The sequence below is a fragment of the Kitasatospora sp. NPDC127116 genome, assembly GCF_042677365.1.
Taxonomy (GTDB): domain Bacteria; phylum Actinomycetota; class Actinomycetes; order Streptomycetales; family Streptomycetaceae; genus Kitasatospora; species Kitasatospora lactacystinica.
In genome coordinates this window covers 127,284-174,187 of sequence record NZ_JBHXTL010000002.1, presented here as the reverse complement: position 1 = coordinate 174,187, position 46,904 = coordinate 127,284, and the positions used below count along the sequence as shown (strand labels likewise).

The window sequence follows — 46,904 nt, the reverse complement described above, 5'->3', positions numbered from 1 at the left end:
GCCCCGCACCGGATCCGGTGCGGGGCCCCTCCCGTGTCACGCGCGCGCTACTTGGCGACCTTCATGGCGTCGCGGATCGCCCGGGTCTTCTCCGCGGCCTGGTCCGGGGTGACGCCCTGGCCGCTGTCGCCGCCGGTGCTGCCCAGGCTCATCTTCGTGAAGGTGACCCGGCCGTAGGTGGACTTGTCCGCCCACACGCAGACCGTCGGCCCGGCCTTGCCGGCGATCACGCTGATCACGCCGCAGCTGAGCTTGCCGGCGGAGGCGTGGCTGTCCTTCGCGGGGTAGTCGGTCATCGGCGTGGTCCAGCTGACCCCGCCGCCGTCCTTCTTCGAGTCCGCGATGATCTGGTCCGGGTCGTTGAGGTCGCCGTAGATCCCGATCACCGAGAGCGAGTCCACGTTCTTGACGTCGGTGCCCTTGCCGTAGCTGGCCACCACCGCGTGCAGGTCCTTGCCGACCTTGGAGACCTCGGGCTTGCTCATGTCGGCGGCCTCCTCCTTCGCCGACTTCTGGACGTAGCCGTCCAGCAGCGTCTGCGGGGCGGTGAGCTTGTACTGGCCGCCCGCGTCCTTGCCGCCGAGGAACGACCAGGCGGCGTAGCCGCCGCCGCCCAGCACCAGCGCGCCGACCACCAGCCCGATCACCAGGCCGCCCTTGCCCTTGGGCTGCTGGGGCGGCGGGTAGCCCGGCTGGCCGTACGGCGCCTGCGGCGGCGCGCCGTACGGCTGCGGGGGAGCGCCGTAGGGCTGCTGCGGCGGCTGCCCGTACTGGGGCTGGCCGTACGGGGGCTGGGGTGCGCCGTAGGGCTGCTGCTGCGGCTGGCCGTACTGCGGCGGCTGCCCCCCGTACTGCGGCGGCTGGCCGCCGTAGGGCTGCGGCTGTCCCTGCGGGTACTGCTGTCCCTGGCCGTACATCTGCGTTCGTGCTCCCCCGCCGCACCCGCGGCCTGTCGTGGTGTCCAGTCGTTCCGTGCCCGTCCGGTCCGCCGGACGAGTGCCCGGGCACGCTACCGCACGGTGGCGGACCGGGGCCCGCCCGGGCGCGGCGGGTCCGGGCACCGAAAGCGGTTCGTGACCCTCCCCCCGGTTACGTAAACTGTGCGTCGTGACCGACACGACGAACCAGCGCCCCGTGAGCACCTTTGCCGGGGACGAAGCAGCGACCCTCCCGACGACCTACACCCCCGCGGACGTAGAGGGCGAGCTGTACGAGCGCTGGGTGGAGCGTGGCTACTTCACCGCGGACGCGAAGAGTGACAAGCCCGCCTACACCATCGTCATCCCGCCGCCGAACGTCACCGGCGCCCTGCACCTGGGCCACGCCTTCCAGCACACGCTGATGGACGCGCTGACCCGCCGCAAGCGCATGCAGGGCTACGAGACGCTCTGGCTGCCGGGCATGGACCACGCCGGCATCGCCACCCAGAACAAGGTCGAGCAGCAGCTCGCCGAGTCCGGCCTCTCCCGCCACGACCTGGGCCGGGAGGCCTTCGTCGAGAAGGTCTGGGAGTGGAAGAAGAGCTACGGCGGCCGCATCCTCGGCCAGATGCGCCGCCTCGGCGACGGCGTGGACTGGTCGCGCGAGCGCTTCACCATGGACGAGGGCCTGTCCCAGTCCGTCCAGACCATCTTCAAGCGGCTCTTCGACGACGGCCTGATCTACCGCGCCGAGCGCATCATCAACTGGTGCCCGCGCTGCCTCACCGCGCTGTCCGACATCGAGGTGGAGCACGAGGACACGCCGGGCGAGCTGGTCTCGATCCGCTACGGCGAGGGCGAGGACTCGATCGTCGTCGCCACCACCCGGGCCGAGACGATGCTGGGCGACACCGCGGTGGCCGTCCACCCCGAGGACGAGCGCTACCGGCACCTGGTCGGCCGGACCATCAAGCTGCCGCTGACCGACCGTGAGATCCCGGTCGTCGCGGACGAGCACGTCGACCCGGAGTTCGGCACCGGCGCCGTCAAGGTGACGCCCGCGCACGACCCGAACGACTTCGCCATCGGCCAGCGCCACGGCCTGCCCAACCTGACGGTCATGGACGATCGCGGTGCGATCACCGTGCACGGCCCCTTCCTCGGCATGGACCGGCTGGAGGCCCGTTCGGCCGTCGTCGGCGCGCTGCGCGAGCAGGGCCGGATCGTCGCCGAGAAGCGCCCGTACATGCACGCCGTGGGCCACTGCTCGCGCTGCCACACCGTGGTCGAGCCGCGGCTGTCGCTGCAGTGGTGGGTCAAGGTCGAGCCGCTGGCCAAGGCCGCCGGCGACGCCGTCCGCGACGGCAAGGTGGAGATCCACCCGAAGGAGCTGGAGCGCCGCTACTTCGACTGGGTCGACAACATGTACGACTGGTGCATCTCGCGCCAGCTCTGGTGGGGCCACCGGATCCCGGTCTGGTACGGCCCCGAGGGCGAGGTCGTCTGCGCCGGTCCGGACGAGCAGCCGCCGACCGGCGAGGGCTGGGTCCAGGACCCGGACGTCCTGGACACCTGGTTCTCCTCCGGCCTGTGGCCGTTCTCCACGCTCGGCTGGCCGGAGCGGACCGCGGACCTGGAGAAGTTCTACCCGACCGACGTCCTGGTGACGGGCCACGACATCATCTTCTTCTGGGTCGCCCGGATGATGATGTTCGGCCTGTACGCGATGGACGGCGAGGCGCCGTTCAAGACCGTCGCCCTGACCGGTCTGGTGCGCGACGAGTTCGGCAAGAAGATGTCGAAGTCCTCCGGCACGGCCGTGGACCCGCTGGACTGGATGGACGCCTACGGCGCCGACGCCGTCCGCTTCACCCTGGCCGGCGGCGCCAACCCGGGCGCCGACGTGCCGATCGGCGAGGACTGGGTCAAGGGCTCGCGCAACTTCTGCAACAAGATCTGGAACGCGACCCGCTTCGCGCTGATGAACGGCGCCACCACCGAGGGCGCGCTGCCCGCGCCCGAGGACATGACCGCGGTCGACCGCTGGATCCTGTCGCGGCTGAACGCCACCGTCGCCAAGGTGGACGCGCTGTACGACGACTTCCAGTTCGCCAAGGCGACGGACGCGCTGTACCACTTCGCCTGGGACGAGGTCTTCGACTGGTACGTCGAGCTCTCCAAGACCACCCTGGCCAAGGGCGGCCCGCAGGCGGACGCCTCGCGCCGGGTGCTCGGCGAGGTCCTGGACGTCACGCTGCGGCTGCTGCACCCGGTCGTCCCGTTCGTCACCGAGGCGCTGTGGACGACGCTCACCGGCGCCGAGTCGCTGGTCGTGGCCGCGTGGCCGAAGGACAGCGGCTACCGTGACGAGGCCGCCGAGTCGGAGATCGCCACCCTCCAGCAGGTGGTCACCGAGGTCCGCCGGTTCCGTTCGGACCAGGGCCTCCAGCCCGCGCAGCGCGTCCCGGCCCAGCTGGAGCTGGCCGGCACCGTGCTGTCCGTCCACGAGGACGCGATCCGCTCGCTGCTGCGGCTGACCGTTCCCGAGGAGGGCTTCGCGGCCACCGCCTCGCTGCCGGTCGCCGGTGCCACCGTCGCGCTGGACCTCTCCGGCACCATCGACGTCGCGGCCGAGCGCAAGCGCCTGGCCAAGGACCTCGCGGCCGCCGAGAAGGAGAAGGCCCAGACCACCGCCAAGCTCGGCAACGAGGCGTTCCTCGCCAAGGCGCCGGACGAGGTGGTCGCCAAGATCCGGGGCCGCCAGGAGGCCGCCGAGGCCGACATCGCCCGGATCACCGCCCAGCTCGCGGCGCTGCCGCAGGGCTGAGCCCGGACCGGTCCCCGAGGGGCCGCACACCGCGACACGCGGGGTGCGGTCCCTCGGGCGTTTTTCCGGTGTTCGCTTCCGGAACGGCTACCCGGGTGCTTTCACTACACCAAATAGCCCAGAAACATTGCTCCCTTCCGGCGAATTATCATCCTGCGACCGGGTGAGGTCCTATTCCGAGCGAATTGATTCCGGTCTTGCCCGCGCGGGTTCGCGGAAGTTTGCAGGTCCGCTGTGTACCGTGTGCACGGAGTTTCCGAATGGGCGTTTCCGCTGAGCGTTCCTGCTGAGCGACGGACGGGAGGGCATGGCGTGGTGGTGACCGAGGAGTTGGCCGACGAACTGCCTCTGGAGGCGGTCGAGGAGGCCAAGGCCAGGGCGGCGACCCTGCTGCTCGCGTTCCGGCACGGCAACCAGATCGCGTTCGACCACGAGCTGGACCTGCTGTTCGCCGAGCACGCCGAGCGCGAGGTGACCACCCTGCTCACCTGGATCGCCGCCGAGGCCGTCCGCAAGGCGTACGCCCCCGAGGTCGGCGACAGGGTGCTGCGGGCGATGGCCCGGCGCGCCCCGGAGGACACCGGCGCGGTCGACGTGGACGAGGAGACCGCGAGCGCCGCCCGGCTGATCGAGGCGGTGGCGGCCGGCGAGGTGGCCGAGGTCCGCGGCCTGGTGGCGGCGACGCCGGACACCACCTTCCTGCTCGGCGGCCTGCTGCAGGGCGTCGCGATGATGCTGCCGCTGCTGCCCGACGGTGAACTGGCCGAGATCACGGCCGAGTTGCGCCGTCGGCACGGCGGCGCCGCGCACGTGCCGGAGGCCCGGGCCGGGGTCTGAACCCGGGCCGCCGGCAGCCGGGCAGGCCGGCCGGTCCGGCTACGGCATGGCGTGCAGGTGCGAACCGATGGTGCTCGCGACCGGGTTGCCCGCCTTGGCGTCCCAGTTGGTCGACCAGGTCATCGCGCCGCCGATGCCCGGCCACTTGGTGTCCGGCTTGTAGCTGCCGCAGTTGGTGCCGGAGGCCAGGCAGTCCAGCGCGTTGTTGACCGTGCCGGCGGCGAGGTACCCGCCGCCGGCGGCGCTGGTGGAGGCCGGCACCCCGAGTCCCACCTGCTCGGGGCGCAGCCCGCCCTTGAGCTGGATGCAGGCCAGCGCGGTGAGGAAGTTCTCGGTGCCCTGCGAGTAGACGTTCCCGTCGCAGCCGTTCATCGCGCCGGAGTTGTAGTACTGCATGTTGACGATGGTGAGGATGTCCTTCACGTTCAGCGCCAGTTTGAAGTACTCCATGCCGGTCGACTGCATGTCGATCGTCTGCGGCGCCATGGTGAGGACGAATCCGCTCCCGGCCTTTGCCGCGAGGGCGTGCAGCGCCTGGCCCATGTAGGTGGAGCTGATGCCGTTCTCCAGGTCGATGTCGATCCCGTCGAAGCCGTAGCCCTGCATCAGCGCCCAGGCGGAGTCGGTGAAGTTCGCGGCGGAGGCGGAATCGCCCACCCAGACCGTGCCGTTCTGTCCGCCGATGGAGAGCACCACCCGTTTTCCGGCCGCCCGCTTGGCCGCGATGTCGGCCTTGAACTGGGCGTCGGTGTAGCCGCCGAGGCGGGAGGAGAGGGCGGGGTCGAGGGTGAAGCCCAGACCGCCGCGGGTGGCGGTGGCGTCCGCGAAGGAGACCGCGATGATGTCGTAGGCGGCCGGGACGTCGCTGATCCGCTGGACGGTGGCGCCGTTGTCGAAGTTCTGCCAGTAGCCGGTGAGGATGTGCTTGGGCAGGCCCGGGGGCCTGGTCGGGGTCGACGTCCCGGTGGGGGTGGGGCTGCCGGTGCCCGTGGCGGTGGCCGTCGGGCTCGGCGAGGCGGTGGAGGTGGTGGTGGCGGTCGGGCTCGGGGACGGCTGCGGTCCGCCGGGCCCGAGCAGCGAGACGTCGTCGGCGGCGAAGGCCGGCTGCCCGTACCAGCCGTGCAGGTAGACGGTGACGCTGGTGGTGTTCGGGCCGGTGCTGAAGCCCGTGCTCAGCTGGGTCCAGCCGGTGCCGCCGGGGGTCCAGGTGCTCGGATCGGTGCCGCCGGTGCCGCGGGCGCCCAGGTAGACGTACGAGCCCTGGACCCAGGAGCTCAGGGTGTACGAGGAGGAGGGCTTCACCGCGACGGTCTGGGTGCACTCGCCGGTGTCGCTCCCGCTCGGGGTGGACTGCAGGGCGTACGTGCCGGAGTGCGCGGCGGTGTTCCGGACCGTGGCGCTCGAACAGGTCCAGCCGGACAGGTTCCCGGTCTCGAAGCCGCCGTTGGTGATCAGATCGGTGTCGGCGGCGTGGGCGCCGGTGCCGTCGGCCAGGGCGAGTCCGCCCAGGCCGATGACCAGGGCGCTCGCTCCGGCGAGCAGCGAACGGACGGCGCGCGGGCGCCGGTGTCGGGCAGGTGGCATGACTCCGTCTCCAGTGGGGGAGGCCCGGCGGCGCCTCGTGGGGGAGGAACGCCGTCCGGGGTGTCGATGGTGCGCGTGCGGGAGCTACCGACAACTCAAGTCCCGGTCGGGAACGGAGACTTGCCTCACAAGGTGGAGTAGACCAATTCTGCTGTCAAGGGGGCGTTACGCGGCCAGTGGTGCGGACCCGACCCCGGCCGGCCCGGCGATCGCCGCGGTCAGCGCGGCGATCCGGGCCGAGGCCAGGCCGTCGCCGTACGGGCTCGGGGTGGCCGCCAGCCGGGCGAGCCGCTCGGGGGTGTCGGAGAGCCAGGCGCGGGCCAGGGCGCCCAGCTCCTCGCCGGGCGGCACCAGCGCGGCGAAGCCGGCCGCCACCGCCTCCGGGCGCTCGGTGGAGCGGCGCACCACCAGCAGCGGGCGGCCGAGCACGGTGCACTCCTCCTGCACGCCGCCGGAGTCGGACACCAGCAGGGCCGCGTGGCCCGCCAGGCCCAGGAAGTCGCCGTAGCCGACCGGGCCGGTGACGGCCAGCCGCTCCAGCAGGCCGTCCAGGCCGAAGCGCTCGACGGCGGCCCGGGTGCGCGGGTGCATCGGGAACAGCACCGGGGTGCCGGCCCGGGCGATCCGGTCCAGCTCGGCGAGCACCGCGCCGAGCGCCTCGGCGGTGTCGGTGTTCTCCGGGCGGTGCACGGTGGCCAGCACGTACCCGTCCGGGCGCAGCCCGTGCGCGGCGAGCAGGGTGGCGCGGGCGGCCCCGTCCGGCAGTTGACGGCGGACCACCTCGACGACGGTGTTGCCGGTGAGCTCGATCCGCTCCTCGGCCAGCGACTCGGCGCGCAGGTTGGCGACGTTCTCCCCGGTGGCGGCGCAGAGCAGGTCGGAGACGTGGTCGACCATCACCCGGTTGTGCTCCTCGGGCATCGCCCGGTCGAAGCTGCGCAGCCCGGCCTCGACGTGGACCAGCGGGATCCCCCGGGCGTTGGCGGCCAGCGCCCCGGCCAGGGTCGCGTTGGTGTCGCCCTGGACGACCACGGCCAGCGGGCGGTCCTCGGCGAAGGCGGTGTCCAGCTGGCCCAGCGACCGGGCGATCTGGCCGGCCCGGGGGCGGCCGCCGACACCGGTGAGCAGCTCGGGCTCGGGCAGGTCGAGGTCGCGCAGGAAGCGGCCGGACATCGCCTCGTCCCAGTGCTGGCCGGTGTGCACCAGCCGGGTGGCGTCGCCGAGCTCGTGGATCAGCGGGGCGAGCTTGACCAGCTCGGGGCGGGTGCCGAGGACGACGGCGACGCTGGACGGGGGCAGGCACGTGCTCATGCGGGACTCCGGTGGCGTGGGGGCGGGGCGGCGCGAGGGGAGGGGAGGCGGGTCAGGACTCGAGCGCGGTGGGGGCGCCGACGGCGACCTTCTCGGCGTTGCGGCGGGTCTTGGCCCAGCCGTTGCGGCCGAGCAGCATCCGGACCGCGGCCCGGGTGGCGACCACGAACAGGTGATAGGCGTAGAGCCAGACCAGGACGCCCCAGAGCAGGGCGGTGAGCCGGCTCCGGTCGGGGTGGACGGCCCTGCGGTAGGCGAAGCCCCAGAACACCATCGGCAGGGCGGCGAGCACGAAGGCGAGCAGCATCCACGGGCCGAACCTGAGCTGGAACTCGGCGGTCTCCTCCGGGAAGAGCACCACCCCGGCGCCGGTGATCCCGAGCGAGAGCGGGAGGAGCAGCACCAGCAGGACGCAGACCACCGGCTGGAGGAAGGTGTACAGCACCTCGGCCTTGCCGGACGGGGTGTAGTGCGGGGAGCGCAGCACCCGGCCGGTGTAGCGCAGGCACTGCATGTTGCCCTGGGCCCAGCGGGTGCGCTGGGTGAGGAAGCGGCGCAGCGAGATCAGGCCCTCCTGGGAGACCTGGGCCTCGGTGACGTGGGTGAGCCGCCAGCCGGCCAGCCGCAGGTCGAGGCCGGACTCGTAGTCCTCCAGCAGGGCGCGCTCCGGCCAGGGGCGGCCGGCCCGGCCCTCCTCGGCGGTCAGCGAGTCGAGGGCGGTGAGCCGGACGAACTGGCCGTTGCCGCCGAGGCCGACGCTGCCGGTGCGGCGGCGCAGCAGCTGCATGCCGGTGTTGGTGGCCTGGAACTCGATGTCCTGCATCCGCACCAGTGCGCGGGCCAGGGCGTTGGCGGTCCGGCCGCGGCCGGGCAGCGGGAGTTCGTCGTCGGCGTTGCGCATCCGGACGCCGATCTGGACGGCGCCGGTGTCGGGGCGGCCGAGGGCCTTGGCGCTGCACACCCGGGCGAGGGTGTCCGGGCCGAGCTGTCCGTCGGCGTCGACCACGCCGATCACCACCCGGGAGCGGTCGGTGCCCTCGGGCAGCGAGGTGGAGATCTCCCGGTAGGCGGCGTTGAGGGCGGCGCCCTTGCCGATCCGGGCGTGCGGGCGGCGGCGCTGGACGAGGTGGACCCGCGGGTCGCGGGCCGCGGCGGCGAGCACCAGCTCGCGGGTGGCGTCCTCGCTGTCGTCGTCGATCACCCACAGGTGGGCCTCGGGCGCGCCGGCCCGCAGGCCGTCCAGGGTCTGGGTGACCACGGCCTCCTCGTCGCGGCAGGGGATCACCAGGTGCCACTGGAAGGCGGCGGGGTCGCCGGGCTCGGCGGGGCGGCCGTGCCGGAAGGCGTGCCGGGAGCCCGCCCAGTACACGAGGAAGCGGCCGAAGACCAGGAGCATGTAGCCGACGAGGGCCAGGGAGATCAGTCCGGCGATCCGGACGACGGAGTCCTGGCGAAGCACGATCCATGCGTGCAGGGCGTCGGGCATGGCGAACTGCTCCTAGTGATCAAAGGCTGTTGGCTCCCATTGGTTGCGAATCGATGCTTCATTGCGGTTCAAATCGCCAAATCGATAGTAAAGGGAGAAAAATGGGCGATCACGGCAAAGGATGGGCAAAGTGGTGGTTCTCACCCCGTGAGGAGGACCCGTCGGCGCTCCGTAGACTGTGGTCGTGAGCGACAAGGCCGACCCGAACCCGTACACCATCCGCCCCGCCGACGGCGGCACCGGCGACGCCCTGCGCGACGTCGAGGTGGAGCTCTCCGAACGCTGGCCGGAGAACAAGCTGGAGCCCTCGCTCGACCGGATCGAGGCGCTGATGGACATCCTGGGCCAGCCCCAGCGGTCCTTCCCCTCCATCCACATCACCGGCACCAACGGCAAGACCTCCACCGCCCGGATGGTCGAGCAGCTGCTCAACGCCTTCGAGCTGCGCACCGGCCGCTACACCAGCCCGCACGTGGAGTCCGTCACCGAGCGGATCAGCCTGGACGGCGCCCCGATCAGCCCCGAGCGCTTCGTCGAGGTCTACCGCGACATCGAGCCCTACGTGCGGATGGTCGACGCGGCGCAGCCGGTGCCGATGTCCTTCTTCGAGGTGCTGACCGGCATGGCCTACGCGGCCTTCGCCGACGCCCCGGTGGACGTCGCCGTGGTCGAGGTCGGCATGGGCGGCTCCTGGGACGCCACCAACGTCATCGACGCCGCCGTCGCGGTGATCACCCCGATCGGGCTGGACCACACCGACAAGCTCGGCGGGACCACCGGCGAGATCGCGGTCGAGAAGTCCGGGATCATCAAGTCCGGTGCCGTCGCCGTCGTCGCCCAGCAGCAGCTGGACGCCGCCCAGACCATCCTGCGCCGCGCCGTCGAGGTGGACGCCACGGTCGCCCGCGAGGGCATGGAGTTCGGCGTGATCCGCCGCGAACTCGCCGTCGGCGGACAGCTGGTGACGCTGCGCGGACTCGGCGGCGAGGAGTACGAGGACGTCTTCATCCCGCTGCACGGCGAGTACCAGGCGCACAACGCGGCCCTCGCCCTGGCCGCGGTCGAGGCCTTCTTCGGCGTCGGCGGCCCGCGCGGCGGGCAGCTGGACGTGGACAAGATCCGCCAGGCCTTCTCCGGCGTCTCCTCGCCGGGCCGCCTGGAGGTCGTCCGCCGCAGCCCCACGATCGTCCTGGACGCCGCCCACAACCCGCACGGCGCCCGCGCCACCGTGGCCGCGCTCACCGAGTCCTTCGGCTTCACCCGGCTCGTCGGCGTGATCGGCACCTCCGGGGACAAGGACGTGGCCGGCGTGCTGGAGGCCTTCGAGCCGATCCTGGCCGAGGTCGTCATCACCCAGAACTCCACCCACCGCGCGATGGACGTCGACGCGCTCGCGGCGCTGGCCGTGGAGGTCTTCGGCCCGGACCGCGTCCAGGTCGAGCCCCGGCTCGACGACGCCATCGCCGCCGCCGTCACCCTCGCCGAGGAGGAGGGCGACCTCGGCGGCTCCGGGGTGCTGGTCACCGGTTCGGTCATCACGGTGGGCGAGGCCCGCCTGCTGCTCGGGAGGAAGTGACATGAGGACGCTCTGCTCCTCGACCTTGATCGGCGAAGCGTTGCTGATCCTCTTCGCGGCGCTGGTCGCGGTGCGGCTCACCGACGTCTCCGGTGCGGAGGTGTGGACGGTCAGCGGCATCGCGATGGCGCTGTGCGTCCTGCTCTGCGGCATGATCGACCGCCCCGGCGCGGTGCAGATCGGCTGGGCGCTGCAGATCGGGCTGATCGCCAGCGGCTTCATCCTGCCGACCATGTTCGGTCTCGGCGTGGTCTTCGCCGGCCTGTGGTGGTGCTCGGTGCACTACGGCCGCAAGGTCGACGCGTTCAAGGCCGCCCGGGCCGCCGCGGAGGCCGCCGCAGTACAGGTCTGAGGCCCGGACCGGCGGACCGACACGCCGTGTACGCAAGGTAATCTCTGCCCTGTCGGCGCCTCTTGTCGACCCGACTGTCCGCCGAACCGAATCCCCAGGAGACGCACCGTGTCCCAGCGCACTCTCGTCCTGCTCAAGCCCGACGCCGTCCGCCGCGGCCTGGCCGGCGAGATCATCAGCCGCATCGAGCGCAAGGCCGGCTGGCGGTTCGCCGCCGTCGAGCTGCGCACCTTCGAGCGGGCGACGCTGGAGCAGCACTACGCGGAGCACGTGGGCCGCCCGTTCTACGAGCCGCTGCTGGAGTTCATGACCTCCGGCCCGTCGATCGCGCTGATCGTCGAGGGCGAGGAGGTCGTCAAGGGCATCCGCATGCTGGCCGGCGCCACCAACCCGCTGGAGGCCGGCGCCGGCACCATCCGCGGCGACTACGCGACGATCACCCGCGAGAACCTGATCCACGCCTCCGACTCCCCGGAGTCCGCCGAGCGCGAGATCAAGATCTTCTTCCCCGCACACGCCTGACCCGGACCGGGCGACACGCCCGGCGGGACCAGGGGTGACACACCCCGGGGAAGCGGGTGACGCACCCGCAGGACCTTCGTCCGCCCCGGTCGGGACCATTGGCCCGGCCGGGGCATTCTTATCGTGAAATAGGGAACTGGAGGCGCCGACACGGCGTCCCAATCCTCGGAGATGCGATCACGCCCCGGACAATGGACGGTATGCCCCACGTCTACGTCCGTGCCGCGCGGCGTGACTACGATGGACGCGACTCAAGGGCCCGGTAAGGCAGCTCAGCTGGTCTCCGCCCAAGCGTGGGCGCGCATTCGTCCACCCCCCCATGAACTCCGAGCCCGGGAAGGCACCCACACCCCATGGCGAGCAACCTGTCGTTCATCGGCCGCGACTTGGCGATCGACCTCGGAACAGCCAATACGCTGGTGTACGTCAGGGGCAAGGGCATCGTCCTGAACGAGCCGTCCGTCGTCGCGGTGAACACCAACACCGGTGGGATCCTCGCGGTCGGCGCCGAGGCCAAGAAGATGATCGGCCGCACCCCGGGCAACATCGTCGCCATCCGCCCGCTCAAGGACGGCGTGATCGCCGACTTCGAGATCACCGAGCGGATGCTGCGGTACTTCATCCTCAAGATCCACCGCCGTCGCTACCTCGCCCGCCCCCGCGTCGTGGTCTGCGTGCCCTCCGGCATCACCGGCGTCGAGCGCCGCGCCGTCATCGAGGCCTCCTCGCAGGCCGGCGCCCGCCAGGTGCACATCATCGAGGAGCCGATGGCCGCCGCGATCGGCGCCGGCCTGCCCGTCCACGAGGCCACCGGCAACATGGTCGTCGACATCGGCGGCGGCACCACCGAGGTCGCCGTGATCTCGCTCGGCGGCATCGTCACCGCCCAGTCCATCCGGGTGGCCGGCGACGAGCTGGACAACGCGATCGTCCAGCACATCAAGAAGGAGTACTCGCTGCTCCTGGGCGAGCGCAGCGCCGAGCAGATCAAGATGAGCATCGGCAGCGCCTTCGGCCTGGAGGGCGAGAAGGACGAGCACGCCGAGATCCGCGGCCGCGACCTGGTCAGCGGTCTGCCCAAGACCGTGGTGATCTCCGCCGCCGAGGTCCGCGAGGCCATCGACGAGCCGGTCAACGCGATCATCGACGCGGTCAAGACCACCCTCGACCAGTGCCCGCCCGAGCTGGCCGGCGACGTCATGGACCGGGGCATCGTGCTCACCGGCGGCGGCGCCCTGCTGCGCGGCCTGGACGAGCGGCTGCGCCGCGAGACCGGCATGCCGATCCACATCGCGGAGAACCCGCTCGACTCCGTCGCGCTCGGCTCCGGCAAGTGCGTCGAGGAGTTCGAGGCCCTCCAGCAGGTACTCGACGCCTCGCCGCGTCGTTGACACGTCGCCGCACCACCGGTACCACGCGCCACATCCGACACTCGACTGAACGGGCCGCCGCCCGGGCCCCACAGCCCCGGGCGGCGGCCAGGTACGAAGGGGCAGTACCAGCACCGTGAGGGACACACGAGAGAGCCGGCTGCTGCTCATCCTGCTGGTGGCCGTCGCCTTCGCGCTGATCACCGTGGACATCAAGGGCGGTGAGGACTCCCCGCTCGGCCCGGCCCGGCACGCCGCCGCCAGTGTCCTCGGACCGGTCGAGCGCGGAGCCGCCACCGTCGTGGACCCGGTCGCCGACACCGTCCGCGCCTTCCGGGACGCGGCCACCGACAGCGGCCGCACCGACCAGCTCGCCCGCGAGAACACCGAACTGCGGCAGAAGCTCGCCTCCTCCGACATGGCCACCGGGCGCACCAAGCAGCTGGACGACCTGCTGCGCACCGCCGGCGCCGGCGGCTACACCGTCAAGGCGGCCCAGGTCATCGCGATCGGCCCGGCCCAGGGCTTCTCCTGGACCATCACCATCGACGCCGGCAGCGACGACGGCCTCACCCGCGACATGACGGTGATCAACGGTCAGGGCCTGGTCGGCCGGATCACCACCGTCGCCCCGACCACCGCCACCGTGCTGCTCGCCTCCGACCCCGGCTTCTCGGCCGGCACCCGGCTGGAGGGCACCGGCGAGATCGGCTTCGCCTCCGGCGGCGGCGACAGCCCGATGAAGGTCTCGCTGCTCAACGGCAAGGCCCAGGTCAAGGCCGGCGACCGGCTGGTCACCTTCGGCTCGCAGAGCGGCCGCCCGTTCGTGCCCGGCGTCCCGGTCGGCAAGGTCGTCGAGGTCCAGGCCAACGCCGGCCAGCTGACCAAGACCGTCATGGTCGAGCCCTTCGTCCAGTTCACCCGGCTGGACCTGGTCGGCGTGGTGGTCGTGCCGCCGCGCGCCGACCCGCGCGACGCCGTCCTGCCGCCGGCGCCCGCCGCGGGCCAGCCGGCCGCCGCGCCGGGCCAGGTCCCGGCCTCCGTGCCCGGACAGGTGCCGGCCTCCGCGCCCGCCGCCCCGCCCGCCAAGCCCACTGGGGGGAACTGAGCCATGCGCCTCGCCCGCATCCCCGTCTCCGCCGGCCTCGTCCTGTTCGGCCTGATCCTCCAGGTCAGCGTCTTCGGCCGGCTCCAGCTCCCGGGAGCCACCCCGGACATACTGCTGCTCGTCGTGGTCGGCCTGGCCATGGTCTACGGGCCCACCGGCGGCTGCCTGGTCGGCTTCGCGGGCGGCCTGCTGGCCGACCTCGCACCGCCGTCCGACCACGCGATCGGCCGCTACGCGCTGGTGCTCTGCCTGATGGGCTACGCCGCCGGACTGCTGCGCCCGGACCACGGCCGCCAGCGCTCCGTGGCCGGCTCGCTGCTGGTGGTCGGTGCCGCGGCGGTCGCCTCCACCCTGCTCTACGCGATGGTCGGCGCCCTGGTCGGCGACACCGCGGCCCGGCACGTCGGTCTCGGCGGACTGGTGATCAGCGCCCTGCTCTACGACCTGCTGCTGGCGCCCTTCGTGGTGCCGCTGGTGATGTACCTCGGCCGCCGCTTCGGGCGCGACCCGGTGGCCGCGGCGGACGACGACGAGGGCAGCTCCGGCCTCGGCACCCTGGCCCGCTACCGCACCACCCGCGAGGCCTCGACGGGCCCGTCGTACAAGAAGCGGCGCGTGCCCGGCTTCGTCCGCCGCCCGTAACCGGCCCGGCCCCGACCACCCGACCTCCCCGCATCCTGGAGCGCACGAGACGTGAGCAACATCCCCGAGACCGGACGCACCCGACGGGTGACGATCCGTCTGGTGGTGCTGCAGATCCTGGTGCTGTCGCTGCTCGCCACCCTCGGCGGGCGGCTGTGGTACCTGCAGATCCGCAACGCCAAGGAATACACCGCGAAGGCGACCGGCAACCACATCCGCGAGGTGGTCGAGCCGGCCGTCCGCGGCGAGATCCTGGACGCCTCCGGGCGGGTGCTGGCCGGCAACGAGACCCGGCTGGTGGTCTCGGTCAGCCGCACCTCGCTGCTCCAGCAGAAGGACGGCGGCAAGGCGGTGCTGTCCCGGCTGGCCGAGGTGCTGGGGATGCCCGCCAAGGACGTGCAGGAGAAGGTCCGGCTCTGCGACGCCAAGACCCCGCAGCCGTGCTGGAACGGTTCGCCGTACCAGCCGATCCCGGTCACCAAGGAGGCGACCACCCAGCAGGCGATGCAGATAATGGAGCGCCGCGAGGACTTCCCCGGGGTCACCGCGCAGCCCACCGCCGTGCGCCGCTACACCGGCGCCGAGGGCGCCAACATGGCCCAGGTGCTCGGCTACCTCTCGCCGGTCACCGACGAGGAGGTCAGCAAGACCGCCGGTAGGAGCGGCCTGGACCGCTACCTGCCGGCCGACCAGATCGGGCGGGCCGGCCTGGAGTCGGTGTACGACCGCGACCTGCGCGGCACCGCGGGCATCACCAAGCTGGAGGTGGACAACCTCGGCCGGGTGATCGGCAACGCCGGCACCGTCGCCCCGCAGACCGGCGACAACCTGGTCACCAGCATCGACGCCCGGGTGCAGAAGGTCGTCGAGGACAACCTGGCGCAGGCCATGAACGACGCCCGGAACACCTTCGACAAGGTCACCAACCGCAACTACGAGGCCGACTCCGGCGCCGCCGTGGTGATGGACGTGCACACCGGGCGGATCGTCGCGATGGCGAGCGCCCCGACCTACGACCCGAACCTCTGGGTGGGCGGCATCAGCGGCAAGGACTACCAGTCGCTGACCAGCAAGGACTCCAACTTCCCGCTGCTGAACCGGGCCATACAGGGTCAGTCCGCCCCCGGTTCGACCTTCAAGGTCATCTCCACCACCGCCGCCGTGCAGGCCGGCTACTCGCTGGACGGCCACTACGACTGCCCGAAGAGCATGACCATCGGCGGCCGCGAGTTCAAGAACTTCGAGAGCGAGAACTTCGGCCAGATCTCCCTGGAGAAGGCGCTGGAGGTCTCCTGCGACACCGTCTTCTACGGCCTGGCGTACGACCAGTGGCTGAAGGACGGCGGCATCAAGCCCAAGAAGGAGCCGGGCGACTGGTTCTTCAAGACCGCCCACGAGTTCGGCCTCGGCGCCAAGACCGGCATCGACCTGCCGTCCGAGGTCACCGGCCGGGTGCCGGACCGGCAGTGGAAGCAGTCCTTCTACGACAACAACAAGGACGCCTGGTGCGCCCAGGGGCAGAAGGGCGGCAACAGCTACTCCGACCAGATCGCCCGGGAGAACTGCGTCGACGGCTACCAGATGCGCGCCGGTGACGCCGTCAACTTCGCGATCGGCCAGGGCGACACCCTCGTCACCCCGGTCCAGATGGCCCGGATCTACTCGGCGCTGGCCAACGGCGGCACCTTCTACCGGCCGACCATCGCCAAGGCGGTGATAAGCCCGGGCGGGGACCTCGTCCGCGAGATCGCCCCGCACGAGGACGCCAGGTTCCCCGGCGACGAGAAGCTGCTCAGCTACATCAACCAGGCCACCGAGAGCGTCATCAAGAGCGGCACCGCCGCCTGGAAGTTCAACGGCTGGCCGCAGGACAAGATCACGCTGCACGCCAAGACCGGCACCGCCGAGGTCGAGGGCAAGCAGACCACCTCCTGGCTGACCACGTACAGCAAGGACTACGCCGTCGTCATGACGATAAGCCAGGGCGGCACCGGCTCCGGCGGTTCCGGCGACGCCATCCGCCGGATCTACCAGGCGCTGTACGGCGTGGACGACAAGGGCGGCATCGACACCGGCAAGGCACTGCTGCCCGCGCCGCAGGCCGAGCTGCCGAAGTTCAACCCGGACGGCACCGCGATCATCAAGCCGGTCTCGTACGGCGTCGACGCGGCGCCGGGAGCCCAGGCGCCGGCCGCCGCACCGGCCCCGGCGCTGCTCGACGCGGCCGCCGCGCAGCCGGCCCCCGCGACGGCCTTCCTCGACCGGACGCCGCCCGCCGACCGTCCGGCGTCGTACACCGCGGCCGACGCCGCGCTCGAACCCACGCGCGGACCGGGAAGGGGACGGGCATGACCTCCTACGGCTCGTACCGGCAGCTGCGGCTGGCACCGCAGCGCAGCGGGGTCTCCAAGGCCCTGGCCAAGGACTCCCCGCTCTGGCGGCTGGACTGGATACTGCTGCTGGCCGCGCTGGCCCTCTCGGCCGGCAGTTCGCTGCTGGTCTGGTCGGCCACCCGCGGGCGCGACTCGCTGACCCACGGGGACCCGCAGTACTTCCTGTACCGGCACCTGACCAACTTCGTGGTCGGGCTGGTGCTGTGCTCCGTGGTGATAGCGATAGGGAGCCGGCGCTTCCGCACGATCGTGCCGTTCCTGTACGTCGGCGTGCTCCTGATGCTGCTGGCGACGCTCAGCCCGCTGGGCTCGACCATCAACGGCGCGCACTCGTGGATCCAGCTCGGCGGCGGCTTCTCGATCCAGCCGGCCGAGTTCGCGAAGCTCGCGATCGTGCTGGCGATGGCGGTCGTGCTGTCGGACCAGGTGGACGCGGGGGAGCGGGAGTTCCCCTCGCACCGGGCGGTGTTCCGGGGACTGCTCTGGGCCGGGCTGCCGATGGGCATAGTGCTGCTGATGCCGGACGCCGGCTCGGTGATGGTGATGGCCGCGATCGTGCTGGGCATCCTGCTCGGCTCGGGCGCGGCGAACCGCTGGGTGCTCGGCCTGCTGGTGGCGGGCACCGCCGGGTGCGTGGCGATCTGGAAGTTCGGACTGCTGAGCCAGTACCAGATCGACCGCTTCGCCGCCTTCGCGAACCCGCAGCTGGACCCGAACGGCGTCGGCTACAACACCGCGCAGGCCCGGATCGCGATCGGCTCGGGCGGGCTGACCGGCAAGGGGCTGTTCCACGGCACCCAGACCGTCGGGCAGTTCGTGCCGGAGCAGCAGACCGACTTCGTGTTCACCGTGGCCGGCGAGGAGCTGGGCTTCGTCGGGGCGCTGGCGATCATCGCGCTGGTCGGCGTGATCCTCTGGCGGGCCTGCCGGATCGCCCGGCAGGCGACCGACCTGTACGGGACGATCGTGGCGGCCGGGGTCATCGCCTGGCTGTCCTTCCAGGCCTTCGAGAACATAGGGATGTGCCTGGGCATCATGCCGGTCGCGGGCATCCCGCTGCCGTTCGTCTCGTACGGCGGCTCCTCGATGTTCGCGAACTGGATGGCCATCGGGCTGCTCCAGGCGGTGCGCAGCCAGCGGCCGATAGCGGCCTGAGCGCGCGTCGCGGCGGGGCCGGCCGGGGAGTTCCCGGGCCGGCCCCGCCGTCGTGTCCGGGGCGTTCCCGCGGCCGGCGGCGCCGCGGTCAGGCGGCCGGGAAGCCGATCCGGGCGAGCACGCCCCAGCGCTCGGAGCGCCGGGTGAGCACGTAGACCGAGTCGAAGGAGCCGGTGCGCTCCCCGGCCGCGTCGTAGCGGGCGAAGCGGACCAGGGCGTGCACCTGGTCGGGGGAGGACTGGCTCAGCTCGACGCTCTCCCAGCCGCTGCGGGCCCAGCCGGAGGCGACCAGCAGGGCCAGCTCGGGGGCGGACCGCTCGACGTAGCCGGCCTCGTCCTCCCAGACCGTCACCTCGCCCTCGTGCACCCGGACGTGCGGGTAGTGCAGGGTCCGTGCCCAGGCCGTCAGGTCGCGGCTGTTGAGGGCGTCGAGGAAGGCGTCGAGGGCGGCGCGGGCGGCGGCCTCGTGAGCGGGGGTGTCGTGGGCGGCGGTCTCGTGGGCGCGGGTGTCGGCGGGCACGGCGGACTCCAGGGCGGGCTGCGGACGGCAGGGACGCGGCAAGCCTGGTCCACCGGCGCGCCCGGTGGGGCCGGGCGGGGCCGATTCAGGTCCAAAGGCCGGGGCACAGACCGGTCGTACGGCCGAAGAGCCGCCCCGGGAGTGTCGGGGAGAATCAGTGGGCGCCGGCGGGCTCACGGGTCGCGGCGTCCAGGACGGCGTCCAGCAGGCCGGGGAAGCGCAGGTCGAGGTCGTCCCGGCGCAGCGACATCAGCCGGCGGGTGCCCTCGACCCGGGTGGTGGTGACGCCGGCCTCGCGCAGCACCTTGAGGTGGTGCGAGAGGGTCGACTTGGACAGGGGGACGTCCAGGTCGCTGCAACATTGCTCGTCGACCTCGGACAGGCCCGTCACGATGGAGAGTCGGGCCGGGTCGCTGAGGGCGTGGAAGATGCCGGCGAGCTGGATGGAGTCGGTGGCCGGGTGGCTCGGGGTCCGCATGGCGGCTCCTTGGTCGTCCTGGTCGTGCGATGGATTGTTCGAACTTTGGCGTACTATCCAATCTTAGGCAATGGGGCCGGCCCGCACCGCCGTTCCCGCGGAAGGACACCCGATGAGTGAACGCCGCGAGCGAACCGCCGGGAGGTGCCCGTGGGCCGCTACGGTCTGACGCTCCCGTTGCGCGGCGTCCCGCTGCACCGCCACCGCGCACTGGTCGAGGAACTGCCCGATCTGGGCTACACCGACGTGTGGACCGGGGAGGCGGCGGGCTACGACGGCTTCACCCCGCTGGCGCTCGCCGCGGCCTGGGCGCCCGCGCTGCGGCTGGGCACGGGGGTGGTGCCGGTGCAGACCCGAGGGCCGGCGCTGCTCGCCATGACGGTCGCCTCGCTGGCCGAGGCCGCTCCCGGCCGGGTGGTGGTGGGCGTCGGCTCCTCCGGCCCGCCGTTCGTCACCCGGATCAACGGCATCCCGTTCCAGCATCCGTACCGTCAGGTCCGCGACACCGTGCGGTTCCTGAAGCACGCGCTGGCCGGCCGGACGGTGCGGGGCGCGTTCGACTCCTTCACCATCGAGGGGTACACCCCGGCGCTGCGGCCCGACCCGGTGCCGCCGGTGATGATGGGCGCGCTCGGCCCGCAGATGCTGCGGCTGGCCGGCCGGGAGGCGGACGGGCTGGTGACCAACTTCCTGGCGGCCGCGGACGTACCGCGGGTGCGGGAGGCGATGGGCGAGGAGGGCCGCACCAAGGAGGTGGTGGCCCGGCTGTTCGTCTGCCCGACCAAGGACCGCGACCACGCCCGGTGGCAGGGGCGGCAGTTGCTCGGGCCGATCCTCAACGCCCGGACGTACGGCGGCTTCCACGACTGGCTGGGGCGCGGCGAGGAGCTGGCCGCCTCGCACGCCGCGTGGGCGGCGGGCGACTTCCACGGCGCGTGCGAGGCGGTGCCCGAGCACCTGATCGACGCGCTGCTGATCCACGGCTCCCCGGGGGAGTGCCGGGAGCGGATCGCGCAGTTCGCGGCGGCGGGGGTGGACACGCCGCTGCTGGCGGTGCTGCCGGTGCCGGAGTTCGGCCCCGGGCCGGAGGGGATGCGCGACACGCTGCGGGCCCTGGCCCCGCAGACGTGACGCCGCGCAGCCCCTACCCGGCCGCCCGGTGTCCCGACCGGGCGTAGACCATGGCCTGGGCCCGGCTGCGCACGCGCAGCTTGCCGAGCACGTTGGAGACGTGGAACTTGACGGTCTTCTCGCTGAGGTGGAGCTCGGCGGCCATCTCGGCGTTGGACAGCCCGCCCGCGATCAGGGTGAGCACCTCCTGTTCGCGCGGGGTGAGCAGATGGAGCAGCGGTGGGGTGTGCAGCGGAGGTCCGGGCAGCCGGCGGGCCATCTCGGTGACCACCTCGGCGGTGATCGGCGGGGAGATCAGCGCGTTCCCGGCGGCGACCGCGCGGACCGCGTGCACCATGTCGGACTCGGGCCCGTCGCGCAGGACCAGGCCGCGGGCGCCGGCTCTGAGGTAGTCGAGCATCCGCTCCGGGTCGCCGGGGCGGACCAGCAGGATGACGCCGGGCTGCCCAGCGCCCTGGGCTGTGGTGCCCCGGTCGGAGGTGAGCTTCTTGACCTCGCAGGCCTCCATGCCGGGCATGTCGGCGTCGATGACGACCACGTCCGGGCGTTTGGCGGCGCAGGCCTGGGCGATCCTGGCGGTGGTGGAGAGCTCGGTCAGGGGCTGCAGCCCGGGTGAGCGCTGCAGGATGGTGCGCAGCCCGGTGCGCAGCAGCGGTGAGGCGGCGCAGATGAGCACGCGGACGGTGGGGCCGGTGGGATCGGCGGGGTCGGCGGGGCGGTAGAGGGACAGGCTCATGTTCGTTCTCCTTGCCGTCGAGATTCCGGGACTCCGGGCAGCCGGAATCGGCGGGGTGCGTGGGGGCACCACCGCGGGGGCGGAATCGTGATGATGAGAGGAGATTTCTTTTCCGGCGTCGAGTCGGTGCGCGGTCGGTGCGCGGACGCGGGAGGAGAGTTCAGGGGCGACAGCGGCAGCGGTGCGTCGCACAGTCGGAAGTCGCTTCGGCAGCAAGGCCGTTGACTCGACATTCCCGGAACATGGAAGCCATCCTAAAGATCTGCCTGATCGGTGGTCAAGAACTTCCTGGTGGGCGCGGTGCCACCGGGGGGACTACCAGGCGTCCCAGTGGGCGATCTGCTCGGTGCCGACCCGGGGGCCGGGGCGGAAGTCGGTGCCGATGGTGTGGGCCAGCGGGATCAGCGCGGCCTGCAGGACGGTCTCGTAGGGGATGCCGAGGATCTCGGCCGCCTCGCGCTCGTAGTGCAGGTGCGGGGTGGTCCAGGCGGTGCCGAGGCCGCGGGAGCGGGCGGCGAGCATGAACTGCCAGGTGGCCGGGATGATCGAGCCCCAGGTGTTGGCCTGGCCGACGAAGGAGTCGACCTCGTGCCGGCCCTCGATCCGGACGCAGGGGATCACCAGGACCGGGACCTCGTGCAGGTGGTCGAAGAGGTGCTGGGCGCTCTCGGCGAGCCGGAGCCGGCGCAGCTGGTCGCCGACGGTGCGGTCCACGCCGGTGCCGACCACCTGCTGGCGGGGGCGGACCAGGCCGAGCCGGTAGAGGTCGGCGATCGCGGAGCGCTTGGCGGGATCGGTGACGATCATGAAATCCCAGCGCTGGCGGTTGCGGCCGGTGGGGGCCTGGGTGGCCAGGGCCAGGCACTCCTCGATCAGTTCGCGTTCGACCGGGCGGGTGAGGTCGAGCCGCTTGCGCACCGCCCGGGTGGTGGTGAGGAGTTCGTCGATGGAAAGCGCGAGGGGCGGCATGGGCGGGGCTCCAGCTCCGGTCGGGTCGGAAGGGGGGTGCGGATCCTTCCGGATCCTATTGATGGTTCGAAACTTGCGCAACATTCGAAGTCCAGTGGGTGGAACCGGACGGGATCTCAAGTTCCGCTCTTGTGTGCCGAGTTGATTCTTTCTATGCTTCCACTATCTTCGAACATTCGAAGCATGACGAGAGTGCTCGACCGCGAGAGGACGCCATGTCGCAGATCAAAGTCGAAGTCGAACCGGCCGAGGTCGGGCTGGACCCCGAGCGGCTGCGCCGGATCGACTCCTACCTCCGGGCCTACGTGGACGACGGCCGGCTGCCCGGCTGGCAGCTCGCCGTGACCCGCGGCGGGAAGGTCGCCCACCTCGCCGGATACGGGCACCGCGACGTCGAGAAGGGCCTGCCGCAGGCCCCGGACACCATCTACCGGTCCTGGTCGATGACCAAGCCGGTCACCTCGGTGGCCGCGCTGGTGCTGCTGGAGGAGGGTGCGATCGGCCTCCAGGACCCGGTCTCCCGCTACCTGCCGGAGTTCGCCGACGTCCGGGTCTACCAGCGCGGGCCGGCCTCCCGGCCGGTCACCGTCCCCGCCGCCGAGCCGATCCGGATCGTGCACCTGCTCACCCACACCTCCGGCCTGACCTACGGCTTCCACCGGGCACACCCGGTGGACGAGATCTACACCGCCAACGGCTTCGAGTGGACCACCGCGCCCGGCCTCGACCTCGCCCAGTGCGTCACCAAGTGGGCCTCCTTCCCGCTGCTCTTCGAGCCCGGCACCGCCTGGAACTACGGCGCCTCCAGCGACGTGCTCGGGCGGGTGATCGAGGTCGCCTCCGGCAGGCGGCTGGACGAGTTCCTGGCCGAGCGGGTGCTCGGCCCGCTCGGCATGGCGGACACCGGCTTCCACGTCCCGGCCGACAAGGCCGACCGGCTGGCCGGCTTCTACGTCGTCGACCCGGCGAGCGGGAAGGCCGTCCGCAACGACGCCTTCGGCGGTGACGTGCTGCGCGAGCCGCACTGCCTCTCCGGCAGCTCCGGACTGGTCACCACGCTCGCCGACTACCACCGGTTCAGCCAGATGCTGCTCGGCGAGGGCGAGTACCAGGGCGTACGGGTGCTCGGCCGGCACACCCTGCGGCACGCGCTGCGCAACCACCTGCCCGGCGGCGGGGACCTGAAGAGCGTCGGGCGGCCGGTGTTCTCCGAGATGCCCACCGCCGGGGTCGGCTTCGGGCTCGGCTTCGCGGTGGTGCAGGACCCGGCCGCCGCCGGGGTGCCGGCCAGCGCCGGGGAGTACGGCTGGCACAGCGCCGCGTCCACCATCTTCTGGGTGGACCCGGCGGAGCGGCTGACGGTGCTCTTCCTGACCCAGCTGATGCCCTCCAGTGCGCACCAACTGCACGGACGCCTGCGGCAGTTGGTCAACCAGGCGCTGGTCGGATAACGGGTCCGCCCGCCCCGCTCCGGGGCTCACCCGCCCGGCTGGACGGCGAGGAGCTTGCGGGTCAGCCGGATCAGCGTGTCCCGCTCCTCCGCGGTGAGCGCGGCGAACACCCGGTCCATCATCGGGGCGATGCCCGCCTCCGCCTCGGCCAGGGCCCGCGAACCGACCTCGGTCATGGTGACGGCGTAGGCGCGGCGGTCGCGCGGGTGACGCTCGCGGACGACCAGTCCGGAGCTCTCCAGGCCGTCGATGCAGCCGACCATCACGCTGCGGTCGATCCGCAGCTGCTCGCTCAACTCCTGCTGGGAGCAGGCCCCGACCGCGTCCAGCATCTTCAGCACCAGGTGCTGGGCCACCGTCAGCCGGGCGCCGGTCAGCTCCTCGTCGATGGCCCGGGCGACCACGGTGGTGGCCCGGCAGAGCGCGATGTCCGGGCGCTCCCGGGTGAGCGTCGCGAAGTACTGCCGGCGCTCGCCCCCGTCGTCCGTCCGGCTGGGCGAGGCGAGGCGGGGCGTCCGCGGGGCGGTGGCCATCGGAACTCCTTCTGCGGGCGGGGTCATCAGCATAACGCGTTCAGGAGATTGTTTTTCCGTAGACGTTCTCAAGGAAGGGGAATCCCATGTGCTCACCGGAAACGGTGGCCGGCGCCACCGGCCACACCGCCACCGGGCCCGTCGCCGCCGGGCCCGCCGAGGTCTCGGCGCCGCTCCGGGCCAGAGCCCCGATCAGCCTGCCGCGCGGGGCCGTCCGGGACCTCACCCACGTGGTCGGCCCGGACTGGCCGGTGTTCGAGCTGTACGTCAAGCCGATGGAGATCAAGCGGCTCGCCAACCTCGCCGAGCACGAGTACAACGCCTTCGAGCTCACCTACAACGAGCACATCGGCACCCACCTCGACGCGCCCTCGCACTTCGACGACGACGGCCTGGCCACCCACCAGATCCCGGCCGACACCCTGGTCGCACCGCTGGCCGTGGTCCGGATCGGCGAGCGCGCCGCCCGCGACCACGTCACCGAACTGACCGTCGACGACCTGCTGGCGTGGGAGAGCCGCAACGGCCGCATCCCCGACGGCGCGCTGCTCGCCGTCGACAACGACTGGGCGCACCGGATCGACACCCCCGGCGCCTTCCTCAACCTCGACCCCGCGGAAGGGCTCTACCGCTTCCCCGGGATCTCGGTGGAGGCCGCGCACTTCCTGGTCACCGAGCGCTCGGTGGTGGGCGTCGGCACCGACTCGATCAGCCTCGACCCCGGCACCCGCCCGGCCGACCCGGACACCCATCGGGTGCTGCTGCCGGCCGGCAAGTACGCCATCGAGTGCCTCGCCGGGCTCGACACCGTGCCCGACCTCGGCGCGGTCGCCGTGGTCGGCGCGCCCAAGCACCTCGGCGGGACCGGCGGCCCGGTCCGCGTCCTCGCCTTCGTCTGACCCCCGTCCGCACGCTCGACCGCGATCACAGGAGAAGCCCATGACCGTACAGACCGACTCGGAGTCCGTCTTCGCCGGGGCCACCGGCGAACGCTGGGAGTGGAAGGAGGAGCGCTACCGCGACGGGGTCTTCAGCCACGCCGTGGACACCGAACTGCACCGGCTGCGGCTGCTGGAGTCCGTCCTGGACGAGCACACCCGCAGCCGCTTCCGGGGGCTCGGCCTGCGGGCCGGGCACCGGGTGCTGGAGGTCGGCGGGGGCGGCGGCTCGGTCGCCCGCTGGCTGGCCGAGCAGGGCGCCGAGGTCACCGTGACCGACCTCGACACCACCTTCCTGGACGAACTCGCCGCCGACGGCGTGCGGGTGCTGCGCCACGACGTCTACACCGACGACTTCCCGCCCGCCTCCTTCGACTTCATCCACGCCCGGTACGTGGTGATCCACCTGCCCGACCCGGAGAAGGCGGTGGAGAGGCTGGTCCAGTGGCTGGCCCCGGGCGGGACGCTGGTGCTGGAGGAGCCGGCCTTCTTCCCGATCAAGGACTCGCCGCACCCCGGCTACCGGACCGTGCTGCGGGCCTTCCGCCGCCACCTGGAGACCGCGGTGGGCACCGACACCGAATGGGCGCGCAGCCTGCCGGTGCCGCTGGAGGGCAAGGGGCTGAGCGGCCTCGGCCACGACGCGCGCTTCCAGCTGATCGCCGGCGGGGACGACGAGGCCGAGTGGTGGCGGCTCACCCTGGAGCAGACCCGGCCGGCCGTGGTGGCCGCCGGGCTCGCCACCGAGGAGGACTTCGAGGCGGCGTACCGGGAGCTCGCCGACCCGCGGTTCCGGGACCTCTCCCTCGCGGTCTTCACCGCCTGGGGGAAGCGGGCCTGACGCACCCGCGCACACCGACGGGCCGGTCACCCCTGCGGGGGCGGCCGGCCCGTCGGCGTTCAGTCGGGGCGTTCAGCCCGGGCGTTCCGTCGGGGCGTTCCGTCGGGCGTGCCCGGGGCGATCGCGGCGCCGCCCGTACCCCGGTGGAGCGGGGGTACGGGCGGCGCGTTCCGTGCGGTCGGAGGGTCAGAGCACCACGCGGACGCCGTACGTCCGCAGCCAGGCGTCCAGCAGCAGCGCGCGCGGCAGCCAGGGCGGCGGGGTGAAGGTGCCGGTGTGCCAGCCGCCGCCGTCCACCTGGGCGCGCAGCGCGTCGGCGTTCAGCAGCGGAAGGGCGGGCGAGTCGCGGTCGGCGAGCAGGGCGCGGACGGCCTCGCGGACCGCCTCCAGGTACTCCGGACTCTGCCCGAACGGGAAACCGCTCTTCTGCCGCCGCACCACCTCGGCGGGCAGCAGATCGGCGACCGCCTCCCGCAGCAGGCCCTTCTCCTGGCCGCCGACCCGCTTGAGCGCCCACGGGGTGTTCCACACGTACTCGACCAGCCGGTGGTCGGTGAACGGCAGCCGGACCAGCAGGCCCGCCGCGAAGCTCATCCGGTCCTTGCGGTCCAGGAGGAAGGGCAGGAAGCGGGTGAGCTGGAGGTGGAAGGCCTCGCGCAGCCGGCGGTCCGCGCCCGACTCGCCCGCCAGCCGCGGGACCTCGGCGAGCGCCTCGCCGTAGCGGGCGGCCACCTCGGCGTCCACGTCCAGGTGTCGGCGCAGCTCGGCGGAGAGCATCCCGCTGCGGTCGGTGATCCCGGCCGACCACGGGAAGTTGGCGGTCGGCCGGTCGGCCTCGGCGGTGAACCAGGGGAAGCCGCCGAAGACGTCGTCCGCGCCCTCGCCGGAGAGCACCACCTCGGCGTGGCCGCGCACCTCGCGGAAGAGCAGGTGCAGCGAGACGTCGAGGTCGCCGACGCCGGGCAGGTCGCGGGCGCGCAGGGTGGCGCCCAGGTGGTCGAGCAGCGAGGGGGCGTCCAGCAGGATCTCGGTGTGCCTGGTGCCCACGTGGTCGACCACCGCCCGGACGTACGGGGCGTCCCGGCTGACGTGCAGGGCGTCCGCCTTGAAGTCGGTCTCGCTGCCAGCGAAGTCGACCGAGTAGGTGGCGATCTTGTCGCCGCCGGCCGCGGCCAGGCCGACGATGGCGCTGGAGTCCAGGCCGCCGGAGAGCAGGGCGCCGGGTTTGACCCCGGTGTCGGCGGACTGCCGGCGCACCGTGTCGGCGAGCAGGGCGCGCACCCGCCGGACGGTGGTCGGCTCGTCGTCGGTGTGCTCGGCGGCCTCCGGGGCCCAGTAGCGCCGGTGGCGCACGCCGTTCGGACCGGCGACCAGCAGCCACCCGGGACGGACCTCGTGCAGGCCGCGGTAGACGGCGTCGCCGGGACGCTTGAGCGCCACGGTGAGGACGTCCACCAGGCCGTTCGCGTCCACCTCGGCGGGCAGCCCGGCGGCCAGCAGGGCCTTCGGTTCGGAGCCGAACGCCAGCGAACCGTCCGGGAGTTCGGCCCAGTAGAGCGGCTCGACGCCGAGCCGGTCGCGGATCAGCACCAGCTCCTCGGTGCGGGCGTCCCAGATCGCCGCCGCGTAACCGCCGACCAGTCGGTCGGCGGCCTCGGCGCCCCACTCCAGGTAGGCGCGCAGGACGAGTTCGGCGTCCGAGCCGTTGCGGATGCGGTGGCCGCGGGCGGTCAGCGCGGTGTGCAGCGGGCCGGGGTTGAGCAGTTCGCCGGAGAAGGCGATGACGGCCGGAGCCGGGTCCAGCTCGGGCGGGAACCAGGGCTGGGGCACGTCGTTGCGTGGCCCGGTGTGGAACTGGCGGTGGCCGAGGCCGGCGTGCCGGGCCAGCCAGGTGCCGCCGCGGCGCGGGCCGCGGTGGGTCAGGGTGTCGGTGAACTCCTGGACGAGTTGGGCCTGTTCGCGCACATCCCCGCTGCGCGACACCAGCCCCGCGATTCCGCTCATGCCCCGACCCCCGTGGCCTCGGCGACCTGGGCCAGCGACTCGCGCACCAGTGAGGTGAGCGGCGCGGGCAGCCGGCCCCAGTTGGCCTCCTCGTTGAGGTCCAGGACCCGGGAGAGCTTCCAGCCCAGGTACTGGCCGAGCGAGGCCAGCGGGGGCAGCTTCTCCACCGGGTGGACGGTCACCGTGTACTCCTCGAACAGCGGGGCGAGGCGCTGTTCCAGCACCTTCGACCAGGAGCCGTCCGGGGTGCCGTCGGTGGTGACCAGGCAGACGAGGGCCCTGCCGCGCAGCACCAGCATGTAGTTGAACACCGAGGCGCCGGGCAGGGCCTCGGCCCACAGCGCCTCCTCCAGGTCGTCCTGGCGGATGTTGTTCTCGGCGAGCAGCAGGACGTCCTGGGCCCGGCCGAGGGTGCGCAGGACGGGCAGCCGGATGCCGCACTCGCAGGGGTCGGTCTCGATCCGGACCAGGTCGCCGGTGCGGTAGCGCAGCAGCGGGCGGGAGGGGATGTCCAGGGTGGTGACGATCAGCTCGCCCTGCACCGGGTCGGTGTCCGGGCCGAGCACGGTGGTGCGGTCGCCGTCGTCGATCTCCAGCAGGTAGCTCTGCAACTGCAGGTGCAGCCGGCGGTGTTCGCAGGTGACGGCGAGGGTGCCGGTCTCCGAGGAGCCGTACGAGCCGACGTAGGCGGTGCCGCCGGTGAGGCGTTCGAGGTGGCGCACGAAGCTGGGGCCGGTCTGTTCGGCCATCAGCAGCAGCCGGTCGAAGCGGGGCAGCGGCAGGCCGTTCCGTTGGGAGAACTGGGCCAGCTCCAGCAGCCGGGACGGCGGTCCGACGTAGACGTTGGCGTTCAGTTCGGAGATCAGTCGCAGCACCCGGGTGTAGTCGCCGGTGATGTTGTCCACCCAGGGGCGGAAGGACATCACCCCGAGGTACTCCAGCACCTTCTCGAACTGGTAGGCGGCGGGTGCGAAGGGGGCGTTGATGAGGATCAGGGCGACATCGGCGGGCCGCAGCAGCCGGCCCCACATCTCGCCGATGTTGAGGGTGTTGACCAGCAGGTCGTCCACCGCCTTGGGGGCGGGGGCCGGGTCGCCGGTGGTGCCGGAGGACTCGTAGTAGTGCAGGAACTCCGACAGCGGGCGGGTGAACGCGCCGGCGCCGTGGCCGCCGAGTTCCTTCTTTCCGAGGAAGGGCAGCGCGGCGAAGGCGTCCAGGGCCTCGGCGGGGGTCAGCGGGGTGTCCGAGCGCAGCCGCTCGGCGAGTTCCCCGGTGAGGGTGCCCGCGTACATCGGGGAGCGCACGGCGGCGGCCAGCGTGGTGGCCAGCTCGGCGCCGTAGCGTTCGGCCGGGTCCTGGCCCTGCCAGGTGCGGTGGATCAGGGCGGTGTGGGAGTCCAGGCGCTCGGCGGCGTCCTGGCGTTGGGCGGGGTCGCGCAGTAGCAGCATCTTCGATAGCTCCTCGGGCTGTGGGAGTCACGGTCGGGGACGTGCCGGTGCGGGGGAGACGGCGAACGGCGGGGGTTCGGACGGCGAAGGGCGGGGGTTCAGGCGGCGAAGGGCTCCGGGAGCCCGGCGGCGCGGCGCAGCGAACCGTCCCGGACCAGGCCGGCCACGGCGGCGATGTCGCCGTCCATCCGCCGGTCGCGGTCGGTGAACGGGGCCTGCTCGCGGATCAGTCCGTGCACCTTCTGGAGGGTGGGCGAGGCCTTGCGCAGGCCGCGCAGCTCGACCGCCTGGGCGACGGCGAGCAGGTGGATCGCGGTGACGTCGCGGGCGAGCTCGACGACCGTACGGGCGTCGCGGGCGGCGATCGTGCCCATGCTCACCTTGTCCTGGTTGTGCGCCTCGGTGGAGCGGGAGAACAGTGAGGCGGGAAGGGCGGTCTTGAGCGCCTCGGCGGTGATCGCGGAGGCGGCGATCTGCATGCCCTTGAAGCCGTGGTGGAGCCCGGCGTGGGCGTCGGTGTCGGCGGCGGGGGCGATCAGGTTGGGCGGCAGGCCGCGGCTGAACTTGGGGTCGACCAGCAGGGCGAGCTGGCGGTCGAGCAGGTCGGCGGTGTTGGCGACGGCGGTCTTGAGGCCGTCCATGGCCTGGCCGACGTGGCCGGCGTAGAAGTTGCCGCCGTGGTGCAGCAAACCCTCCTCGGTGTCGAACAGCGGGTTGTCGGTGGAGGAGTTGACCTCGGTCTCCAGCCAGGGGCGCACCCAGTCCAGGGTGTCCCGCAGCACGCCGGTGACGTGCGGGGCGCAGCGCAGCGAGTACGGGTCCTGGATGCGGTGCTCGTGGGTGAGGAAGCCGCGGTCGCCCAGGCGTTCCTGGCGGTCGAGGATGCCCCGGTAGTCGGTGGCGAGTTCGGAGCCGTCGAGCAGGGCGCGGATCGCGGCCGCGGAGGCGAGCTGGCCGGGGTGCGGCTTCTGGCGGTGCAGGAACGGGTGGAAGTGCGAGGCGTTGCCGTTCAGCGCCTCCACGGCGAGGGCGGTGGCGATGTCGGCGGCGGCGGCGAGTTCGGCCGCGTCGTGGGCGGCGAGGACGGCGAAGGCGGAGGTGAAGGAGGTGCCGTTGATCAGTGCCAGGCCCTCCTTGGCGGTGAGCACCACCGGTTCGATGCCCTCCTCGGCGAGCGCCTCGGCGGCCGGGCGGATCCGGCCGCGGTGCAGCACCTCGCCCTCGCCGAGCAGGGCGTGCGCCAGGTAGCAGAGCGGGACCAGGTCGCCGCTGGCGCCGAGCGAGCCCCGTTCGGGGATGAGCGGCAGGATGTCGGCGGCCAGGTGGCGCAGCAGGGTGTCGACCACGACGGGCCGGATCGCGGAGGGGCCGCGCCCCAGGCAGTTGGCGCGGATCAGCTGGACGGCGCGGGCGACCTCGGGCGCGGCGGTCGGGCCGGTGCCGTTGAGGTGGTAGGTGATCAGGTTCCGCTGGAGCGCGGCGGCGCGGTCGGCGGAGATCTGCCGCCCGACGGAGTCGCCGAATCCGGTGGTGATGCCGTACAGCGGGATGCCGCGCGCCAGCCAGTCCTCCTTGAGGGCGACGGAGGCGGACATCCTCCCGGTGGCGGCGGGGGCGAGGACCGGTCCGGCGGTGCCGGGGCGGGCCCGGGCGACGGAGACGATGTCGGCGAGGGTCAGGTCGTGGCCGGTCAGGGCCAGAGGAGGCGTGGTGGGCATGGGTCCTCGTTCCTGGGCGGAGCGGGCGGTCCGGTCGGAGGGGGCGGTGTACCTGCTGGCCCCAAGTCTCGGGATCGGACAGGTGTTCCGTCTTCGGGCGTCGGTACGGACCGGATCCCGTCCCAACGGCCGGGCGGCGGGCGGCGACCCGGCCCAACGGACGGGCCGTCGGACCGGGTCGCCGGGGCGTCCGCCGAGCCCCGTCACCACTCGACGGGCAGCGCCTTCGGACGCAGTGTCAGCAGGCCGCCGAGCCACTCGACCTCCTCGGCGGGCACCGCGAGCCGCAGCGAGGGCAGCCGGCGGGCCAGGGTGCCGAAGGCGACCTGGAGCTCCATCCGGGCGACGCCCGCGCCGGGGCAGTAGTGGGCGCCGTGGCCGAAGGCGACGTGCTTGGGGTCGGCGCGGGTGAGGTCGAGCCGCTCGGGGTCGTCCACCCGGCGGATGTCGCGGCCGGCCGCGTGCATCACCGGGATGACGCCCTCGCCCTTGGCGACCGGGGTGCCGGCCAGCTCCAGGTCCTCGGTGGCGACCCGCATGAAGCCGATCTCGGACGGCGGGGCGTAGCGCAGCAGTTCCTCGGTCGCGTTGTCCAGCAGGTCGGGGCGCTCGGTGAGCAGCCGCCACTGGTCGGGGTGGCGCAGCAGCTGGTACAGCGCCCGGGAGACCGCGCTGACGGTGGTGTCGTGGCCGGCGACCAGCAGGTTGATGCCGAGCCAGACCAGCTCGCGCTCGTCGAGGCGGTCCTCGTCGTCGCGGGCCGAGATGAGGGTGGAGAGCAGGTCCTCGCCGGGGTTCGCGCGGCGTTCGGCGACCAGCCCGGCGACGTAGGCGGCGGACTCCTGGCGGGCGGCGAGCCGCTCCTCGGGGGTGTGGGCGGTGATGGAGACCAGCCGGTCGGTCCACTGCTGGAGCAGCGGGCGGTCCTCGACCGGGGCGCCGACCATCTCGCAGATCACCCAGACCGGCAGCACGGCGGCGAAGTCGTGGTGCAGGTCGGCCGGCCGGGGACCTTCGACCAGGCGGTCGATGAGCTCGTCGGCGATCTCGACCACCCGGGAGCGCCAGCGCTCGGCCTTGCGCGGGGTGAAGGCGGGGGAGATCAGCCGGCGCAGCCGGGCGTGGTCGGGGCCCTCCTGGTTGAGCAGGTTGTACGGGTTGTCGGAGAAGTCCTCGCCGGAGACGGTGCGCACGGCGCCCGGCTCGCGCAGCGCGGCCCGGGACAGCCGCTGGTCGGAGAGCGCGGAGACGACCTCGTCGTAGCCGGTGACCAGCCAGGCCTGGTCGCCGCTGGGCAGCCGGACCCGGCTGACCGGGCACTTGGCGCGCAGTTCGGCGAACTCGGCGGGCGGCTCGCCGTAGGGGGAGAGCGGAAGGGGGTAGGCGGTGAGGTCCTGGTCGGTCATCGGTCTGCCTCTCGGTGGGATCGCTGGGGTCGTGGTCGGGCGGTCGTGGTCTGGTGGTCGTGGTTCCGGTCGGGGGTGCGGGTGCGGGCGCGGGCTCGGGATCAGGTGGTCGGGGCTTCGGTCAGGCGGCCGGTGTCCGGGTCGGGGGCGGGCGCCGGGCCGGCCGGGGGGCCGACCGGGGGGCTCGGGGGCGTGGCGTCGGCGGTGCGCCGGCGGGGTGCGGCGAGCAGCCGTACGGCCGGGAGCTCGACGCACCGGTGCAGGAGCCCGGCGAGCAGCCAGGCGGCGGTGAACGCGCCGAGCAGCAGCGCGGCGGCGACCGGGGTGGTGAAGGTCCGTCCGGCGCCGAGGGCGCGGTGGCCGTGGTCCAGGATCAGCCGGTGGACCAGGTAGAAGGCGAAGGTCCAGCTGCCGAGGGTGACCAGTGGCCGGGAGGTGAGGAAGGTGCGCCGGCCGGCCACGTCCCGGGCGGCGAGCGCGGGCAGCAGCAGGGCGATCGGGACGATCGCGGGGGTGGTCAGCCCCCACAGGAACGGCAGCTGCTTGGCCAGGAGTTGGGCCGGGATCAGGAGCAGGGCGGCGGGCAGGGCGCCGATCGGCAGCCGGCGGCCGGTGAGGACGATCCGGGCGAGCAGGATGCCCAGCACGAACTCCAGCAGCCGCACCGGCGGGAACACGTAGACGAACCAGAACTGCCACACCGAGCCGGAACCGAAGGGCAGCGGCGGACGGTCCGGCAGCAGGGCGGAGGCGGCCGGGACGAGCAGGACCGCGGCGATCACCCCGGCGGTCCAGGCCCAGAGCCGTTCGGGGCGGATCTTCCGGATCCAGCGCACCAGCAGCGGGAAGGCGGCGTAGAAGAAGATCTCGCAGGAGATCGACCAACTGACGTCGTTGAGGCTGGAGAAGACCTCGCGGTCCGGGTTCCAGGTGTGCACCAGGAACAGGTTGGGAACGGCCTGGCGGGCGGTCGCGGCGTGGCCGGCCACGGCGAGCAGCACCAGCGCGGCGGCCCAGGTGAGCACGTGCAGCGGGTAGATCTTGGCGGCCCGGCGGCGCCAGAAGCCGCGGGCGCTGTGGTCGGGGCGCGAGCCCCAGGTGATCACGAAGCCGCTGAGGACGAAGAAGCAGCTGATCGCGGTCCAGGCGCCGTTGGCGACGAGCCAGGCGTAGGCGTCGGCGACCCCCGCGTCGCCGAACGGTTTCTCCATGTCCGCGTGGAAGGCGAAGACCGGGACCACGATCAGGAATCTGACGCCGGTGAGCGAGGGCAGGCGGGGACGTCTGACGGATTCGGGCATGGGTGGGCAACTCCCCCGTGGGTAGGGCCGATATTTCTAAGGTTCGGCAATTATCAAACAATAGGAAGTCAACTCGCGGAGATGCAAGGGGTGTTGGTGGTCGCGTGGCGCAGAGATTGTTTGACGCTAGATGATTTGACTGCTACGTTCAGCCCACTTGATTGAGATGCAGACGATTGTCTGCCAGATGGATTGGGAGAGGGCCGATGCCGGACACGGCGCCCCGCACCCTCGGCGCGCACAAGGGGTTGGCACTCCTGGTGCTCTGCGCCCAGCTCTTCCTCGACTCGATGGACGTCTCCCTGATGGGTGTCGCCCTGCCGGAGATCAAGCAGGACCTCGGCCTCGGGCCTGAGACGCTGCAGTGGATCATCTCCGGCTACGCCGTCGCCTACGGCGGCTTCCTGCTGCTCGGCGGCCGAGCCGCCGACCTCTTCGGCCGGCGCCGGCTCTTCTTCTGGGCCACCGCCGTGTTCGCCCTGGTCAGCCTCGCCGGCGGGCTCGTCTCCGACGGCACCCTGCTGGTCGTCAGCCGCGTCATCAAGGGCGTCGCCGCCGCCTTCATCGCCCCCGCGGCGATGTCGATCATCACCACCACGTTCAAGGAGGGCCCCGAGCGCACCCGCGCGATGGGCATCTTCTCCCTCACCGGCGCCAGCGGCTACGCGGCCGGCCTGGTGTTCTCCGGCGTCCTGACCGAAGTGCACTGGCGGCTCATCTTCTTCGTCCCCTTCGTCGTCGCCTCGCTCGTCCTCGCCGTCACCAACTACGCCGTCGCCCCCGACCAGGCGCGCACCGGCGAACGGCCCGGCTTCGACGCGGCCGGCGCGCTCACCGCCACCGCCGGCGTCCTGCTGCTCGTCCTCGGACTCGTCCGCGCCCCCGAAGCCGGCTGGGGCTCCGCCGCCACCCTCGGCTCGCTGATCGCCGCCGTCGTGCTGCTGGTCGTCTTCGTGGTCATCCAGCAGCGCCGCACCGACCCGCTGCTGCCGCTGCGGATCTTCCGCTCTCGCACCCTGTCCACCGCCAACACCATCGGCCTGGTCTGGGCCTGCGCCACCATCGGCTGGCAGTTCATCGCCCTGCTCTACCTCCAGCAGGTGCTCGGCTACAGCGCCCTCCAGGCGGGCCTGGCGATCGTCCCGATGGCCGCCGCGATCCTGCTCGCCGTCAACCTCGCGCCCAAGCTGATCAACCGCTCCGGGCTGCGCCCGGCGGCCGTCCTCGGCCTGCTCCTCCAGGGCGGCGGCATCCTGCTGTTCCTGCGCACCGGCACCGACAGCAACTACCTGAGCGTCCTGCTGCCCGCGCTGATCGTGCACGGGCTCGGCAACGGCACCAGCTTCCTCGCCTTCAACATCGCCGCGGTCGGCGGCGTGAAGAACGAGGACCAGGGGCTGGCCACCGCGCTGGTCACCGCCGCCCTCCAGCTCGGCGGCGGCATCGGCGTCGCCGTCGGCGCGGCGGTGCTCACCGGCGTCGGCGGCGCCTCGCCCTCGCTCTCCGCGTACCACTGGGCCTTCCTGGTCGCCGCGCTCTTCTCGGCCGTCGGGCTGGTCGCCGCCGCCCTCGGGCTGGGGGCGCCGAAGGGCGGGGACGCCGCGCAGGCGCCGCCCGCCGAGGCCGCGCCCGCCGAGGCGCAGGCCCTGGCCGCCGACCTCCAGGAGGGCCGGGCGTGACCGCCACCCGGCCCGCCGCCACCGCCGCCGCCGTCGAACACCTCACCCCGGACGACCCCCGGCTCTCCTGGGACGGCATCAGCGGCCTGGCCCGGCACGAGGACCGCTGGATCCCGCTGCGCCTGCCGCTGGACCGGGTGGCGACCACCCTCTCCGCCGACTTCGCCCGCCTCGCCCGACTCCCGGCCGGCGCCCGCTTCGGCCTGCGCACCGACGCCGTCGAACTGGTCCTGGAACTGGACGCCGAACCCGGCAGCGCGCCGCTGGACGTGGTGGTGGACGGCGTCGTCGCCCACCGGTGGCACCCGGTGCCCGGCCGCCACCGGCTCACCCTGCCGCTGCCCGCCGGCGCGAACGGCCCGGCCGAGGTGGAGATCTGGCTGCCGCACCTCAGCCGCACCTGGATCGGCCGGCTCTCGCTGCACGGCCACCGGGTGCTGGAGCCGCTCGAACGCACCGGCCCGCGCTGGATCGCGTACGGCAGCTCGCTCACCCACGCGATGTTCCCGCACGGCCCGTCCGAGAGCTGGGTCTCCCTGGTGGCCGTCCGGCACGGCTGGCGGCTGCGCAACCTCGGCTTCGCCGGGGAGGCGTACCTGGACCCGCTGGTCGCCCGCGTCCTGCGGGACACCCCGGCCGAGCTGATCACCCTGGAGATCGGCACCAACGCCTACATCCGCAGCGTGTTCACCGCGCGCAGCTGGGGCTCGGCGGTGTGCGGCTTCGTCGAGACCGTCCGCGACGGCCACCCCGACACCCCGATCGCGGTGATCGCCGCGCTGCCCTCGGTGGAGCGGGAGAAGGCGGTCAACGCCGCCGGGCTCACCCTGGAGGGCATCCGGGAGCTGACCGGCGAGGCGGTCCGGGTGCTCCAGCGGCTCGGCGACCGGCGGCTGCACCTGGTCGACGGCCGCGAGGTGCTGCCCGTCGCCGAGGCCGACCGGGTCTACGCGGACGGGCTGCACCCGACCCCGGACGGCGAGCACGACCTCGCCGACCGGGCCGCGCCGATCCTCCGGCGGTTCCTGCCGGGCTGACGGCCGGTCCTGCCGGGTTGGCGGTCGACTCCTGCCCGCCCGGCGTCCGGCTCCTGCCGGGCCGACGGCCGCACCCGGCCGGAGCGGTGTCCGGCTCCGAACGACGGTGCCCCGACGGGACGTTCCCGCCGGGGCGCCGTCGTGTGCCGGGGCCCGTCAGACCGCCGCGGTCCGTGCGGGCAGCCGGGGCACCGCCGCCAGCAGCTGCCGGGTGTACGGGTGCTCGGGGGAGCGGAACACCCGCTCGGCCGGGCCGTACTCGACCGCCCGGCCGTCCTTCATCACCAGCACCCGGTCGCTCACCTGGCGCACCACCGCGAGGTCGTGCGAGATGAACAGCATCGCCAGGCCCAGCTCGGCCCGCAGCCGGGCCAGCAGCTCCAGCACCTGCGCCTGCACCGAGACGTCCAGTGCCGACACCGGCTCGTCGCAGACCAGCAGCCGCGGCCCGGTGGCCAGCGCCCGGGCGATCGCCACCCGCTGGCGCTGCCCGCCGGACAGCGAGCGCGGCCGCCGCTCCAGGTGCTGCTCGCCGAGGCCCACCTGGGTCAGCAGTCCGACCGCCCGCTCCCGCCGGGCCGCGCCGCGGGCCACCCCGGCGACCGCCAGCGCCTCGGCCAGGATCCGCCGGACGGTGAAGCGCGGATCGAAGGAGGCCAGCGGGTCCTGGTGGACCAGTTGCACGGCGGCCCGGGCCGGACGGCGCTCGCGCTCGGGCAGCGCGCTCCACGGGCGGCCGTCCAGCAGCACCTCCCCGGCGTCCGGGGCCAGCATGCCCATCACCAGCTGGGCGGTGGTGCTCTTGCCGGAGCCTGACTCGCCGACGATGCCCAGGGTCTCGCCGGGCGCGAGCGTGAACGACACGTCGGCGACCGCCTCCCGCAGGCCGCCGTCCGGGGTGCGGTAGCGCTTCACCAGGCCCCTGGCGGTGAGGAGCCGGTCCTGCTCCTGCCCCTGGTCCTGTTCCTGCTTCCGCTCCTGCGCGTCGGCCGCCGGGGCCGGCCCCGGTCGGTCCGGATCGGGCGCGGCCGCCAGCAGCATCCGGGTGTACGGGTGCTCGGGCGTACCCAGCACCCGGTCGGCCGGTCCGCTCTCCACGATCCGGCCGTCCTTCATCACCGCGATCCGGTCCGCCAGCCGGGCCACCACCGCCAGGTCGTGGCTGATCAGCAGCAGGGCCGTCCCCTTGGCCTTCAACTCGCCGAGCAGGTCGAGCACTTGGGCCTGCACCGTGACGTCCAGCGCGGTGGTCGGCTCGTCCGCGACCAGCACCCGCGGCCCCGCCGCCAGCGCGGAGGCGATCAGCGCCCGCTGGCGCAGCCCGCCGGAGAGCTGGTGGGGGTACTGCCGGGCCCGTTCGGCCGGCTCCGGAACCCCGACGTCGCCCAGCAGCTCCTCGACCCGGCCCGGCACCTCGGCCTTCGGCAGCACCCGGTGGGCGAGCAGCGGCTCGCCCACCTCGGTGCCCACCCGGCGCAGCGGGTCCAGCGCGGACAGCGCGTCCTGGAGCACCAGTGCGACGGTGCGGCCGCGCACCCGGCGCCACTCCCGCTCGCCGAAGGCGGCGGCGTCCCGGCCCTCGACCAGGAAGCGCTCGGCCCGGACGGCGGCACCGGGCGCGGTCAGTCCGACCAGCGTCCGGGCCGTGACGCTCTTGCCCGAGCCGGACTCCCCGACCAGCGCCAGGCACTCGCCCGCCGACAGCGACAGCGACACCCCGGCCACCGCCGCGGTCCGCTGCCTGCCGTGGCCGAACTCGACGCTCAGGCCCTCCAGTTCGACGATCGGGCTCATGGCGTCCGTCCTTCCAGGCGGCGGTGCAACTGACGGCCGAGCACGGTGATCGCGACCACCACGGCGGTGATGGCGGCCCCCGGGAACACCGCGATCCACCAGGCGGTGGACAGGAAGTCGCGCCCCTGGGAGAGCATCGCCCCCCACTCCGGGGCGGGCGCCTTGGGTCCGAGCCCGAGGAAGCTGAGCGCCGAGCCCGAGACCACGGCGGTGCCGACGGCCAGCGTGGCGGGCACCGTCAGCGGCCCCAGGGTGTTCGGCAGCACGTGCCGCAGCACCACGGCCGCCCGGGGCACCCCCAGGGCCGTCGCGGCACGCACGTACTCCGAGCCGCGCACCACCATCGCCTGCCCGCGCACCAGCCGGGCGAACCCGGGGGTGGCCGCGATCGCGATGGCCAGCAGCGCGTTGCCGGTGCCCGGACCCACCACCGCGATCACCAGCAGCGCGAGCAGCAGTTCGGGCAGCGCCAGGAGGACGTCCACCGCGCGCATCGCCACCTGGTCGCCGATCCGGCCGGACAGCGCGGCCGGCAGGCCGACCAGCAGGCCCGCCAGGACCGACAGCGCCGTCGCGCCGAGCCCGATCAGCAGCGAGTACCGGGCGCCGTGCACCACCCGGGCGTACACGTCCCGGCCCAACTGGTCGGTGCCCAGCCAGTGTTCGGCCCCCGGCGGGGTGAGCGCGGCGACCGGGTCGGCCGCCGTCGGGTCGGCGTGCGCGAGCAGGGCGGGCCAGGCGCAGGCCACCACCGCCGCCGCCAGGACCAGCGCGGCGAGCAGCACCCCGGGCCGTACCCGGTCCGCCCGCCCGCCGCCCGAGCGGACCGCCCGGGCGGCCGGCCCGGAGGCCGGCGCGACGTCGGAGTCGGGGGCGGGAACGGCGTCGGGGGCGGGGGCGATGCCGGGGGAGAGGGGGCCGGTCATGCCGCCACCTCCCGCACCCGGCCGGCGCCGCGCAGCCGGGGGTCGATCAGCAGGTAGAGCGCGTCCACCGCGGTGTTCACCACCAGGTAGACCGCGGCGGACAGCAGGATCAGCCCGATCACCACCGGCAGGTCGTGCCCGGTGACCGCGTCCAGCGCCACCCGGCCCAGACCCGGCCGGGCGAACACCGTCTCCACCAGGACCGTCCCGCCCAGCAGCCCGCCCACCAGCCAGCCGCCCAGCGTGACCGCCGGCACCAGCGCGTGCCGCAGCGCGTGCCGGCCGCGCAGCGCCAGCGGGCCGATCCCGCGCGAACGGGCGGTCAGTGCGAACGGCTCGTGCAGCGCCGACTCCAGCCCCTCCCGCAGCACCTGCGAGAGCAGCGAGCCGAACGGCACCGCCAGGGTCACCGCCGGCAGCACCAGCGACTGCCAGCCCTCCGCCCCGGCGACCGGGAACAGCCGCAGGTGGAAGGAGAACAGCGTGAGCAGCAGGACCCCCAGCCAGAACGGCGGGGTGGAGATCGCCAGCAGCTCCGCCCCGGAGGCCGCGCCGCGCACCGCCCGTCGCCGCCCGGCCGTGGTCACCGCGGACACCAGGGCGAACACCAGGATCAGCCCGAACGCCGTCAGCGCGAGCCCCGCGGTCGGGCCGAGCTGCTCGCCGATGATCCGGCTCACCGGCTGCTGCTGCTGGTAGGAGCGGCCGAGGTCGCCGCCCAGCAGCCGGCCCAGGAAGGTCAGGTACTGCTCGAACAGCGGGCGGTCCAGCCCGAACTCCCGGGTGATCTCCGCCCGGACGGCCGCCGAACCGGTGGTCACCGAGCCGCCGAGCAGGGTCGACACCGGGTCGCCGGGCACCAGGTGCAGCGCCAGGAACCCCAGGGTGGCCGCACCCCAGAGCACCAGGACCGCACCGCCCAGCCGGTGCAGCACCGCGCGCGCGACCCGTGTCACTTGTTCTTCCAGACGCCGGCGAACTGCGGCCACGCGTTCGCGTCGAACGCCAGGCCCCGGACGAGCTGGGTGTGCCCGATCAGATTGGTGGTCACGTACAGCGGCAGCACCGTGCCGTGCTCCACCGCCCACCGCTCGGCCTTGGTGTAGTCGGCCTTGCGGGCGGCCGGATCGGTGGTCGCCGCGCCCGCCGTCAGCCAGCCGTCGAGCTCCGGGTCCTTGCTGAGCGACACGTTCTGGCCGCCGGCCGCCGGGGTGTTGGAGGAGAGGTAGAAGCCCGCCAGGATCGCCGGGTCGGCCCGCACCCAGGAGTTGTCCCACAGGTCGTAGTCGCCGCTCGCGTAGATCTTGAAGTAGGTGCCGTTGTCGATCGAGTCGCGGACCAGCTCGACCCCGGCCTTCTTCAGGTCCGCCTGGATGCCCGCCGCCAGGGTGTCGCGCTGGTCGCGCACCAGCGAGGCGATGTACGGCCAGTGCAGGGTCAGCCGCTTGCCGTCCTTCACCCGGTAGCCGTCCGCGTCCCTGGCGCTCCAGCCGGCCTCGTCCAGCAGCTTGCCGGCCGCCGCCGCGTCGTGCGGCAGCGCGTCCTTCAGCCCGGCCTCGTACGCCGCCGGGGTGGTCGGGCTCAGCGGGCTCCAGGCGCGCTCGTACTCGCCGAAGTAGATGCTCTTGACCAGCGCGTCCACGTCCACCGACCGCTGGACGGCCCGGCGCACCCGCTCGTCCTGCAGCGGCCCCCGGGTGGTGTTCAGGAACAGCGAGTAGACCACGCCGGGGTTCTGCGTGCGGTTCACCTCGATGCCGGTGGCCGCCCGCACCGTGCGCACCGCGGTGACCGGCAGCGTGGCCGCGTCCACCTGGCGGCTGGTCAGCGCGCCGCTGCGGACCGAGTCCTCGGGCAGGAAGCGGATCGTCAGCCCGTCCAGGTACGGCGCGCCCTGGTTCGCGGCGCCCTCCGGGGCCCAGGCGTAGGCGTCGTTGCGCTTGAACTCGACGTGGTCGTTCTTGACGTACTCGGTCTCCTTGAACGGCCCGGTGCCCACCGAGTTCTCGCCGCCCGCGCACAGCTGGTCCGCCTTCTCCGCCAGCGACTTCGGCGAGGCGATGCCCAGGTAGGGGGTGGCGACCGCCTGCAGGAACGGCACGTACGGCTCGGCGAAGGACACCCGGACGGTGTGCGGGTCCACCACCTCCGTGCCGGTGTACGGGCCGAGCAGGCTGGCCGCGTACAGCGACTTGGTCCTCGGGTCCTTGACGTGGTCCAGGTTGGCCTTCACCGCGGCCGCGTCGAAGACCGTGCCGTCGTGGAAGGTGACGCCCTCGCGCAGCTGGAAGGTGTACGTGCGGGCGTCCGGCGAGATCTGCCAGGACTTCGCCAGCCACGGGTGGAAGGCGCCCTTGTCGTCCAGGTACACCAGCGAGTCGAAGACGTTGCGCTGGATCACCGCCGTCACGTCGCCGGGGCTGACGTGCGGGTCCAGGCAGGACGTGCCGACCGCCACCGCGTACTTCAGGGTGCCGCCGCGCACCGGGGCACCCTCGGCGCCCGCCCCCGGCCCGGCCGGGCCCGCCGAGGAGCAGCCGGCGAGCAGGACGGCCGCCAGACCGGCGGCGGGCACGGACGAGGGGACGGCGAACGGACGGCGGACGCGCCGGGCGGCGGGCACGGGTCTGCTGGGCATGGGTGACTCCTTGGTGGTGCCGGTGGAGGGCGTACGGGACTGCCGCCGGGCGCGGGCGCGCACGGCGGGGGAAGGGGGAGAGGAGAAAGATGGGGCGGATCCTGCGTCGGATCCCGCGTCGGATCCGCGCCGGGCCTCGCTCGGGCGTCAGGCCGAGGCGCGGCAGGCCGAGGAGCGGCAGGGGGCGCCGGGCACACCGGTGCCACGGGCGCGGTCGAGGGCGCGACATCGGCCACGGCTGCCCGGACCACCCGCCGACGGGGCGAGGCCCCGCGCGGCCGGTGTCCTGCCACCGCTGCTGTGCACTGCGGCCTCCGATGCCTGCGCGTTCGCCCGTTTCGCGCACCAGGGTGCCCGCTACCGGCGGTTCCTGGCCACCGCGGCGTTCCACCCAGTGGAAGACGCCGCCCGGCGGGGCGCGTCACCCGGGGAAGACCCCCTCCGGGGGCGTGTCACCCGGCGGGGGGCGCCTCCTCCGCGGCCACCGAACGCGCGACCTCGGCCGCCATCAGCCGCCCCGCCTCGCGCAACCGCCCCTCGTACCGGGCCGGATCCACCGGCGCGGCCACCACCAGCCCCAGCGCGGCCAGCAGCGAACCGTCCGGATGGAACACCGGCACCGCCACCGCCCCGTACGCCGGCTGCATCTCCCGGCGCGCGTACCCCACACCCCCGCGCCGCACCGCCGCCAGCTCCCGGCCCAGCCGGCCCGGCGCCACCACCGTGTACCGGGTGTGCCGCGCGCCCGCCGCCGACAGACCCGCCGCCACCTCCCGCACCAGCGCCTCCGGCGCGTGCGCCAGCAGCACCCGGCCCACCGCCGTGGCGTGCAGGTCCATCCGCCCGCCCACCCGCACCTGGAACGGCGAGGACTGCGCCGCCGCACTCGGCAGCCGGTCCAGCAGCAGCGCCGAACGGCCGTCCAGCGCCGCCACCAGCGCGGTCTGCCCGGTCCGCTCGTGCAGCTCCCGCAGGGCCGGCTGCGCCAGCTCCCGGATGCGGCGCAGGCACGGCGCCAGCGCCCCCAGCGCCCACAGCCGCCGCCCCAGCCGGTACCCGCCGTCCCGCTGCCGCTCCAGCGCGCCCCAGGCGACCAGCTCACGCACCATCCGCAGCGCCGTCGGCGCCGGCAGCCCGGTCTGCCGCGCGATCTCGGCCAGCCGCAGCGACTCCCGCTCCCCGTCGAACGCCTCCAGCACCGAGAACACCCGCCCGGCCACCGAGCGCCCCCCGGCCTCCCCCGAATTCCCCGCCACCCGCCCCACCCTCCACCGCCACCGCCGCCCACATCCCGTCACCCGCCCCAACACCCGCGCCCGGCACGCGGATTCCGCGGTGCGGGCTCCGCGTACCGCGGCCCTGCGCGAGGCCGCCCGGCGGAACCGGGCCGGCGGATCCGGGCCGGGCACCCTAGAGCAGGCAGTCGGCGGTGGTGAGGACGGCCCGCGTCTGGTGGGCGAGTTGCTCCTGGACGGGGACCCAGCGGGCGCCGAAGCGGTGGCGCAGCCGGTCGAGGCTGTCGGTGACGACGGCGCGGGCGCGGTCGCGGGCGGCCTCGGCGGCGGGGTCGCGGGCGTCGGCGAGCAGCCGCAGCAGGACCGACGCGACCCGCAGCGGCACGCGGGCCGCGACCAGGCCGGCGGTGGTCACCCGGGAGGCGGTGAGCGGCTCGGAGCCCCAGCGCTCCAGCCACTCCTCGGCCACCCGCGGGGCGGCCGCCAGGCTGAGTTCGACGGTGCGCAGCAGCGGGCCGAACGCCTCGTGGCCGTAGGCCTCGTACTGGTGCGCGGCGACGCCCGGGAGCAGGGCGGCGAGCTCCTCGGCGCGTGCGGTGAGGTCGCGGGCGGCCGCGGCGAGGGTCTGCGCCCCGGCCGGGTGGGGACGGGCGTCGCCGACCGCGTCGACGGCCCACATCGGGACCTCCAGCACCGCGCTGACCGCGCCGTACCGGGCCGCGTACGACCAGGTGGACAGCTCCGGCTCGTCCGGCAGGGCCCGGGAACCCCCGGTGCCCGGGGCCGGCATCAGATAGGTGCCCGGGTCCGGGCTGGCCCAGCCGATCGCGTCGTAGGAGTCCACGTCGAGCGGGACGCCGGCCCGTTCCGCGGAGCGGGCGAAGCGCCCGGCCAGGCCCTGGACCGGGCGGGTGAGCTGGACGAACGCGCCGCCGAAGTCCACCCCGTGCAGCGAGCACTGGAGGAAGGGGCGCAGCTCGTCGATCAGGCCGGTCAGCGCCAGGCTCTCCGGCATCGGCGGGCGGCCGGAGCCGGGGGCGGGCAGCAGTTCGGGCTGCTCCTCGAAGGAGGGGCGGAAGAAGTGCTCGTAGTGGCGCCGCATGGTGAGCGGGCCGTCCAGCCAGCCGGCGTTGAGCGCGGCACCGTCCGGGTCGAGGCAGAGCAGCAGGTGCCAGGAGACGCCGGGGCAGGCGGGACGGTCCAGCAGCACCTCGGCGAGCCGGACGGTCCCGGCGGTGCCGATCGGCTCGTTGGGGTGCGGGCCGCCGACCACCAGCACCGCGCGCGGCCCGCGGTCCACGGAGAGCAGCATCAGCGGGCGCCCGGCCCGGGAGCGGCCCACCTCGCGCAGCCGGCAGCGGTCCGGGTGCCGCAGGGCGAGCCGGCGGGCGGCGGACTCGGCCTGGGCGGGCGTGGGGTAGCGGGCCGGCCGGTTGTCGAGGGGCCGGAGGGGGCGGATCCGCCGACCGGTGTCGGTCATGGTTCTCCTAGCGCCGGTCGTACGGCCGCCGGGGCGCGGGCGTGCGGGTGCGCCGCCGGGCACGGCGTGCGGGCGGGGGACGGGGGCGGGAACGGGGCGGGGCGCCGCGCGGGCCGGGACGGGGGCCGAGCGGAGCCGGGACGGGGCCTGGCGGGGGCGGACAGGGCCGTGCCGGAGCGGCCCGTGGTGAGGGAGGGTCGCGCCGGCCGGAAAACCGAGAGGGCCGAGCGTACGACTCAACTTCCTTGTCCGGAAGGGGGGCAGATCTCTTTGGCGGAGCCCTGTCAGTACCGCACGGTCCTTCCGGGCGTGTCAACGGCGGACGGCACCGGCCGGCGGGCGCGCACTGCGCGTGCCGGGGCGGGCACCGGCGGGTGCCGGCGGACGGCGGCGGGCACGGGCGGACACCGGCCGTCCGGGAGGCGCCGGAGCGCGCGGGGCCCGTGATCCGGGGCAGACGGCCCGTTCCCCGGATTGGGCTACCCTTGAGGGTCACCCCTCCCGTGCCGGCCAGCGGCACCGAATCACGTCGTAAGGGTTCCTAGTACATGACTGTCGAATCGGTCTTCCCACGCCTGGAGGCCCTCCTCCCGCACGTCCAGAAGCCGATCCAGTACGTCGGCGGCGAGCTCAACTCGACCGTCAAGGACTGGGACGCCTGCGACGTCCGTTGGGCGTTGATGTACCCCGACGCCTACGAGGTCGGCCTGCCCAACCAGGGCGTCATGATCCTCTACGAGGTGCTGAACGAGCGCGAGGGCGTGCTCGCCGAGCGCACCTACAGCGTCTGGCCGGACCTCGAGGCGCTGATGCGCGAGCACGACGTCCCCCAGTTCACCGTGGACGCCCACCGCCCGGTGAAGGCCTTCGACGTGTTCGGGCTGTCGTTCTCCACCGAGCTCGGCTACACCAACATGCTCACGGCGCTCGACCTGGCCGGCATCCCGCTGGAGGCCGCGGCCCGCACCGACGAGGACCCGATCGTCCTGGCCGGCGGCCACGCGGCCTTCAACCCGGAGCCGATCGCCGACTTCATCGACTGCGCCGTGGTCGGCGACGGCGAGCAGGCCGTCCTCGACATCACGGAGATCATCCGCGCCTGGAAGGCCGAGGGCCGCCCGGGCGGCCGGGACGAGCTGCTGCTGCGCCTGGCCCGCACCGGCGGGGTGTACGTCCCGAAGTTCTACGACGTGGAGTACCTGGCCGACGGCCGGATCGGCCGCGTCGTGCCGAACGCCCCGGGCGTGCCGTGGCGGGTGTCCAAGCACACCGTGATGGACCTGGACGAGTGGCCGTACCCGAAGCAGCCGCTCGTCCCGCTCGCGGAGACGGTGCACGAGCGGATGTCCGTGGAGATCTTCCGCGGCTGCACCCGCGGCTGCCGCTTCTGCCAGGCCGGCATGATCACGCGCCCCGTGCGGGAGCGAAGCATCACCGGCATCGGCGAGATGGTGGAGCGCGGGCTGAAGGCGACCGGCTTCGAGGAGGTCGGCCTGCTGTCGCTGTCCAGCGCCGACCACACCGAGATCGGCGACATCGCCAAGGGCCTGGCGGACCGGTACACCGAGGACAAGATCGGCCTGTCGCTGCCGTCCACCCGCGTCGACGCCTTCAACATCGACCTCGCCAACGAGCTGTCCCGCAACGGGCGCCGCTCGGGCCTCACCTTCGCCCCCGAGGGCGGCAGCGAGCGCATGCGCAAGGTGATCAACAAGATGGTGTCGGAGGAGGACCTGATCCGCACCGTCGCCACCGCGTACGGCAACGGCTGGCGCCAGGTGAAGCTGTACTTCATGTGCGGCCTGCCGACCGAGACCGACGAGGACGTGCTCCAGATCGGCGAGATGGCGAAGAACGTCATCCAGAAGGGCCGCGAGGTCACCGGCCAGAACGACATCCGCTGCACCGTCTCCATCGGCGGGTTCGTGCCCAAGCCGCACACCCCGTTCCAGTGGGCCCCGCAGCTGTCCGCGGAGGACACCGACGCCCGCCTGGCCAAGCTGCGCGACTCGATCCGCGGCGACCGCAAGTACGGCAAGAACATCGGCTACCGCTACCACGACGGCAAGCCGGGCATCGTCGAGGGCCTGCTCTCCCGCGGCGACCGCCGGGTCGGCGCGATCATCCGCGCGGTCTACGAGGACGGCGGCCGCTTCGACGGCTGGCGCGAGTACTTCTCGTACGACCGCTGGATGGCCTGCGCCGACAAGGGCCTGTCCGGCACCGGCGTCGACGTCGACTGGTACACCACCCGCGAGCGCACCTACGAGGAGGTGCTGCCCTGGGACCACCTGGACAGCGGCCTCGACAAGGACTGGCTCTGGGAGGACTGGCAGGACGCCCTGGAGGAGGTCGAGGTCGACGACTGCCGCTGGACCCCGTGCTTCGACTGCGGCGTGTGCCCGCAGATGGACACCCAGATCCAGATCGGCCCCACCGGAAAGAAGATGCTCCCCCTGACGGTGGTCAACAAGTAGCGCGTCCCCCCGTCCCGGGGGCGGCCCCCCGCCACCGGGCGGGCGCGGGCGGGCGGGGCGGGGGGGTGGGGGGGGGGCGCA

37 protein-coding genes are annotated in these 46,904 nt (G+C 73.3%); 17 read left to right on the top strand and 20 right to left on the bottom strand.

Annotated elements, in window-relative coordinates:
• Nucleotides 1-47 precede the first annotated feature (47 nt).
• Nucleotides 48-917, bottom strand: a complete 870-nt coding sequence (locus ACFVHV_RS01805; protein WP_380348082.1) for a hypothetical protein — start codon at nucleotides 915-917, stop codon at nucleotides 48-50.
• Between the two features lie 190 nt (nucleotides 918-1,107).
• Between ACFVHV_RS01805 and ACFVHV_RS01800 the strand changes: the two genes are divergently transcribed.
• Both ACFVHV_RS01800 and ACFVHV_RS01795 read left to right on the top strand, forming a co-directional pair.
• Complete coding sequence (locus ACFVHV_RS01800) at nucleotides 1,108-3,747, top strand: valine--tRNA ligase (RefSeq protein WP_380348080.1); 2,640 nt, start codon at nucleotides 1,108-1,110, stop codon at nucleotides 3,745-3,747.
• A gap of 312 nt (nucleotides 3,748-4,059) precedes the next feature.
• Entirely contained in the window at nucleotides 4,060-4,584 is a 525-nt protein-coding gene (locus ACFVHV_RS01795; RefSeq protein ID WP_359908168.1) for a hypothetical protein, read from the top strand.
• A gap of 39 nt (nucleotides 4,585-4,623) precedes the next feature.
• On the opposite strand, the gene ACFVHV_RS01790 is transcribed toward ACFVHV_RS01795, so the two are convergent.
• From ACFVHV_RS01790 to ACFVHV_RS01780, 3 genes are all read right to left on the bottom strand, one after another.
• Complete coding sequence (locus tag ACFVHV_RS01790; protein ID WP_380348078.1) at nucleotides 4,624-6,168, bottom strand: chitinase; 1,545 nt, start codon at nucleotides 6,166-6,168, stop codon at nucleotides 4,624-4,626.
• A 165-nt stretch (nucleotides 6,169-6,333) separates the two neighbouring features.
• Nucleotides 6,334-7,479: a non-hydrolyzing UDP-N-acetylglucosamine 2-epimerase gene (gene wecB, locus ACFVHV_RS01785; RefSeq protein ID WP_359908162.1), complete on the bottom strand. Its 1,146-nt coding sequence runs from the start codon at nucleotides 7,477-7,479 to the stop codon at nucleotides 6,334-6,336.
• Nucleotides 7,480-7,531: 52 nt separating this feature from the next.
• Nucleotides 7,532-8,965, bottom strand: coding sequence for a glycosyltransferase family 2 protein (locus tag ACFVHV_RS01780; protein WP_359908159.1), 1,434 nt, complete (start codon nucleotides 8,963-8,965; stop codon nucleotides 7,532-7,534).
• Between the two features lie 184 nt (nucleotides 8,966-9,149).
• Between ACFVHV_RS01780 and ACFVHV_RS01775 the strand changes: the two genes are divergently transcribed.
• From ACFVHV_RS01775 to rodA, 8 genes are all read left to right on the top strand, one after another.
• Nucleotides 9,150-10,541 carry a bifunctional folylpolyglutamate synthase/dihydrofolate synthase gene (locus ACFVHV_RS01775; protein WP_380348076.1) on the top strand — a complete coding sequence of 464 codons (1,392 nt, stop codon included), beginning with the start codon at nucleotides 9,150-9,152 and terminating at the stop codon, nucleotides 10,539-10,541.
• Nucleotide 10,542: 1 nt separating this feature from the next.
• Nucleotides 10,543-10,893 carry a DUF4233 domain-containing protein gene (locus ACFVHV_RS01770; protein ID WP_359908156.1) on the top strand — a complete coding sequence of 117 codons (351 nt, stop codon included), beginning with the start codon at nucleotides 10,543-10,545 and terminating at the stop codon, nucleotides 10,891-10,893.
• Between the two features lie 108 nt (nucleotides 10,894-11,001).
• Nucleotides 11,002-11,415 (top strand): nucleoside-diphosphate kinase, encoded by a 414-nt coding sequence (ndk, locus tag ACFVHV_RS01765; RefSeq protein ID WP_359908153.1) that lies wholly within the window; start codon nucleotides 11,002-11,004, stop codon nucleotides 11,413-11,415.
• A gap of 365 nt (nucleotides 11,416-11,780) precedes the next feature.
• On the top strand, nucleotides 11,781-12,806 hold the full coding sequence (locus tag ACFVHV_RS01760) for a rod shape-determining protein (RefSeq protein WP_049648984.1): 1,026 nt from the start codon (nucleotides 11,781-11,783) through the stop codon (nucleotides 12,804-12,806).
• Nucleotides 12,807-12,921: 115 nt separating this feature from the next.
• Nucleotides 12,922-13,893: a rod shape-determining protein MreC gene (mreC, locus tag ACFVHV_RS01755; protein WP_359908150.1), complete on the top strand. Its 972-nt coding sequence runs from the start codon at nucleotides 12,922-12,924 to the stop codon at nucleotides 13,891-13,893.
• A gap of 3 nt (nucleotides 13,894-13,896) precedes the next feature.
• The gene (gene mreD, locus ACFVHV_RS01750) at nucleotides 13,897-14,535 is read left to right on the top strand and encodes a rod shape-determining protein MreD (protein WP_359908147.1); all 639 of its coding nucleotides are present in this window, start codon (nucleotides 13,897-13,899) and stop codon (nucleotides 14,533-14,535) included.
• 51 nt (nucleotides 14,536-14,586) lie between these two features.
• Complete coding sequence (mrdA, locus tag ACFVHV_RS01745; protein ID WP_359908144.1) at nucleotides 14,587-16,887, top strand: penicillin-binding protein 2; 2,301 nt, start codon at nucleotides 14,587-14,589, stop codon at nucleotides 16,885-16,887.
• Nucleotides 16,884-18,083 carry a rod shape-determining protein RodA gene (gene rodA, locus ACFVHV_RS01740; protein WP_359908141.1) on the top strand — a complete coding sequence of 400 codons (1,200 nt, stop codon included), beginning with the start codon at nucleotides 16,884-16,886 and terminating at the stop codon, nucleotides 18,081-18,083. The genes mrdA and rodA overlap by 4 nt, the downstream gene beginning before the upstream one ends.
• Before the next feature lie 88 nt (nucleotides 18,084-18,171).
• Here rodA and ACFVHV_RS01735 read toward each other — a convergent pair whose 3' ends face one another.
• Both ACFVHV_RS01735 and ACFVHV_RS01730 read right to left on the bottom strand, forming a co-directional pair.
• On the bottom strand, nucleotides 18,172-18,603 hold the full coding sequence (locus tag ACFVHV_RS01735; protein ID WP_380348072.1) for a hypothetical protein: 432 nt from the start codon (nucleotides 18,601-18,603) through the stop codon (nucleotides 18,172-18,174).
• A 154-nt stretch (nucleotides 18,604-18,757) separates the two neighbouring features.
• Complete coding sequence (locus tag ACFVHV_RS01730; RefSeq protein ID WP_380348070.1) at nucleotides 18,758-19,081, bottom strand: ArsR/SmtB family transcription factor; 324 nt, start codon at nucleotides 19,079-19,081, stop codon at nucleotides 18,758-18,760.
• A 150-nt stretch (nucleotides 19,082-19,231) separates the two neighbouring features.
• Here ACFVHV_RS01730 and ACFVHV_RS01725 point away from each other — a divergent pair, with 150 nt between their 5' ends.
• Nucleotides 19,232-20,212: an LLM class F420-dependent oxidoreductase gene (locus ACFVHV_RS01725; RefSeq protein WP_359908134.1), complete on the top strand. Its 981-nt coding sequence runs from the start codon at nucleotides 19,232-19,234 to the stop codon at nucleotides 20,210-20,212.
• Nucleotides 20,213-20,225: 13 nt separating this feature from the next.
• On the opposite strand, the gene ACFVHV_RS01720 is transcribed toward ACFVHV_RS01725, so the two are convergent.
• Nucleotides 20,226-20,948: a response regulator transcription factor gene (locus ACFVHV_RS01720; RefSeq protein WP_359908131.1), complete on the bottom strand. Its 723-nt coding sequence runs from the start codon at nucleotides 20,946-20,948 to the stop codon at nucleotides 20,226-20,228.
• A 315-nt stretch (nucleotides 20,949-21,263) separates the two neighbouring features.
• Complete coding sequence (locus tag ACFVHV_RS01715; RefSeq protein WP_359908129.1) at nucleotides 21,264-21,917, bottom strand: nitroreductase family protein; 654 nt, start codon at nucleotides 21,915-21,917, stop codon at nucleotides 21,264-21,266.
• A gap of 215 nt (nucleotides 21,918-22,132) precedes the next feature.
• Between ACFVHV_RS01715 and ACFVHV_RS01710 the strand changes: the two genes are divergently transcribed.
• The gene (locus ACFVHV_RS01710; RefSeq protein WP_380348067.1) at nucleotides 22,133-23,368 is read left to right on the top strand and encodes a serine hydrolase domain-containing protein; all 1,236 of its coding nucleotides are present in this window, start codon (nucleotides 22,133-22,135) and stop codon (nucleotides 23,366-23,368) included.
• A gap of 26 nt (nucleotides 23,369-23,394) precedes the next feature.
• Here ACFVHV_RS01710 and ACFVHV_RS01705 read toward each other — a convergent pair whose 3' ends face one another.
• Nucleotides 23,395-23,901, bottom strand: coding sequence for a MarR family transcriptional regulator (locus tag ACFVHV_RS01705; RefSeq protein WP_359908123.1), 507 nt, complete (start codon nucleotides 23,899-23,901; stop codon nucleotides 23,395-23,397).
• An 86-nt stretch (nucleotides 23,902-23,987) separates the two neighbouring features.
• Here ACFVHV_RS01705 and ACFVHV_RS01700 point away from each other — a divergent pair, with 86 nt between their 5' ends.
• Together ACFVHV_RS01700 and ACFVHV_RS01695 are read left to right on the top strand one after the other, a co-directional pair.
• Nucleotides 23,988-24,800 carry a cyclase family protein gene (locus ACFVHV_RS01700; protein WP_380348065.1) on the top strand — a complete coding sequence of 271 codons (813 nt, stop codon included), beginning with the start codon at nucleotides 23,988-23,990 and terminating at the stop codon, nucleotides 24,798-24,800.
• Between the two features lie 40 nt (nucleotides 24,801-24,840).
• Nucleotides 24,841-25,680, top strand: coding sequence for a methyltransferase domain-containing protein (locus ACFVHV_RS01695; protein WP_359908119.1), 840 nt, complete (start codon nucleotides 24,841-24,843; stop codon nucleotides 25,678-25,680).
• 186 nt (nucleotides 25,681-25,866) lie between these two features.
• On the opposite strand, the gene asnB is transcribed toward ACFVHV_RS01695, so the two are convergent.
• The 5 genes from asnB to ACFVHV_RS01670 all read right to left on the bottom strand — a co-directional run bounded on the left by asnB (nucleotide 25,867) and on the right by ACFVHV_RS01670 (nucleotide 33,557).
• On the bottom strand, nucleotides 25,867-27,684 hold the full coding sequence (gene asnB, locus ACFVHV_RS01690; RefSeq protein ID WP_359908116.1) for an asparagine synthase (glutamine-hydrolyzing): 1,818 nt from the start codon (nucleotides 27,682-27,684) through the stop codon (nucleotides 25,867-25,869).
• Complete coding sequence (locus ACFVHV_RS01685; protein ID WP_380348063.1) at nucleotides 27,681-29,132, bottom strand: phenylacetate--CoA ligase family protein; 1,452 nt, start codon at nucleotides 29,130-29,132, stop codon at nucleotides 27,681-27,683. Before ACFVHV_RS01685 ends, asnB begins: the two co-directional genes overlap by 4 nt.
• Before the next feature lie 98 nt (nucleotides 29,133-29,230).
• A complete protein-coding gene (locus ACFVHV_RS01680) occupies nucleotides 29,231-30,850 on the bottom strand; it encodes an aromatic amino acid lyase (RefSeq protein WP_380348062.1) in 1,620 nt (539 codons plus the stop codon).
• A 203-nt stretch (nucleotides 30,851-31,053) separates the two neighbouring features.
• Entirely contained in the window at nucleotides 31,054-32,256 is a 1,203-nt protein-coding gene (locus ACFVHV_RS01675) for a cytochrome P450 (protein WP_359908108.1), read from the bottom strand.
• A gap of 101 nt (nucleotides 32,257-32,357) precedes the next feature.
• Entirely contained in the window at nucleotides 32,358-33,557 is a 1,200-nt protein-coding gene (locus ACFVHV_RS01670) for an acyltransferase family protein (RefSeq protein WP_380348060.1), read from the bottom strand.
• Nucleotides 33,558-33,763: 206 nt separating this feature from the next.
• Here ACFVHV_RS01670 and ACFVHV_RS01665 point away from each other — a divergent pair, with 206 nt between their 5' ends.
• Both ACFVHV_RS01665 and ACFVHV_RS01660 read left to right on the top strand, forming a co-directional pair.
• Nucleotides 33,764-35,236, top strand: coding sequence for an MFS transporter (locus ACFVHV_RS01665; protein ID WP_380348058.1), 1,473 nt, complete (start codon nucleotides 33,764-33,766; stop codon nucleotides 35,234-35,236).
• On the top strand, nucleotides 35,233-36,273 hold the full coding sequence (locus tag ACFVHV_RS01660; RefSeq protein WP_359908099.1) for an SGNH/GDSL hydrolase family protein: 1,041 nt from the start codon (nucleotides 35,233-35,235) through the stop codon (nucleotides 36,271-36,273). Before ACFVHV_RS01665 ends, ACFVHV_RS01660 begins: the two co-directional genes overlap by 4 nt.
• A gap of 156 nt (nucleotides 36,274-36,429) precedes the next feature.
• On the opposite strand, the gene ACFVHV_RS01655 is transcribed toward ACFVHV_RS01660, so the two are convergent.
• The 6 genes from ACFVHV_RS01655 to ACFVHV_RS01630 all read right to left on the bottom strand — a co-directional run bounded on the left by ACFVHV_RS01655 (nucleotide 36,430) and on the right by ACFVHV_RS01630 (nucleotide 44,346).
• Nucleotides 36,430-38,067 (bottom strand): dipeptide ABC transporter ATP-binding protein, encoded by a 1,638-nt coding sequence (locus ACFVHV_RS01655; protein ID WP_380348056.1) that lies wholly within the window; start codon nucleotides 38,065-38,067, stop codon nucleotides 36,430-36,432.
• A complete protein-coding gene (locus ACFVHV_RS01650) occupies nucleotides 38,064-38,993 on the bottom strand; it encodes an ABC transporter permease (RefSeq protein WP_380348054.1) in 930 nt (309 codons plus the stop codon). The genes ACFVHV_RS01655 and ACFVHV_RS01650 overlap by 4 nt, the downstream gene beginning before the upstream one ends.
• Complete coding sequence (locus tag ACFVHV_RS01645) at nucleotides 38,990-39,949, bottom strand: ABC transporter permease (RefSeq protein WP_359908091.1); 960 nt, start codon at nucleotides 39,947-39,949, stop codon at nucleotides 38,990-38,992. Before ACFVHV_RS01645 ends, ACFVHV_RS01650 begins: the two co-directional genes overlap by 4 nt.
• Entirely contained in the window at nucleotides 39,946-41,631 is a 1,686-nt protein-coding gene (locus ACFVHV_RS01640; RefSeq protein ID WP_359908088.1) for an ABC transporter substrate-binding protein, read from the bottom strand. Before ACFVHV_RS01640 ends, ACFVHV_RS01645 begins: the two co-directional genes overlap by 4 nt.
• Before the next feature lie 452 nt (nucleotides 41,632-42,083).
• Nucleotides 42,084-42,887 carry an IclR family transcriptional regulator gene (locus tag ACFVHV_RS01635; protein WP_380348052.1) on the bottom strand — a complete coding sequence of 268 codons (804 nt, stop codon included), beginning with the start codon at nucleotides 42,885-42,887 and terminating at the stop codon, nucleotides 42,084-42,086.
• Nucleotides 42,888-43,041: 154 nt separating this feature from the next.
• Nucleotides 43,042-44,346, bottom strand: coding sequence for a M14 family zinc carboxypeptidase (locus ACFVHV_RS01630; RefSeq protein ID WP_359908084.1), 1,305 nt, complete (start codon nucleotides 44,344-44,346; stop codon nucleotides 43,042-43,044).
• 548 nt (nucleotides 44,347-44,894) lie between these two features.
• Between ACFVHV_RS01630 and ACFVHV_RS01625 the strand changes: the two genes are divergently transcribed.
• The gene (locus tag ACFVHV_RS01625) at nucleotides 44,895-46,823 is read left to right on the top strand and encodes a TIGR03960 family B12-binding radical SAM protein (protein WP_359908081.1); all 1,929 of its coding nucleotides are present in this window, start codon (nucleotides 44,895-44,897) and stop codon (nucleotides 46,821-46,823) included.
• Nucleotides 46,824-46,904 lie beyond the last annotated feature (81 nt).

Coding starts and splice junctions, on each gene's coding strand:
- ACFVHV_RS01805 (WP_380348082.1), bottom strand. CDS start 917: ATGTACGGCCAGGGACAGCAGTACCCGCAGGGACAGCCGCAGCCCTAC.
- ACFVHV_RS01790 (WP_380348078.1), bottom strand. CDS start 6,168: ATGCCACCTGCCCGACACCGGCGCCCGCGCGCCGTCCGTTCGCTGCTC.
- wecB (WP_359908162.1), bottom strand. CDS start 7,479: ATGAGCACGTGCCTGCCCCCGTCCAGCGTCGCCGTCGTCCTCGGCACC.
- ACFVHV_RS01780 (WP_359908159.1), bottom strand. CDS start 8,965: ATGCCCGACGCCCTGCACGCATGGATCGTGCTTCGCCAGGACTCCGTC.
- ACFVHV_RS01770 (WP_359908156.1), top strand. CDS start 10,543: ATGAGGACGCTCTGCTCCTCGACCTTGATCGGCGAAGCGTTGCTGATC.
- mreD (WP_359908147.1), top strand. CDS start 13,897: ATGCGCCTCGCCCGCATCCCCGTCTCCGCCGGCCTCGTCCTGTTCGGC.
- rodA (WP_359908141.1), top strand. CDS start 16,884: ATGACCTCCTACGGCTCGTACCGGCAGCTGCGGCTGGCACCGCAGCGC.
- ACFVHV_RS01730 (WP_380348070.1), bottom strand. CDS start 19,081: ATGCGGACCCCGAGCCACCCGGCCACCGACTCCATCCAGCTCGCCGGC.
- ACFVHV_RS01720 (WP_359908131.1), bottom strand. CDS start 20,948: ATGAGCCTGTCCCTCTACCGCCCCGCCGACCCCGCCGATCCCACCGGC.
- ACFVHV_RS01715 (WP_359908129.1), bottom strand. CDS start 21,917: ATGCCGCCCCTCGCGCTTTCCATCGACGAACTCCTCACCACCACCCGG.
- ACFVHV_RS01710 (WP_380348067.1), top strand. CDS start 22,133: ATGTCGCAGATCAAAGTCGAAGTCGAACCGGCCGAGGTCGGGCTGGAC.
- ACFVHV_RS01705 (WP_359908123.1), bottom strand. CDS start 23,901: ATGGCCACCGCCCCGCGGACGCCCCGCCTCGCCTCGCCCAGCCGGACG.
- ACFVHV_RS01700 (WP_380348065.1), top strand. CDS start 23,988: ATGTGCTCACCGGAAACGGTGGCCGGCGCCACCGGCCACACCGCCACC.
- ACFVHV_RS01695 (WP_359908119.1), top strand. CDS start 24,841: ATGACCGTACAGACCGACTCGGAGTCCGTCTTCGCCGGGGCCACCGGC.
- asnB (WP_359908116.1), bottom strand. CDS start 27,684: ATGAGCGGAATCGCGGGGCTGGTGTCGCGCAGCGGGGATGTGCGCGAA.
- ACFVHV_RS01685 (WP_380348063.1), bottom strand. CDS start 29,132: ATGCTGCTACTGCGCGACCCCGCCCAACGCCAGGACGCCGCCGAGCGC.
- ACFVHV_RS01680 (WP_380348062.1), bottom strand. CDS start 30,850: ATGCCCACCACGCCTCCTCTGGCCCTGACCGGCCACGACCTGACCCTC.
- ACFVHV_RS01675 (WP_359908108.1), bottom strand. CDS start 32,256: ATGACCGACCAGGACCTCACCGCCTACCCCCTTCCGCTCTCCCCCTAC.
- ACFVHV_RS01670 (WP_380348060.1), bottom strand. CDS start 33,557: ATGCCCGAATCCGTCAGACGTCCCCGCCTGCCCTCGCTCACCGGCGTC.
- ACFVHV_RS01665 (WP_380348058.1), top strand. CDS start 33,764: ATGCCGGACACGGCGCCCCGCACCCTCGGCGCGCACAAGGGGTTGGCA.
- ACFVHV_RS01655 (WP_380348056.1), bottom strand. CDS start 38,067: ATGAGCCCGATCGTCGAACTGGAGGGCCTGAGCGTCGAGTTCGGCCAC.
- ACFVHV_RS01650 (WP_380348054.1), bottom strand. CDS start 38,993: ATGACCGGCCCCCTCTCCCCCGGCATCGCCCCCGCCCCCGACGCCGTT.
- ACFVHV_RS01640 (WP_359908088.1), bottom strand. CDS start 41,631: ATGCCCAGCAGACCCGTGCCCGCCGCCCGGCGCGTCCGCCGTCCGTTC.
- ACFVHV_RS01630 (WP_359908084.1), bottom strand. CDS start 44,346: ATGACCGACACCGGTCGGCGGATCCGCCCCCTCCGGCCCCTCGACAAC.
- ACFVHV_RS01625 (WP_359908081.1), top strand. CDS start 44,895: ATGACTGTCGAATCGGTCTTCCCACGCCTGGAGGCCCTCCTCCCGCAC.